This window comes from Streptomyces sp. NPDC042102 (assembly GCF_055582305.1).
This window is the reverse complement of sequence record NZ_JBVJDL010000003.1, coordinates 276,262-327,424: the sequence shown is the minus strand read 5'-3', so window position 1 is coordinate 327,424 and position 51,163 is coordinate 276,262. Positions and strand designations below refer to the sequence as shown.

At 73.5% G+C, this 51,163-nt stretch carries 37 protein-coding genes (1 of these 37 cut by a window edge); 13 read left to right on the top strand and 24 right to left on the bottom strand.

Annotation, left to right across the window (positions count from 1 at the left end; all coding sequences use genetic code 11):
• Positions 1–156: 156 nt before the first annotated feature.
• The 5 genes from sucD to ACZ6KO_RS14770 form a co-directional block, all read right to left on the bottom strand.
• Positions 157–1,050 carry a succinate--CoA ligase subunit alpha gene (sucD, locus tag ACZ6KO_RS14790; protein ID WP_469304361.1) on the bottom strand — a complete coding sequence of 298 codons (894 nt, stop codon included), beginning with the start codon at positions 1,048–1,050 and terminating at the stop codon, positions 157–159.
• 23 nt (positions 1,051–1,073) lie between these two features.
• On the bottom strand, positions 1,074–2,255 hold the full coding sequence (sucC, locus tag ACZ6KO_RS14785) for an ADP-forming succinate--CoA ligase subunit beta (RefSeq protein WP_469304360.1): 1,182 nt from the start codon (positions 2,253–2,255) through the stop codon (positions 1,074–1,076).
• A gap of 259 nt (positions 2,256–2,514) precedes the next feature.
• Complete coding sequence (locus ACZ6KO_RS14780; protein WP_469304359.1) at positions 2,515–3,741, bottom strand: vWA domain-containing protein; 1,227 nt, start codon at positions 3,739–3,741, stop codon at positions 2,515–2,517.
• Positions 3,742–3,878: 137 nt separating this feature from the next.
• A complete protein-coding gene (locus ACZ6KO_RS14775) occupies positions 3,879–6,179 on the bottom strand; it encodes a DUF5682 family protein (protein WP_469304358.1) in 2,301 nt (766 codons plus the stop codon).
• Positions 6,176–7,276, bottom strand: a complete 1,101-nt coding sequence (locus ACZ6KO_RS14770; protein WP_469304357.1) for an ATP-binding protein — start codon at positions 7,274–7,276, stop codon at positions 6,176–6,178. The genes ACZ6KO_RS14775 and ACZ6KO_RS14770 overlap by 4 nt, the downstream gene beginning before the upstream one ends.
• 140 nt (positions 7,277–7,416) lie before the next feature.
• On the opposite strand from ACZ6KO_RS14770, the gene ACZ6KO_RS14765 reads away from it, so the two are divergent.
• Positions 7,417–8,763, top strand: a complete 1,347-nt coding sequence (locus ACZ6KO_RS14765; RefSeq protein WP_469304356.1) for an SWIM zinc finger family protein — start codon at positions 7,417–7,419, stop codon at positions 8,761–8,763.
• A 174-nt stretch (positions 8,764–8,937) separates the two neighbouring features.
• Positions 8,938–10,557: a DUF5691 domain-containing protein gene (locus ACZ6KO_RS14760; RefSeq protein WP_469304973.1), complete on the top strand. Its 1,620-nt coding sequence runs from the start codon at positions 8,938–8,940 to the stop codon at positions 10,555–10,557.
• Positions 10,558–10,606: 49 nt separating this feature from the next.
• On the opposite strand, the gene ACZ6KO_RS14755 is transcribed toward ACZ6KO_RS14760, so the two are convergent.
• Complete coding sequence (locus tag ACZ6KO_RS14755; protein WP_401456803.1) at positions 10,607–11,014, bottom strand: cobalamin B12-binding domain-containing protein; 408 nt, start codon at positions 11,012–11,014, stop codon at positions 10,607–10,609.
• 235 nt (positions 11,015–11,249) lie between these two features.
• On the opposite strand from ACZ6KO_RS14755, the gene ACZ6KO_RS14750 reads away from it, so the two are divergent.
• Complete coding sequence (locus tag ACZ6KO_RS14750; protein ID WP_469304355.1) at positions 11,250–12,035, top strand: esterase/lipase family protein; 786 nt, start codon at positions 11,250–11,252, stop codon at positions 12,033–12,035.
• A 223-nt stretch (positions 12,036–12,258) separates the two neighbouring features.
• Positions 12,259–13,938, top strand: coding sequence for a M23 family metallopeptidase (locus tag ACZ6KO_RS14745; RefSeq protein ID WP_469304354.1), 1,680 nt, complete (start codon positions 12,259–12,261; stop codon positions 13,936–13,938).
• Between the two features lie 58 nt (positions 13,939–13,996).
• On the opposite strand, the gene pcrA is transcribed toward ACZ6KO_RS14745, so the two are convergent.
• Positions 13,997–16,528 carry a DNA helicase PcrA gene (gene pcrA / locus ACZ6KO_RS14740; RefSeq protein WP_469304353.1) on the bottom strand — a complete coding sequence of 844 codons (2,532 nt, stop codon included), beginning with the start codon at positions 16,526–16,528 and terminating at the stop codon, positions 13,997–13,999.
• A gap of 131 nt (positions 16,529–16,659) precedes the next feature.
• Here pcrA and ACZ6KO_RS14735 point away from each other — a divergent pair, with 131 nt between their 5' ends.
• Together ACZ6KO_RS14735 and ACZ6KO_RS14730 are read left to right on the top strand one after the other, a co-directional pair.
• Positions 16,660–17,013, top strand: coding sequence for a hypothetical protein (locus ACZ6KO_RS14735; RefSeq protein ID WP_469304352.1), 354 nt, complete (start codon positions 16,660–16,662; stop codon positions 17,011–17,013).
• Between the two features lie 137 nt (positions 17,014–17,150).
• The gene (locus tag ACZ6KO_RS14730; RefSeq protein WP_469304351.1) at positions 17,151–18,233 is read left to right on the top strand and encodes a C40 family peptidase; all 1,083 of its coding nucleotides are present in this window, start codon (positions 17,151–17,153) and stop codon (positions 18,231–18,233) included.
• A gap of 43 nt (positions 18,234–18,276) precedes the next feature.
• Here ACZ6KO_RS14730 and ACZ6KO_RS14725 read toward each other — a convergent pair whose 3' ends face one another.
• The 3 genes from ACZ6KO_RS14725 to ACZ6KO_RS14715 form a co-directional block, all read right to left on the bottom strand.
• A complete protein-coding gene (locus ACZ6KO_RS14725; RefSeq protein ID WP_469304350.1) occupies positions 18,277–19,380 on the bottom strand; it encodes an alpha/beta hydrolase in 1,104 nt (367 codons plus the stop codon).
• A gap of 139 nt (positions 19,381–19,519) precedes the next feature.
• Complete coding sequence (locus ACZ6KO_RS14720) at positions 19,520–20,227, bottom strand: LuxR C-terminal-related transcriptional regulator (protein ID WP_469304349.1); 708 nt, start codon at positions 20,225–20,227, stop codon at positions 19,520–19,522.
• Complete coding sequence (locus ACZ6KO_RS14715; RefSeq protein WP_469304348.1) at positions 20,224–21,516, bottom strand: ATP-binding protein; 1,293 nt, start codon at positions 21,514–21,516, stop codon at positions 20,224–20,226. Before ACZ6KO_RS14715 ends, ACZ6KO_RS14720 begins: the two co-directional genes overlap by 4 nt.
• A 129-nt stretch (positions 21,517–21,645) precedes the next feature.
• Here ACZ6KO_RS14715 and ACZ6KO_RS14710 point away from each other — a divergent pair, with 129 nt between their 5' ends.
• On the top strand, positions 21,646–22,944 hold the full coding sequence (locus ACZ6KO_RS14710; protein WP_469304347.1) for a PspC domain-containing protein: 1,299 nt from the start codon (positions 21,646–21,648) through the stop codon (positions 22,942–22,944).
• On the top strand, positions 22,931–23,167 hold the full coding sequence (locus ACZ6KO_RS14705) for a hypothetical protein (protein ID WP_469304346.1): 237 nt from the start codon (positions 22,931–22,933) through the stop codon (positions 23,165–23,167). Before ACZ6KO_RS14710 ends, ACZ6KO_RS14705 begins: the two co-directional genes overlap by 14 nt.
• On the opposite strand, the gene ACZ6KO_RS14700 is transcribed toward ACZ6KO_RS14705, so the two are convergent.
• From ACZ6KO_RS14700 to guaA, 4 genes are all read right to left on the bottom strand, one after another.
• Complete coding sequence (locus tag ACZ6KO_RS14700; RefSeq protein ID WP_469304345.1) at positions 23,101–23,616, bottom strand: DoxX family protein; 516 nt, start codon at positions 23,614–23,616, stop codon at positions 23,101–23,103. The genes ACZ6KO_RS14705 and ACZ6KO_RS14700 overlap by 67 nt on opposite strands.
• A gap of 18 nt (positions 23,617–23,634) precedes the next feature.
• Positions 23,635–24,900 carry a hypothetical protein gene (locus ACZ6KO_RS14695; RefSeq protein WP_469304344.1) on the bottom strand — a complete coding sequence of 422 codons (1,266 nt, stop codon included), beginning with the start codon at positions 24,898–24,900 and terminating at the stop codon, positions 23,635–23,637.
• Positions 24,901–25,022: 122 nt separating this feature from the next.
• Positions 25,023–25,880, bottom strand: coding sequence for a class II aldolase/adducin family protein (locus ACZ6KO_RS14690; RefSeq protein WP_469304343.1), 858 nt, complete (start codon positions 25,878–25,880; stop codon positions 25,023–25,025).
• A gap of 174 nt (positions 25,881–26,054) precedes the next feature.
• The gene (gene guaA / locus ACZ6KO_RS14685) at positions 26,055–27,635 is read right to left on the bottom strand and encodes a glutamine-hydrolyzing GMP synthase (RefSeq protein WP_469304342.1); all 1,581 of its coding nucleotides are present in this window, start codon (positions 27,633–27,635) and stop codon (positions 26,055–26,057) included.
• Between the two features lie 303 nt (positions 27,636–27,938).
• On the opposite strand from guaA, the gene ACZ6KO_RS14680 reads away from it, so the two are divergent.
• The gene (locus ACZ6KO_RS14680; protein WP_469304341.1) at positions 27,939–28,202 is read left to right on the top strand and encodes a chorismate mutase; all 264 of its coding nucleotides are present in this window, start codon (positions 27,939–27,941) and stop codon (positions 28,200–28,202) included.
• 330 nt (positions 28,203–28,532) lie between these two features.
• On the opposite strand, the gene ACZ6KO_RS14675 is transcribed toward ACZ6KO_RS14680, so the two are convergent.
• The 7 genes from ACZ6KO_RS14675 to ACZ6KO_RS14645 form a co-directional block, all read right to left on the bottom strand.
• Complete coding sequence (locus tag ACZ6KO_RS14675) at positions 28,533–30,239, bottom strand: hypothetical protein (protein WP_469304340.1); 1,707 nt, start codon at positions 30,237–30,239, stop codon at positions 28,533–28,535.
• A 156-nt stretch (positions 30,240–30,395) separates the two neighbouring features.
• On the bottom strand, positions 30,396–32,258 hold the full coding sequence (locus ACZ6KO_RS14670) for a GMC oxidoreductase (protein WP_469304339.1): 1,863 nt from the start codon (positions 32,256–32,258) through the stop codon (positions 30,396–30,398).
• Positions 32,259–32,271: 13 nt separating this feature from the next.
• Positions 32,272–33,879, bottom strand: coding sequence for a succinic semialdehyde dehydrogenase (locus ACZ6KO_RS14665; protein WP_469304338.1), 1,608 nt, complete (start codon positions 33,877–33,879; stop codon positions 32,272–32,274).
• 93 nt (positions 33,880–33,972) lie between these two features.
• A complete protein-coding gene (locus tag ACZ6KO_RS14660; RefSeq protein WP_469304337.1) occupies positions 33,973–35,640 on the bottom strand; it encodes a serine/threonine-protein kinase in 1,668 nt (555 codons plus the stop codon).
• A 142-nt stretch (positions 35,641–35,782) separates the two neighbouring features.
• Positions 35,783–38,419: a protein kinase gene (locus ACZ6KO_RS14655; RefSeq protein WP_469304336.1), complete on the bottom strand. Its 2,637-nt coding sequence runs from the start codon at positions 38,417–38,419 to the stop codon at positions 35,783–35,785.
• A 107-nt stretch (positions 38,420–38,526) separates the two neighbouring features.
• The gene (locus ACZ6KO_RS14650; protein ID WP_469304335.1) at positions 38,527–40,983 is read right to left on the bottom strand and encodes a serine/threonine-protein kinase; all 2,457 of its coding nucleotides are present in this window, start codon (positions 40,981–40,983) and stop codon (positions 38,527–38,529) included.
• A 244-nt stretch (positions 40,984–41,227) separates the two neighbouring features.
• Positions 41,228–42,934: a glycerol-3-phosphate dehydrogenase/oxidase gene (locus tag ACZ6KO_RS14645; protein WP_469304334.1), complete on the bottom strand. Its 1,707-nt coding sequence runs from the start codon at positions 42,932–42,934 to the stop codon at positions 41,228–41,230.
• Positions 42,935–43,161: 227 nt separating this feature from the next.
• Between ACZ6KO_RS14645 and ACZ6KO_RS14640 the strand changes: the two genes are divergently transcribed.
• The 4 genes from ACZ6KO_RS14640 (at position 43,162) to ACZ6KO_RS14625 (ending at position 47,869) form a co-directional block, all read left to right on the top strand.
• Positions 43,162–44,391 (top strand): nucleotide sugar dehydrogenase, encoded by a 1,230-nt coding sequence (locus ACZ6KO_RS14640; protein ID WP_469304333.1) that lies wholly within the window; start codon positions 43,162–43,164, stop codon positions 44,389–44,391.
• Positions 44,392–44,530: 139 nt separating this feature from the next.
• Positions 44,531–45,010 (top strand): hypothetical protein, encoded by a 480-nt coding sequence (locus ACZ6KO_RS14635; protein WP_401452480.1) that lies wholly within the window; start codon positions 44,531–44,533, stop codon positions 45,008–45,010.
• A 163-nt stretch (positions 45,011–45,173) separates the two neighbouring features.
• On the top strand, positions 45,174–46,142 hold the full coding sequence (locus ACZ6KO_RS14630; protein ID WP_469304332.1) for a hypothetical protein: 969 nt from the start codon (positions 45,174–45,176) through the stop codon (positions 46,140–46,142).
• 11 nt (positions 46,143–46,153) lie between these two features.
• Positions 46,154–47,869, top strand: coding sequence for a M16 family metallopeptidase (locus ACZ6KO_RS14625; protein ID WP_469304331.1), 1,716 nt, complete (start codon positions 46,154–46,156; stop codon positions 47,867–47,869).
• Positions 47,870–47,952: 83 nt separating this feature from the next.
• On the opposite strand, the gene ACZ6KO_RS14620 is transcribed toward ACZ6KO_RS14625, so the two are convergent.
• The 3 genes from ACZ6KO_RS14620 to ACZ6KO_RS14610 form a co-directional block, all read right to left on the bottom strand.
• Positions 47,953–49,077, bottom strand: a complete 1,125-nt coding sequence (locus ACZ6KO_RS14620) for a GuaB3 family IMP dehydrogenase-related protein (protein WP_469304330.1) — start codon at positions 49,075–49,077, stop codon at positions 47,953–47,955.
• A gap of 167 nt (positions 49,078–49,244) precedes the next feature.
• A complete protein-coding gene (gene guaB / locus ACZ6KO_RS14615) occupies positions 49,245–50,750 on the bottom strand; it encodes an IMP dehydrogenase (RefSeq protein WP_469304329.1) in 1,506 nt (501 codons plus the stop codon).
• 126 nt (positions 50,751–50,876) lie between these two features.
• Positions 50,877–51,163 carry the end of a sigma-70 family RNA polymerase sigma factor gene (locus ACZ6KO_RS14610; RefSeq protein WP_469304328.1) on the bottom strand. The gene runs 343 nt beyond the window's last position, so 287 of the gene's 630 nt are visible here — the last part of the coding sequence; its start codon lies off the right edge, out of view — the gene reads right to left on this strand; it ends in the stop codon at positions 50,877–50,879.

Here is a 51,163-nt window from a genome sequence, read left to right as displayed (position 1 = left end):
GGCAACCCGGGCGGCGGCACGGGCGGCCGGGGCCGCCCCGGCGGCGGCCCGGGGTGGGGGCCCCCGTCGGGTTCCGTACCCTGGCGCAACGGGGGGGGCCCCCCCCCCCCCCCCGGGGGGGGGGCCCACGCCCGTACTCGCGGCGTCAGGCGGCGATCAGGCGCCCGCGCCGTTCAGGATCTCGCGCGCCAGCTTGGCGGTCTCGGTCGGCGTCTTGCCGACCTTGACGCCGGCGGCCTCGAGGGCCTCCTTCTTGGCCTGCGCGGTGCCGGAGGAGCCGGAGACGATGGCGCCGGCGTGGCCCATGGTCTTGCCCTCGGGGGCGGTGAAGCCCGCGACGTAGCCGACGACCGGCTTGGTGACGTTCTTCGCGATGAAGTCCGCCGCGCGCTCCTCGGCGTCGCCGCCGATCTCGCCGATCATGACGATGAGCTCGGTCTCCGGGTCGGCCTCGAAGGCCTCCAGGGCGTCGATGTGCGTGGTGCCGATGACCGGGTCGCCACCGATGCCGACGGCCGAGGTGAAGCCGATGTCGCGCAGCTCGTACATCATCTGGTAGGTCAGCGTGCCGGACTTGGACACGAGACCGATCTTGCCGGGCTTGGTGATGTCGCCCGGGATGATGCCGGCGTTGGACTGGCCGGGGGTGATCAGGCCGGGGCAGTTCGGGCCGATGATCCGGGTCTTGTTGCCCTTGGCGGTCGCGTACGCCCAGAAGGCGGCGGAGTCGTGCACCGCGATGCCCTCGGTGATGACGACGGCCAGCGGGATCTCGGCGTCGATGGCCTCGACGACGGCGGCCTTGGCGAAGGCCGGCGGGACGAAGAGGACGGAGACGTTGGCGCCCGTCTTCTCCATCGCCTCGGCGACCGAGCCGAAGACCGGGACCTCGGTGCCGTCGAAGTCGACGGTCGTGCCGGCCTTGCGCGGGTTCACGCCGCCGACGATGTTCGTGCCGTCAGCCAGCATCAGCTTGGTGTGCTTCATGCCCGTGGCACCGGTCATGCCCTGGACGATGACCTTGCTGTCCTTGTTGAGGAAGATAGCCATGGTGAGTCTGTGACCTCGTCCCTTTACTTCGCAGCCGCAGCGAGCTCGGCGGCCTTGTCGGCCGCGCCGTCCATGGTGTCCACGCGCTGCACCAGCGGGTGGTTGGCGTCCGAGAGGATCTTGCGACCCAGCTCGGCGTTGTTGCCGTCGAGGCGGACGACGAGCGGCTTGGTGACCTCTTCGCCCTTGTCCTTGAGCAGCTGGAGGGCCTGGACGATGCCGTTGGCGACCTCGTCGCACGCGGTGATGCCGCCGAAGACGTTGACGAAGACGGACTTGACGTCCGGGTCTCCGAGGATGATCTCGAGACCGTTGGCCATGACGGCGGCGGAGGCGCCACCGCCGATGTCCAGGAAGTTGGCGGGCTTGACGCCACCGTGGTTCTCACCGGCGTAGGCGACGACGTCCAGGGTGCTCATGACGAGACCCGCGCCGTTGCCGATGATGCCGACCTCGCCGTCGAGCTTGACGTAGTTGAGGTTCTTGGCCTTGGCGGCGGCCTCGAGCGGGTTCGTGGCCGCGTGGTCCACGAACTCCTCGTGGCCCGGCTGGCGGAACTCGGCGTTCTCGTCGAGCGAGACCTTGCCGTCGAGCGCGATGACGTCGCCGGAGGCGACCTTCGCGAGCGGGTTGACCTCGACGAGGAGCGCGTCCTCGGCGATGAAGGTCGCCCACAGGGTCACCAGGACCTCGGCCACCTTCTCGGCGACCTCGGCCGGGAACTGCGCCAGGGCGACGATCTCGCGGGCCTTCTCGATGGTCACGCCCTCGTTGGCGTTCACCGGGACCTTGGCGAGCTTCTCCGGGGTCTCCTCGGCGACCTGCTCGATGTCCATGCCGCCCGCGACCGAGGCCATGGCCAGGAAGGTGCGGTTGGTGCGGTCGAGGAGGTAGGAGACGTAGTACTCCTCGAGGATCTCCGGAGCGGTCTCCGCGATCATCACCTTGTGGACCGTGTGGCCCTTGATGTCCATGCCCAGGATGTCCGTCGCGCGGGCGACGGCCTCGTCCGGGGTGGCGGCCAGCTTGACGCCACCGGCCTTGCCGCGGCCGCCGACCTTCACCTGCGCCTTGACGACCGACTTGCCGCCCAGCCGCTCGGTGGCCTCGCGCGCCGCCTCAGGCGTGTCGATGACTTCACCGGCCAGCACCGGTACACCGTGCTTGGCGAAGAGGTCCCTCGCCTGGTACTCGAACAGGTCCACGCGCGTCCGTCCCTTGTCTTCAAAGATTCGCAGTGTTCGCGGTTGTCTGCGTGGGCGTGCCGCGAGGGCAACGTGACGGCGCTGTCACAAGGGGAGCGCACACGGTGACCGTGGACGCGGCATGTCCGTCCGGCAGGTTATCCCCGTGGGGCTTGCGTCCCTAAATCAGGGATCACACCTGAGCGGTGATACCTGTCACAGATCCCCTCACGTGTGAGCTGGATATTCGTGTGATCTCACGATTTCACGCGGTCGCGGCTCACCCCTCCGGAACCGGAAGGGGCCGCTTCTCGATCGCCGCGGCCATCACGTCGGGGAAGAGGTCGGGGGTGCAGGCGAAGGCCGGGGAGCCGAGGGCGGCCAGCGCCGCCGCGTGCTCGCGGTCGTAGGCCGGGGCGCCCTCGTCGGAGAGGGCCAGGAGCGTGACGAACCGGACCCCCGCCGCCTGCATCGCCGCGACCCGCCCCAGCATCTCGTTGCGGATCCCGCCCTCGTAAAGATCGCTGATCAGGACCACGACGGTGTCGGCGGGACGGGTGATCTTCGACTGGCAGTAGGCGAGCGCCCGGTTGATGTCGGTACCGCCGCCGAGCTGGGTGCCGAAGAGGACGTCCACCGGGTCGTCGAGCTCCTCGGTCAGGTCCACGACGGCGGTGTCGAACACGACCAGGCGGGTCGCCAGCGAGCGCATGGAGGCGAGGACGGCTCCGAAGACGGAGGCGTAGACGACGGAGGCGGCCATCGAACCGGACTGATCGATGCAGAGGATCACCTCCTTCTTCACCGACTGGCCGGCGCGGCCGTGGCCGACGAGGCGCTCGGGCACCACGGTGCGGTACTCGGGCAGGTAGTTCTTGAGATTGGCCCGAATGGTGCGGTTCCAGTCGATCTCGTGGTGGCGGGGACGGCTGATCCGCGCGGACCGGTCGAGGGCGCCGGTGAGCGTGGCCCGGGTGCGCGTGGCGATCTTCTTCTCCAGCTGCTCGACGACCTTGCGGACGACCGCGCGGGCGGTCTCCCGGGTGGTGTCGGGCATCGCCTTGTTGAGCGAGAGCAGGGTGCCGACCAGGTGGACGTCGGGCTCGACGGCCTCCAGCATCTCCGGCTCCAGCAGCAGGGCGGACAGCCCGAGCCGCTCGATCGCGTCGCGCTGCATGACCTGGACGACGGAGCTGGGGAAGTACGTGCGGATGTCGCCGAGCCAGCGCGCCACGTTCGGCGCGGACCCGCCGAGCCCGGCCGACCGCTCCCCGGCCGGCTTCCGGTTCCCGGCCCCGGCGGTGCCCCCGTACAGCGCGCCGAGTGCCGCGTCCATGCCCGCGTCCCGCCCGCGGAGGGCACAGCCGGTGCCGTCGGCCTCGCCCCCGCCGAGGACCAGCCGCCACCGCCGCAGCCGCTCCCCCGCCGCGTCCGCCGCCGCTGCCGCTGTGCCCGCCACGTCAGCCGTACCCGTCGCGCCCGGCTGCGCGGTGTCCGTTCCGGTCATGTGTCCGTCCCCTCCGGTCGGTTGGTCTCGGTTCGCCGAGTGATGCGTCGAGTGACGCGCCGCGTGATGCACCGCGTGATGCGCCGAGCGCTGTCGTCGTGACGGCGCGGGCGTGCGGCGTCGTCGTGGGTCGCGGGTCAGCCCGCGGCCGCCAGCAGCATCCGCACCAGCGGAACCACCGCGTCCGCGCGCTCCGGGTCCAGCTCGGGGGCGAAACCCGCGGGTGCCGCGCCCCGTGCCCCGGCCGCGGGGCGCGAGGCACCCGGCCCGCGGCGCACCAGTTCGCCCAGGGTCCGCCGGACGCCCGGTTCGTACGCGCCGAACGTGCGCCGCAGCAGCGGCAGGACGTCCGTGAACGCGCCCGCCGGTATGCCGGTCAGCCAGGCGTCGATCAGGGCGAGCAGCCGGTCGTCGTGGACCAGCAGGGTGCCGCCGCCGGCCGCGCCGCCCGCGAAGCCCTCGATCCAGCCGGCCGCGTCGGCGGGCGCGGCCGCCGGGGAGAGCGCGAGACCCATCAGGCGGGCGGTGTCCGCCGCCGCCAGCCGGCCCTCGTCGAGCAGGAGCCGCACGGCCCGGCCGCGGATGACGCCCGGCACGGTGTCCCGGCCGGCCAGCGTCCGCAAGCCCGCCGACCAGCGCTCGCGCAGCCCCTCGTCCTCCAGCAGGCCCACCGCGCCGTGCACCGCGTCCACGTGGCCGCGCAGCTCCGCGGCGCCGTCCGCGTCCAGCCCGGCGCAGGCCGGCGGCAGCGCGACGCAGATACGGTCGGCGAGCCCGGCCGCGACCGTGCCCAGCGCCGCCGTGTCGGTGCCCCGGACGTCCCCGTAGCGCAGGGACCGGGCCAGGGCCGGCAGCGCCTTGGCGAGCCGGGCCACGTCGGTGTCCAGGGCGGCCCGGTCGGCCAGGGCCCGCAGGACCGCCGGGAGCGCCTCGGGCAGACCGGCCAGCAGGCAGCGTTCGGCCAGCGAGGTCACCTCGCCGAGCTCGCCCGCGGCGGCCGCGTCCGCCTCGGCGCGGCCGGTGGCCGCGGCGAGGACGGTGGTGCCCCAGATGCCGGCCTCGGCGACCCGCACCGACAGCTCCGGCTCCCAGCGCAGCCGCCAGGTCTCGCGGAACGTGCCGGTGCTGCCCCGGGAGGCGGCCGGTATGCCCCAGTCGATGCCGAGCAGCCGCAGCCGGTGCAGGAGCAGGCTCTTGGCGGCGTCGGAGTCCTTGCGCAGATCGAGCTCCAGTTCGCGCTCCTGCGCCTGCGCCTTGAGCCGCAGCGAGCGCTGCTGGCGCGTCAGGTCCCGCTGGAGGGGCACGACGGGCGCGGCGTCGGGCACTTCGCCCAGCGCGTCCCCGACGACGAGCCGGTCCTCGATGAGCGCGAGCGGCACGTCGGAGCCGTCGCACATCACCGCCCGGACCGCCTCCAGGGTCTCGGTCAGGCCCGCCAGCGGGCGCCCGCGCACGGCGGCCAGGGTGTCGGCGAGCCGGACCGCCTCGATGACGTGGGCCGAGGAGACCTGGCGGTCCTCCTCCCGCAGCAGGCCGGCGACCTTGGTCAGCCAGCGTTCGACGGGCCGGTCGGGCGCGGCGAACAGGTGTCCGTACCAGCCGGGCGAGGTGATGCCCGCCCCGTAGCCCCCGGCCCGGGCCAGGCGCCGGTGGGTCCAGGGCACCCAGGTGGTCTCCACCTTGACTCTGGGCAGCCCGGCGAGCAGGGCCCGGTCCGCGGCCACCGTGGTCCTCGCGCGCAGCGCCGGCACGTGCCAGGCCCCGCACACCACCGCGCAGGCGTCCCCGAACTCGCGGCGGGCGGCCCGCATCCGCTGCCGCATGTGGGCCTCGCGGACCAGGTCGCGGGCGTGGCCGCCGGCCCCGTAGGTCTCGCGCAGGGCGGCCATGGCGTCGCCGAGGGCCTCGAAGGCGGCGACCGGGTCGGCGGGGCCGGCGCCCCGGTGCTCGACGACGTCCTCCCACCAGCGTTCCGGGTCGTCGTACCCGGCGGTCTCCGCCAGCACCGCGAGCGGGTCCAGCCGTACCGCGTCGGACCCGCCGGCCCCCGGCTCCTGCCCTGCTGCCGTCTCCCCCTCCTTCCCCCTCTCCTTCTCCTCGTCCCGTTCCGCCAGCGTGTGGGCGGCCGGGAGGTCGATGAAGCGGACCGGGACCCGCTCGGCCAGGGCCCAGCGCACCGCCACCCATTCGGGCGAGAACTCGGCCAGCGGCCAGAACGCCGCCCGGCCCGGGTCGTCGGCCGCGTGCGCGAGCAGCGCGACGGGCGGCCGCATGGCGGGGTCGGCGGCCAGCGGCAGCAGCGCGTCCCCCTCCGGCGGGCCCTCGATCAGGACGGCCGCCGGCCGGGCCGCGTCCAGGGCCGCCCGCACCGCGCGTGCGGAGCCGGGCCCGTGGTGCCGTACGCCCAGCAGCAGCGGCCCCGCGGTCCCGCCGCTCACGCCGTCACCTCCCGGCAGGCGCGGTAGAAGTCCTTCCAGCCGTCCCGCTCGCGCACGACGGCCTCCAGGTACTCCTGCCAGACCACCTTGTCGGCGGCCGGGTCGCGCACGACGGCGCCGAGGATCCCGGCGGCCACGTCGGAGGGGCGCAGCACGCCGTCGCCGAAGTGGGCGGCGAGCGCGAGGCCGCCGGTGACCACCGAGATGGCCTCGGCCGTGGACAGGGTGCCGCTGGGCGACTTCACCTTCGTCCGGCCGTCGTCGGTGACGCCCTCGCGCAGCTCGCGGAAGACGGTCACGACGCGGCGGATCTCGTCCAGGCCCTCGGGAACGGCCGGCAGGTCCAGGGCGCGGCCCATCTGGTCGACGCGGCGGGCGACGATGTCGACCTCGGCGTCGGCCGTCGCGGGCAGCGGCAGCACCACGGTGTTGAAGCGGCGGCGCAGCGCGCTGGAGAGTTCGTTGACCCCGCGGTCGCGGTCGTTGGCGGTGGCGATGAGGTTGAAGCCGCGCACGGCCTGCACCTCCTCGCCGAGTTCGGGTATGGGCAGGGTCTTCTCGGACAGCACGGTGATGAGCGTGTCCTGGACGTCGGCCGGGATACGGGTGAGTTCCTCGACGCGCGCGGTCATGCCCTCGGCCATGGCGCGCATGACGGGGCTGGGGACGAGGGCGTCGCGGCTGGGGCCGTGGGCGAGGAGGCGGGCGTAGTTCCAGCCGTACCGGATCGCCTCCTCCGGGGTGCCGGCGGTGCCCTGGACGAGCAGGGTGGAGTCGCCGCTGACGGCGGCGGCCAGGTGCTCGGAGACCCAGGTCTTGGCGGTGCCGGGGACGCCGAGCAGGAGCAGGGCCCGGTCGGTGGCGAGCGTGGTGACGGCGACCTCGACGATCCGGCGCGGGCCCACGTACTTGGGCGTGATGACCGTGCCGTCGCCGAGGGTGCCGCCGAGCAGGTAGGTGGCGACGGCCCACGGTGAGAGCTTCCAGCGGGCCGGACGGGGCCGGTCGTCGGCGGCGGCCAGGGCTTTCAGTTCGTGGGCGTAGGCGTCCTCGGCGTGCGGTCGCAGCGCCTCGGCGTTCGCGGTCTTCTCGGACATGGTGATGCTCCCCCTCCAGGCTCGGCAGCCGCTCGGCGACTGCTGTACCCACGGTGCACCACCCCACTGACAACGCCCCCTGTTCCTACCGTTGTTGCAGGTCAGACGCATTGTCAGTGGGAGTGCCTACGGTGGTTTCCATGACTGAGCAGCAGGTCCGCTGGACGGCGGAACAGGTACTGGCTCTGGCTCCTGACGAGGCGTCGCGCAAGGCGGGGGGCAAGCTCGGCTCGGCGGGTCCGTGGTCCCGGACCGGAGGTTCCGCTTCCGGTTCGGTGTGGGGGTTGTGCAAGGGCAGCGGCAGTACGCCGTACCGGACGGTCGTGGACCTGACGGGACCGGCGTACCAGTGCTCCTGCCCGAGCCGGAAGTTCCCGTGCAAGCACGCGCTGGGGCTGCTGCTGCTCTGGGCGGCCGAGGGGCTGGGGGAAGCGGCCGAGGCACCGGACTGGGCCGGGGAATGGCTGGCCGAGCGGGCCGCGAGGGCGGCGCGTCCGGCCGCCGCTTCCGGGTCGGCCGGAGCGCCGGCCGACCCGGAGGCGGCCCGCAGGCGGGCCGAGCGGCGGGCCGCGCGGATCGGGGCGGGGGTGAGCGAGCTGGAGCAGCGGTTGGCCGACCTGGTGCGCGGCGGTCTGGCCGGGCAGGAGGCGGCCGGGTACGCGCAGTGGGAGGAGACGGCGGCCCGGATGGTCGACGCACAGGCGCCGGGACTGGCCGCGCGGGTGCGGGAGCTGGGCACGATACCGAGCTCCGGCGCGGGCTGGCCCGGCCGGATGCTGGAGGAGTGCGCGCTGCTGCACCTGCTGGACCGGGCCTGGCTGGGGGTGGCCGGCCTGCCCGAGCCGCTGGCCGCGACGGTCCGGGCCCGGGTGGGTCTGCCGGGAGCGGTGGCGGGGGCGGCGGTGCGGGACCACTGGCTGGTCCTGGCGCAGCACGACACCGTCTCGCCGGACGGGCGGCTCACCACCCGCCGGATCTGGCTGCGCGGTCTGGAGAGCGGCCGCCCGGCCCTCGTGCTGGACTTCGGGCCGCCCGGCCGGCCGCCGCAGCTCGCGCTGCCGGTGGGCCTGGTGCTCGACGCGCAGGCCCGGTTCCGGCCGGGCGGGGCGGGGCTGCGGGCGGAGCTCGGCGAGCGGTTCGCCGCGCCGGCCCCGTTCCCGCACGCACCGGCCGGCGTCTCGACGGGCGAGGCGCTGGACGCGTACGGGGCGGCGCTGCGCGAGGACCCGTGGCTGGACGCCTGGCCGGTGGTGCTGGGCCAGGTGGTGCCGATACCGGGCGAGCACGGCTGGCAACTGGCGGACGTGGAGGGGAAGTCCGCCCTGCCGGTGCCGCCCTCCGGGGCGCGCACCCGGTCCGGGCTGTGGCAGCTGGCCGCGCTGTCGGGCGGGGGCCCGGTGACGGTGTTCGGCGAGTGCGGCCACCGCGGGTTCACCCCGCTGACGGCCTGGGCGCCGGACACGGCGGAGCCGGTGGCCCTGGGCTGAACCGAAGGACGACTGGGGGGCTTGTGAACGACAACCACGCGACCTGACACACACCGGCACGAGCTGCCCCGGTCCCGCGGAGGGGGCGGGACCGGGGCGCGCACCACAGGCGAGGGAGGGGTTTCGATGAGCGGGGTTCGGGAGCGGCGGCGGGACGGGGAGATGACCGGGCGGATGGACGGACAGCGGGCCGGGGACCGGGAGGAGCCGGCCGGGGGCTGGGAGCCGGCCGGGCACGGGGAGGAGCCGGCCGGGGGCTGGGAGGAGCTGGTCGGGGCGGCGACGCTGGGTACCGACCGCAGACGCGGCGGGACGCCGGGGGCCCTGCTCGACGCGGCCGCGGTCCTGGCGGTGCGGCGGCGGGCGGGGCTGCGGCCGGCCGAGGCGGGGGCCCGGCCCGATCCGGTGGCCGAGGATCCGCGGCCGGCCCCGCCGGAGGCCGCGCGCCGCCGGCTGGCGCAGCTGCTGGCCGGCCGGGGCGGTGCGGGCGGCAGCGGGCGGCGCGGGGCGGCTCCGGATCTGATGGAGCTGCTGCCGCAGTGGCTGGCCGCCGCGTCGCGGTGGGGGTACCGGGCACCGGCCGCGCTCGTGCCGGCGGTGCTGGACGCCGCCAGGGCCCGTACGGATCTGCGCCCGCAGGCGCTGGCCCTGGCCGGGGCACGGGGGCTGTGGCTGGCCCGGCTGAATCCGGAGTGGCGGTTCGCGCTGCGCAGCGGCGCGGGCGGCGGGGAGCTGCCGGATCCCGGGGACGGGGCAGGCGTGGAACGGCTGTGGCAGGAGGGACTGTTCGCAGAGCGGGTGGCGCTGCTGGGGGCGGTCCGGGCGCACGATCCGGCGGCGGCGACCCAGCTGCTGGCGGGCACCTGGGCCACCGAACGGGCCGAGGACCGGCTGATGTTCCTCGACTCGCTGCGGGCGGGACTGTCGGAGCGGGACGAGCCGTTCCTGGAGGCGGCGCTGGGCGACCGCAGCCGCAACGTGCGCGCGACGGCCGCCGAGCTGCTGTCGGCGCTGCCCACCTCCGCGCTGGCGGCCCGGCAGGCGGGGCGGGCGCTGGCCTGCGTGGGCCCCGAGGGAGTGGTGCCGCCGGCGGAGTGCGACGCGGGGATGCAGCGTGACGGGGTGGTCAAGCGTCCGCCCGCGGGCCGGGGGGAGCGGGCGTGGTGGCTGGGGCAGCTGGTGGAGGCGGCGCCGCTGGCCTGCTGGCGCGAGCGGTTCGGAGGGCTGGACCCGGCGGCGATCCTGGCGCTGCCGATGGCCGAGGAGTGGCGGGAGGAGCTGCACGCGGCCTGGTGCCGGGCCGCGGTGCGGCAGCGGGATCCGCAGTGGTCGCGGGCCCTGCTGGGGTCGGCGGCGGCACCGCCCGCGGCCGGGCCGGCGACGGCGTCGCTGGCGGAGCGGGCCAAGCTGCTGCAAACGCTGCCGCGGGAGGAACGGGCCGAGTGGGTCGCGGAGTTCGTGCGGGCCCACGGGCTGTCGGAGGCGTTCCAGCTGCTGGGTGTGTGCGCGGTGCCGTGGTCGGCGCAGCTGGGGCGGGCGGTCGTGGACGCGCTCGACATAGCCCGGGAGGCGGGGAGCTACCCGTGGAGCTTCAGCGGGGTCATGGGCCTGGCGGAACGCTGCCTGGACCCCGCCGAGGCCGGCCACCTCGAGGCGCTGACCGCCGCGTACGACGATCCCCCGGACGCCTCGCCCGGCGCCGGGGGCTACTGGGCGGAGGCGTTCCAGCGGCTGGTGGCGACCCTGCGGCTGCGCGCGGCGATGCTGGCCGAACTGACGCCGCCACCCGCCTGACCGGCAGCCGCCTGACCCGGCAAGCGCCGGCGGCCGGCTCGGGCGGCCGTCAGACGGCGGGGCGGACGTGGGCGCGGACCCAGTCCACGATCGCGGTGGTGGTGGCGCCCGGCGTGAAGATCTCGGCGACGCCCTTCGCCTTCAGCGGGGCGATGTCGTCCTCCGGGATGATGCCGCCGCCGAAGACCTTGATGTCCTCCGCGTCGCGTTCCTTCAGCAGGTCCAGCACCCGCGCGAACAGCGTGTTGTGCGCGCCGGAGAGGATCGACAGCCCGATCGCGTCGGCGTCCTCCTGGATCGCGGTGTCGACGATCTGCTCGGGGGTCTGGTGCAGGCCCGTGTAGATGACCTCCATGCCCGCGTCGCGCAGGGCCCGCGCGATGACCTTGGCACCGCGGTCGTGGCCGTCGAGACCCGGCTTGGCCACCACCACACGGATCGGACCGGTCACACCCATCGCACTGCCTCCCGAGTGAACGAACGTTAAGTACAGCATCGCGCACCGCGTCGTTTCGCGGTCAAGCACGAGGGGGAAATCACACGTGGGACGCCATTGATTCACACGCACCGGTCGCAAGGAGAGCCGCAACGAGTCGCCGCGCCACCGCGCCGTCAGCCGCACGGCACGGTGGCGCGGCACATCGCCGCAGAACGGCACGGATCGGCAGCCGGAGCCACAGGGGGGGCCGTCGATGGGGCTGTCGTTCACGTTCGCCGTGCCGCGATCCGGTGCCGCGCTGCGCGCCGCCGCCCTGGAGGTGGCCGTGCTCGCCGGACATCTCGCCCTCTATCCGACCGGTGTGGCACAGGAGAGGATCCGGCCCCTCGCCCAGGGCCAGACCCGGCCGCCCGTCCTCCTCCTCCACGGGTTCAGCGACAACCGGTCGGTGTTCGTGCTGCTGCGCCGGGCGCTCGGCGCCGACGGTCTGCGCCGGGTCGAGGCGTACAACTACTCCCCCTTCACCCGCGACCTGCGGGCCACCTCCCGGCTGCTCGCCGCGCGCGTCGAGGAGCTGTGCGAGCGCACCGGGCAGGAGCGGGTGGACGTGGTCGGGCACAGCCTGGGCGGGCTGGTCTGCCGCTACTACGTCCAGCGGCTCGGCGGCGACGCGCGCGTGCGCACGCTGGTCACGCTCGGCACCCCGCACGCGGGCACCCGCGCCGCGCCCTTCATGGACGCGCACCCGCTGGTCCGGCAGATGCGGCCGGACTCCGAGGTGATGGCGGAACTGAACGCGCCGGCGCCCGGCTGCCGCACCCGGTGCGTGGCGTTCTGGGCCGAGTTCGACACGGTGATGAGCCCGGCCGGCACCGCCCGCCTCGAACATCCCGACCTGATGGCGGTGAACGTGCAGGTCACCGGGATCGGGCACCTCGCGCTGCCTGCGCACCCGGCCGTCATCGCCGCCGTCCGGCGGGCCCTGGACGGGCCGGTGCAGGCCGTCCCCGAGGCCCCCGGAGCCGCCTCCGTGGCGTGACCGACAACCGGCCTTTTGTCGAACGGATTTCGAACTCAAGGCCAAGGCTCTGCCTTGCGGCGACCGAAAGACAGCCGAATGCCCGGTTCCTGAGGAACCGGAACCCCCGGAAGATTGTCGACGCCTGTGACCGCCGGGTACAGTCACGCCACTGCTCTCCTCCGGGGAACCTCCCATTCCCCGGCCACCCAGGCCCCCCACCGCCGAGGCGAAAGAGAAGTTGGTGAACGACCGCCCCACGTCGGGCCAGTACCCGGATCCCGGGTACGACGGCCTTGCCACCACCACTTTCGCTGGCGATGTGTCCTACGGTTCCTTTGAAACGCAGGGGCAGGGGTACGACTACTCCTCCTACGCCGCGTACGACGCGAACGCGACGGGCAGTTACGACGCCACCGCCTGGGCCACGCCGGCCGCGCAGGACAGCTACCTGACCAGCATCCCCGCCCAGTCGCTCCCCGAGGACGGCACCGGCCAGTGGGACGCGAGCGCCTGGTCCGCGCACACCGACTACCAGCAGCCCGCCGCCGCCTTCGGCTACGACACCTCCGGCGAGCAGAGCGGCCACTGGGCGATGCCCGGCTTCGGCACGACCGCGGCCGAGACCGGCGCGTACGACGCGACCGCGTGGAACTCCGTGGTGCAGGAGGAGCTCCCGCAGCAGCTGCGGCCCGAGGCCTCCTACGGCTACGAGAACGAGTCCTCGTACGAGTACGGCGCGGGCGGCGAGTACACCTCCGAGTACGCCGCGCCGGCGCACGCCTACGAGTCCCCGGCCGAGTACGTGGCGATGGCCGGGACCGCCGCCTTCGAGGCCACGCCGACGGCCACCTTCGACGCCGTACCGGCCGCCGCCTTCGACGCGGCGCCGACCGCCACCTTCGACGCCGTGCCGGCCCTCGAGGACACCGAAGCGGAATCCCCCGACGAGGCGGCCGCCGCCGTGCACGCCGCCGAGACGCAGACCATGTCCGCGGCCGATGTCGCCGCGGCCTCCGCCGCCTTCGAGGCGACCGCGGTGTCGCGCGCCGCGCGCCGCGCCGCCGCCAAGAACGCGGCGGCCAAGGGCGCCGCGGCCAGGAACGCAACCGCCCAGACCGGCTCCGCGACCACCGGCACCGGCCCGGGCGGCGGCACCGGTGGCACCGGCCGTGCCGCCAGCCGCCGGCGCACCCCGGCGAAGCGTTCCGCCCTGCTGACCGTGGCCGTCCCCTCCGTCTGCGTCATGGGCGTCGCGGGCGTCGCCGCCGCCTCCGTAGGCGGCCTGACCGGTGGCGCGGAGAAGACCACCGAGGACACCACCACGCTGGCCGCGCCCGACCCGGCCTCGGTCCAGCCGGCCGCCGCCAACAGCAAGCTCGACACCCAGCTCGCCGCGCTCAGCGCCGACGCGGGCGACTTCGCGGACCGCGCCAGCCGTACGCAGGAGCGCATCGACCTGCGCGTCCGCCAGGAAGAAGAGAAGAAGAAGCGTGCGGAGGAGGCGGCCGCCAAGGAGGCCGCCCGCCCCAAGTTCGCCGTCCCGGTCGCCCAGCACGGACTCAGCGCCGGCTACGGGCAGTCCGGCGGCATGTGGATGTCGGTGCACACCGGTATCGACTTCCCCGTCGGCTACGGCACGCCGGTCATGGCCGCCACCGACGGCACCGTGCGCACCCAGTGGAACAGCGCCTACGGCAACATGGTGATCCTCACCGCCCCCGACGGCACCGAGACCTGGTACTGCCACCTGAGCAGCTCCAAGATCCGGTCCGGCAAGGTCAAGGCGGGCGAAGTCATCGCCTACTCCGGCAACTCGGGCAACTCCACCGGCCCCCACCTCCACTTCGAGGTGCGGCCCGGCGGCGGGTCCCCGATCGATCCGTCCGCGTGGCTGCGCAGCAAGGGCCTGAACCCCAACTGAGCCGGCCGCACCACAGCGGCGCCGGCACTCCGGCCGGCGCCACCGCTCCTGCCCGTCCCTACAGCTTCTGCACCGGCGCGTACCGCAGCAGCAGCCGCTTGGGCTTGGCGTCCCCGAAGTCGATCGTGGCCTGCGCGTCCGCACCCGACCCCTTGACCTCGGTCACCGTGCCCAGCCCGAACTGGTCGTGCGTGACCCGGTCCCCGACCGCCAGCGCGACGACCGGCTTGTCGGCGGCCCGCCGCGTGGCGAACCCGGACGGCCCGGCCTTCGTACGCGACGACGACAGGAACGCCTCGGGCGACGTACCGAACGACGACTTCCCGGAACCGGAACCGGAACCGGAGCCCGACCGGGAGCCCGGCCCGAAGCCGCGCCCGCCCGAGACGGGACCCGCTGGCTTCTGCGCGCCCGTGCGCTTCCACCGCAGGTACTGGTCCGGGATCTCCTCCAGGAACCGCGACGGCGGATTGTAGGAGGGCGTCCCCCACGCGCTGCGCATCGCCGAGCGCGTCAGGTACAGCCGCTCCCGGGCGCGCGTGATGCCGACGTACGCCAGCCGGCGTTCCTCCTCCAGCTCCTTGGTCTGCCCCAGCGCCCGCATGTGCGGGAAGACCCCGTCCTCCATGCCGGTCAGGAAGACCACCGGGAACTCCAGGCCCTTGGCGGTGTGCAGGGTCATCAGCGTGATGACGCCCGAGCCGTCGGTGTCCTCGTCCGGGATCTGGTCGGAGTCGGCGACGAGCGCGACCTGCTCCAGGAATTCGGCCAGGGTGCCGCCCGCGGCGGCGGCCGGTGACGTCCCGGTGTCCTCGCTGCGCGCCTGCTCGAACTCCAGGGCCACGGCGGCCAGTTCCTGGAGGTTCTCGATCCGCGTCTCGTCCTGCGGGTCGGTGGAGGCCTGGAGCTCGGCCAGGTAGCCCGTCCGCTCCAGTACGGCCTCCAGCACCACCGCCGGGCCCGCGCCCGAATCGACGATCGTCCGCAGCTCCTCCATCAGCACGTTGAACCGCTTGACGGCGTTGGTGGAGCGTGCGGCCATCCCGTACGCCTCGTCGACGCGCCGCAGGGCCTGCGGGAAGGTGATCTTCTCGCGCAGCGCGAGGGCGTCGATCATCGCCTCCGCGCGCTCGCCGATGCCGCGCTTGGGCACGTTCAGGATCCGGCGCAGCGGAACGTTGTCCTCGGGGTTGGCCAGCACCCGCAGGTAGGCCAGGACGTCCCGGACCTCCTTGCGCTCGTAGAAACGGACCCCGCCGACGACCTTGTAGGGCAGGCCGACGCGGATGAAGATCTCCTCGAAGACGCGCGACTGCGCGTTCGTCCGGTAGAAGATCGCCACGTCGCCGGCCTTCGCGTCGCCCGCGTCCGTCAGCCGGTCGATCTCGTCGGCGACGAACTGGGCCTCGTCGTGCTCGGTGTCGGCCACGTACCCGGTGATCACGGTGCCGGTGCCGGCGTCGGTCCACAGGTTCTTGGCGCGGCGGTTCTCGTTGCGCTCGATGACGGCGTTGGCCGCGGACAGGATCGTCTGGGTGGAGCGGTAGTTCTGCTCCAGCAGGATCGTCGTCGCGTCCTTGTAGTCCTCCTCGAACTGGAGGATGTTGCGGATCGTCGCGCCGCGGAAGGCGTAGATCGACTGGTCCGCGTCACCGACCACGCACAGCTCGGCGGGGGGCAGGTCGTCGTACCCGGGCCCGACCAGTTCGCGTACGAGCGTGTACTGCGCGTGGTTGGTGTCCTGGTACTCGTCGACCAGGACGTGCCGGAAGCGGCGCCGGTAGTGCTCGGCGACGTCCGGGAAGGCCTGGAGCAGGTGCACCGTGGTCATGATGATGTCGTCGAAGTCCAGCGCGTTGGCCTCGCGCAGCCGCGCCTGGTACATCGCGTACGCCTGGGCCAGGGTCTTCTCAAAGCCGTCGGCGGCCTGGCCGGCGAAGGCGTCCTCGTCGATCAGCTCGTTCTTGAGGTTGGAGATCTTGGCGTTGAAGGACTTCGGCGGGAACTTCTTGGGGTCGAGGTCCAGGTCGCGGCAGACCAGCGCCATGAGCCGCTTGGAGTCGGCCGCGTCGTAGATCGAGAAGGACGAGGTGAAGCCGAGCCGCTTGGACTCGCGGCGCAGGATGCGCACGCACGCGCTGTGGAAGGTGGACACCCACATGGCGCCCGCGCGCGGGCCGACCAGGCCCTCGACGCGCTCCTTCATCTCACCGGCGGCCTTGTTGGTGAAGGTGATCGCGAGGATCTGGCCGGGGTGGACGCCCCGGGCGGCCAGGAGGTGGCCGATCCGGTGGGTGAGCACGCGGGTCTTGCCCGAGCCGGCGCCGGCCACGATGAGCAGCGGCGAGCCGGCGTGCACGACCGCGGCGCGCTGCTGCTCGTTCAGCCCGTCGAGCAGGGCCGCCGGGTCGATGACGGGCCGGGCGGAACCGTCGCGGTAGTACGCGTCACCGCTCATGGGCGCGTCGAAGTGCCCCTCGAAGAGGTCGTCCGCGCCGGCTTCCGGGGCGTACTCCTCGGGCGGCGGCGGGGGCTCCTCGTCGGAGGGAGTGAGGTCCGCCAGGAAACTGTCGTCAAAGAGGCTGCTCATCGCCTTCCGAGTCTAGGGGGCCGGACCGACAGGCAGCCCCGCCCCTGGAAAACTGGCGGCCCCGCCCCCGGAATCAGGCGGCCCCGCCCCCGGGAAATCGGCGTCCGGAGCCACCCCGTACGCTCGCTCGCATGAGCGTTCTCATCCCTCTCTTCGTCGGTCTGCACATCATCGGCATCGCCGCCCTGCTCGGGGGCTTCCTCGGCCAGATGAAGGCGATGGGCGCAGGTCAGGCCCGCTTCACCCCCGGCATGCTGCACGGCGCCCTGACCATGCTGGTGACGGGCGTGGTCCTGGTGGGCCTGCGTGAGATGGACGGCGGCACCCTCAACCACGTCAAGATCGGCGTGAAGCTGGCCGTGCTCTTCGTGATCCTGGCGCTCGTCTACGTCAAGCGCGACGACGAGCGGGTCGACAAGGCCCTGTTCGGCGCGGTCGGCGGACTGACCATCGCCAACATCTTCATCGCCGTTCTCTGGCGCTGACCGGTCAGATCCGGTCACTTCGGATCATCCCGGCCGGATCCCGTTACCTTCGGGTTTAGCGTCCTCCCCCAGGACCCGGCGACCAGCGAGTCGACCGGCGAGTCGATCAGCGACCAGGGGAAGGACGTGAGGCCCGCGTGGCCAGTCATCGAAAGCCCAGGCAGCGCCCGCTCTCCGGCGGCACGGTCCGCACCGCCGCCACCCTCGCCCTCGCGGGCGCTGCATCCGCCACCGCGTTCGAAGGCGCCTCCCAGGCCGACCCCCGCCCGACGCCGTCGCAGGTCAAGGCGGAGGTGGACCGGCTGTACGGGGAGGCCGAAGAGGCCACCGAGCGCTACAACGGGGCGAAGGAGAAGGCCGACGAGGCCCAGCGCGCGCTGACCGACCTGCAGGACCAGGCTGCTCGCAGGACCGACCGCCTCAACACCGCCCGCGCCGCACTCGGTTCGCTCGCCGCCTCGCAGTACCGCTCGGGGGGCCTGGGCCCCGCGGTCCGGCTCGCGCTCGCCGACGACCCGCAGGAGTACCTCGCCGGCGCGGCCCTGATGTCCCGGGCCGGCGACCGCAGCACCGCCGGGCTGGCCTCCGTGCGCCGGGGCCTGGAGGAGGTCAGGGGGCTGCGCGACCAGGCGTCCGGCCGGCTCGCCGAGCTGCGCGCCCGGCAGGACGAGCTCGCCCGCCACAAGTCGGTGATCGAGGGCAAGCTGGAGGCCGCCCGGCGGGTGCTGGCCCGGCTCACCGCCGAGGAGCGGGCCCGGTACGAGGCCGAGGACCCCGACGCGGGCCCCGCCGTTCCGGCCGCCGCCCCCGGCGCCCCCGTCTCCGGCTCCGCCGGCGCCCGTCCGAGCCAGGCCCCGCCGCCCGCCGACGGCTCGCGCGCGGCCCGCGCGGTGGCGTTCGCGCACGGGGCGATCGGCAAGCCGTACGTATGGGGCGCGACGGGGCCGGGCTCCTTCGACTGCTCGGGGCTGACCCAGGCGGCCTGGCGCTCGGCCGGGGTGTCCCTGCCGCGCACCACCTACACCCAGATCAACGCCGGCCGCCGGGTCGCCAGGAGCCAGCTGGCCCCCGGTGACCTGGTCTTCTTCTACTCCGGCGTGACCCACGTCGGCCTCTACATCGGCAACGGGCAGATGATCCACGCCCCGCGCCCCGGCTCGACGGTCCGCATCGCCCCGATCGACTCCATGCCCTGGGCGGGCGCCAGCCGCCCCGCGTAGGTCCGGCCCCCCAGCCCTCTGGTCCTCTAGCCCCCTGGCCCGCCTAGCCCGTCTTGAGCTGGGCGCTCAGCCAGGTGAAGGTCTGCGGGAGCTGGCGGACCCAGGTCTCGATGTTGTGGCCGCCCGTGACCTTCTCGGCGTGCACCAGGGTCGGCTGCTTCGCCGCCTGCTGGAGCTCCTGCCCCGCGGTGTAGCCGTCGGCCTGGGCCCCGGAGATCCACAGGGAGACCGGGGGCGGCGTGGGCGCGTCCTTCAGGAGTGCGACCAGGTTGTGGGTGCGGCGCAGTTCGGGGTCCTGGGCGACCAGCGAGGCCGGCTCCTGGCCGGGGTCGTTGTAGCCGGAGAGGGAGAGGGCGGCGGTGTAGCGGTCGGGGTGGGCGATCGCCAGCTTGGCGGAGCAGTAGGCGCCGGCGGAGTAGCCCGCGACGGCCCAGGACCGGGCCTCGCCCGCGACCCGGAAGTTGTCGGTGACCATCTTGCGGACGTCCACGCTGAGCCAGCTGTCGGCGTTGACCTTGCCGGGGATGTTGGCGCAGCCGGTGTCGGTGTTGCCCAGCAGCATGGTGCGGGGCGAGACGAGCACGAACGGCTGGATCCGTCCGCTCTTCATCAGCGGTTCCAGGGTCTCGTGCACCTTGAGCCCCTGGAACCAGGACTTCCCCGTGCCCGGCATGCCCGGGATCAGCTCGACGACGGGGAACTTCTTGTCCTTCCAGGCCGGGTCGTCGTACTGCGGCGGCAGCCAGACGAAGACCTCGCCCTTGACCCCGGAGATCTTGCCGTCCAGCTCGGTCCGCTGGACCCGTCCGCCCAGTTCGGCGACGGGCGTGAACTCCTGCCGGACCTTGGGCTGCGCGTCGATCTTTCGGCCGCCGAGCCCGTCGGGGCCGAGGTCGTTGGCGGCGGTGACGTAGTCACCGGTGCCCATCAGGTCGTCCCAGGAGGCGTAGAAGTTCTCGGTCCGGTTGATCCCGATGAAGACCAGGGCGATCGCCGTGGCCTGCGCGAAGACGACCATCAGGCAGCGGGTCACGCCGCGGACGACGGCCGGGCCGCGCACCCTGCTCCACAGCACGAGCGGCAGGACGACGGCGGCCGCGGCCAGCGCGGCCGCCGCCACGAACACAGGAGTCCCGGTCAAGCTCATCACGCACCCCTAGAGGGTGCGCCGACCGCCCGGGTTGCCCCGGTTTTCCGCGACGTGCGTCACAACGCCGCTACCGGACCGGGGCGGACCGGCACGACCCGGCCCGGACCCGACCGGCCCGGACCCGGTCGCGGAGACCTCAGACCAGCCGACGCGCGGTCGCCCAGCGCGTCAGCTCGTGCCGGTTGGACAGCTGGAGCTTGCGCAGCACCGCCGAGACGTGCGACTCGACCGTCTTGACGGAGATGAAGAGCTGCTTGGCGATCTCCTTGTACGCGTAGCCGCGCGCGATCAGCCGGAGCACTTCCCGCTCGCGCTGCGTGAGCCGGTCGAGGTCCTCGTCGACCGGCGGCGCGTCGGTCGAGGCGAACGCGTCCAGCACGAAGCCCGCCAGCCGCGGGGAGAAGACCGCGTCCCCGTCCTGCACCCGGAAGACCGAATCGACCAGGTCCGTGCCCGTGATCGTCTTGGTGACGTACCCGCGCGCGCCGCCCCGGATGACCCCGATGACGTCCTCGGCGGCGTCCGACACCGACAGGGCCAGGAACCGCACCGGGTCCTCGGCCGCCGCCATCAGCGGGGCGCAGCGCCGCAGCACCTCGACCCCGCCGCCGCCGGGCAGGTGCACGTCGAGCAGGACCACCTCGGGGCGGGTGGCGGTGATGACGGTGACCGCCTGGTCCACGTCGGCGGCCTCGCCGACCACCTCGACGCCGGTCCGCGCGGTCTCGCCGATCTCGGCCTGGACGCCCGTACGGAACATGCGGTGGTCGTCGACGAGGACCACGCGGACCCGCCGGCCGCCCCCGGCCCCGGTCACGTCCTGGTGTGCAGCCTCTTCGCTCATGTTCCGCTCGCCCTCTCCATCTCCAGCTCGACTTCCGTGCCACCGTCGGGCGCCGACCGCAGTCGCGCGGTCCCGCCGTTGCGCTGCATCCGGCCGATGATCGATTCTCGTACGCCCATGCGGTCGTCGGGTACCGCGTCGATGTCGAAGCCCGGCCCCCGGTCCCGTACGGACACGAACACCGTCCGCCCCTCCACCTCGGCGTAGACCTGTACCGGTCCCCCCTCGCCACCGTACTTGGCGGCGTTGACCATCGCCTCGCGCGCGGCCTGGACCTGTGCGGTCAGCTTCTCGTCGAGGGGGCAGTCGCCGACGACGACGATCTCGATCGGGACGCCGTGGTGGTCCTCGACCTCGGCGGCGGCCTTCTTGACGGCCTCGGCGAGGGTGGCGGGCTCCTCCGCCTCCTCCTTGCCGGTGCCCTCGGGCTTGTACAGCCAGTTGCGCAGCTCCCGCTCCTGCGCGCGGGCCAACCGCCGCACCTCGCCGACGTCCTCGGCGTTGCGCTGGATCAGGGTGAGCGTGTGCAGCACGGAGTCGTGGACGTGGGCGGCGACCTCGGCGCGCTCCTGGGCGCGGATGCGCATGAGGCGCTCCTCGGAGAGGTCCTGGGTCATCCGGATCAGCCAGGGTCCGGCCAGCAGCGCGACGCCGACGAGGACGGCGAGGGTGGCGGTGAGCATGTTGCCGAGCTGGGCGGCGGAGCCGCGGACGACGATGAAGACGGTCAGGCCCACGCCGACGAGGGCGACGCCGGCGAGGGCGCGGGCCACCTGGAACAGCCGGCCGTGCCGGCCCGCGGCCGCCGTCCAGTGCGCCCGGCGGGCGTTGTCGGCCTGCCGCCACACCAGGACCACGCCGGCGCCGACGAGCAGGGTGGGCCACACGTAGCGACCGGTCTCGCCGCCGAGCTGGATGCGCGAGATCCAGATGCCGACGCCGACGAACAGCACGACCAGGGCGACGACCTGGCCGCGCTCGGGTTTGCGCAGCCTGCGCGTGCCGTCGGCGAGCGTCTCGAAGAAGGACCGCTCGGTGGTGCGGCCGCCCTGGCCGAGCGGTACGAACACCCAGAACGCGGCGTAGAGCAGCACCCCGAGGCCGTCGCCGAACATGAACATGCCCAGGAAGGCGAGCCGGACCCAGATCACCGGCACCCCGAGGTGCCCGGCCAGGCCGCGCGCGACTCCGCCGAGCATCCGGCCCTCGGCGCTGCGGTAGAGCTTGCGCGGCGCGGGTTCCTCGGACTCGGGGGCGTGCGGGATACGGGGTGCGGCGACTGCGGACATGACCCCAGGGTCACACGCGGGGGCGCCGGGGACATCAGGGCATCCCCCCAGTTCTTCCGGGGGGATATCAGGGTTGCGCCAGGGTAGAGCCGGATTCCTTAGCACGTGGCGGCCGGTCACCATGGAGCCATGACCGATCTGCACGCCTCCCCGCCGGCGGACCCCGCGCCGCCGCTCGACCGTCCGACGCTGCGCCGCAGCAGGCGCAACACCGTCGTCGCGGGCGTGTGCGGCGGCCTGGGGCGGCACTTCGACCTCGACCCGGTCATATTCCGGATCGTGCTCGCGGTGCTGACGGTGACGGGGGGCGTCGGTCTGATCTTCTACGGCTTCGCCTGGCTGCTGGTGCCGCTGGAGGGCGAGGAGGAGAACGAGGCGAAGAAGCTGCTGACCGGCCGGGTGGAAGGCGGCACGCTGGCCGCGCTGCTGGCCTCGCTGGTGGGCTGCGCGCTGTTCCTGTCGCTGCTGAACAACGGCGCGACGTCCGGTTTCACCGTGCTGTCGGTGGTCGCCGTCGGCGCCGCGGTCCACTGGGCGCAGCGGCGCCGCGGCGGCCGGCGCCCGGCCGCCGAGAGCGAGCCGGACGCCGCGCACATACGGGCGGCCGAGGCGCCGCCGGAGACCCAGGCGCCACCCGTGCCGGGCAGCCCTTCGTGGTGGCGGGACCCGTTGGTCAAGGACGGCACCACCGGTCACTCCCCCACGGGCTACCTGTGGGGTCCGGAGGAGGCCGGTACGGCGGACCGGCACGGCGCCGGCGCCGGGCGGAGTCCGCAGCCGCGGCCGTACCGGGCGCGGGGCGGCGGGATCGGCGGCCGGGTCTTCGTGCTCGCCGTCCTCGCCGGGGCGGCCGCCACGGCCTCCGTGTGGCACGGCCAGCCGCTGGGCCACGCCCTCCAGGTGGGACTGGCGGCCGCCCTGGCGGTGTTCGGTCTCGGACTGGCCGTCAGTTCGTTCACGGGCCGCACCGGGTTCGGCACCGTCGTGCTGTCGGTGGTCACCGCCGGCCTGCTGGCGGGGGCGGCCGCGCTGCCGCGGGACATCGGCACCGAATGGCGCGAGGTGACCTGGCGCCCGGCGTCCGTGGCCGAGCTGCGCCCGAGCTACGACGCGTCCAACGGGTACGCGATCTTGGACCTCAGCCGCCTCGACGTCCCCCGGGGCACCACCGTCGCGGTCGGCGCCTCGCTCGACGCGGGCAAGCTCAAGGTGATCGTGCCGCGCGAGGTCACGGCCCGGGCCGGCATCGAGATACGAGTGGGCGACGTACAGCTGCCCGGTGAGCGTGCGGACCGGCTCGAGCACCTGGGCAGGCACAGTCAGCACACGACCCTGAAGCCCGCTGCCGGCACCGAGGCCGGCGGGACGATCGAGTTGCGCCTGAAGACGGGCGTGGGACAGGTGGAGGTGGCCCGTGCGGCGTCATGAGTTCCAGCCGGGACGGCTGCTGGCGGGGCTGGTCCTGCTGACGGCGGGCGTGCTCTATCTGCTCGACGCGGGCGGCGAGGCGGACGTGCCGTGGTTCGTGGTGATCCCGATGACGATGGGCGGGCTCTCGCTCGCCACCCTGCTGGGCATCGTCACCTACGCCGTACGGCGCGACCGGCGCGACGGGATCAGCCGGTCCAGCCACGGGAGCGATCCGTCCTGAAGCATGGCATCCAGGGAGGGGGCGGCCGCCCCCGCCATGATCAACGGCAGCCAGGCCATCAGATAGATCAGATCGTTGCCGTAGTAGTAGGGCGTGACCTGCCAGCTCACGGTGAGCCACAGGCTCAGCGAGATCAGCGCACCGCCGGCGGCCGCCACCCGGGCGAACAGTCCCAGCAGGGTGGCGAGCCCCACCAGGAGTTCCCCGACGGCGATCGCCGCGCCGAAGCCGGCGGGGGCCTGCAGGGCCAGGTCGACCAGGGCCGGAACGGCTGAGCTGTCCCGCACCCCCTGCATGGTCTCGCCGATCGAGCCGGTGCCCGAGGCGGAGAGGAACGCGGAGTCGGTCAGCTTGTCCAGACCCGCGTAGACGAAGGTCACGCCGAGGAAGAGGCGCAGCGGCAGCAGCGCGTGCCGGGTCGCGCGGTCCCTGAGATCAGTGAGATTCACGTCCCATGTCTACCCCGGTCACTCACCGACGTCGATGGTGCAGCGGTTGGATTCCACCCCGGCCGCCGTGACGACCTGGATGTCGACCCGGCCGGGTTCCACATCGACCGGTACCGGCACGGTCAGCACCGTGTCGGACGGGTTGCTGAAGCCCCCCGCCACCGGCACCAGCGGCACGTGCACGTGCACCGCGCCGATCCGCACCACGAGGCGGGCCAGCATCTCCGGGGTGCCCGCGCCGGGCGGCAGGAAGCCGACGCCCCGGATCTCGATGTCGTCGCCGGTGCGGATGGCCGCGTCCAGGTCACCGGGCTCGCGGGTACGGACCACCGACAGCACCAGCGGACGGCTGCCCTCGGCGTACTTGGCCGCGAGGTAGACCGCCGCCGACAGGGCCACCAGCAGTGCCAGCGCCCACGGCAGCCGCGGCAGCCGGTCGGGGAAGCGGGCCAGCGACACGACCGCGAAGGCCAGCACCACGGTGGAGACCAGCACGTACTGGGCGTCGGAGAAGCTGCCGCGCCCGGCGTCGTCGGTGAGCAGGTCGGCGCCGCGCGGCCGGTCGGCGGGCAGCTTCTGCAGCCGCTGGCCCATGATCCGTACGGACACCACGCGCCGTACGAGCACCGCGACCCCGGAGGTCAGCGCGACGACGGTGAGCAGCGGCACCGCCCGCCACAGGTCCAGGCCCGCGAACAGGGCGGTCCGGTCCGTGCCGGGTGTGGAGGCGGCCAGCCGGACGGCGGGCAGCAGCGCCGCGAACGCGGTCAGCAGCAGCCAGGCGCCGGCCACCGCCTTGGAGGTGGAGAGCCGGTTGTCCTCGCCGACCAGCGGCGCGAGCAGCCCGCCCCGGACGGTCTGGGCCCGGGCGGCGACGGTGAGCAGGCCCGCCAGGACCACGGCGGCGAGCAGGCCGGCGGTCCGGGCGGCGCTCCAGCCGGTGCCGAGGGCGGTGCCGACCTGGACCAGCAGCAGCACCCCGGCGGCGATCCACACGGCGAGGACGGCCCGCCGTGACAGGACGTGCAGCCAGGAGTGGCCGGCCTCGCGGCCGCGGTCGGCGACGGTGCGGGCGGAGACGGTCAGTTCGTCGGAGACCCACTGCCGGGAGGCGCCGGCCGAGCGGGCCACGGCGGCGGGCAGGCCCTGGCCGGCGGCGAGTGCGTCGCGCCGTTCCAGGAAGGCGGTGACGGCGCGCCGGTGGCCCTCGCGGGCGCCGTGCGGGCAGTCGTCGCAGGTGCAGCCGCCGCCGTGCGTACTTCGGTGGATCTCTTGGACAGCCACGTGCGTGCCGCCTCTCTCACTACCGTGCTACTACCGTGCAAGTACCGGGCAATGCCGCGAATTGTGCACCACTGCGGCAGTGCTCCGGTTTGCGCACGATGTCAGAGCAGGTGATTAGCGGTTCATGATGTTGACGTCACGCGCTGCAGGAGCGGCTGGCAGTTGACCCAGGCGGCCAGGTCCGTGCCGAACCTTTCGCGGACGGCCACGGCCTCGTGGTGGTCCATCGCGGCCGGTTTCCCGGCCGCCCGCGCGATCAGCTGGACCCGGGCGGCGCGCTCCATCGCGATCAGCCACCAGGCGGCGGCGTCGACGGAATCCCCCACGGTCAGCAGGCCGCGGCCGGGCAGGACGAGGGCCTTGCGCGGTCCCAGCGCACGGGCGATCCGGGCCGCGTCGGCCGTGTCTGCGTAGCCCGGGAGCACCGCGTGGTCCTCGTAGAAGGCGCAGGCGTCCTCGCTGAGCGGGGCGAGCGGATCGCCGAGGGCGGCGAGCGCCGTGCCGTACGGAGTGGGGCTGTGGGCGACGGCCACGACGGCGGGCCGGGCCCGGTGGACGGCGGCGTGGACGGCGAACGCGAGCTGGTTCACGCGGCGTCCGCCCCGCACCACGCGGCCGTCCCCGTCGACCAGGACGAGGTCCCCGGCCGTCATACGGGTGAAAGAGCGGCCGAACGGATTGACCCAGTAACAGTCGCTATACTCCGGGTCCCTCGCGGTGAGGTGGCCCGCCACACCCTCCTCGTACCCGAGCTCCGCGAACAGCCGCAGCGCTGCGGCCAATCGTTCCTTCAGGTGGGCGCGCTCCTGCGCGGGGCTCTCGAAGCGGGGCGGCAGGTCCAGGGCGAGCCGCTCCACCGGTACCGGCGCCGGCGCCGGCGCCGGCCGCCCGCCCGGCGCGCCCGGTGCCCCGCCCGCCGCATCCGGTGCCGTATCCGGTGCCCCGCCCGGTGCCGTGCTCCCGGCCCTCTCGTCGGTCATGGCCCGCCCCTCCCCCGCCCCACGGCGTCGTCGGCGCGCACCGTACTTCGGCCCGCCCGAGGAGAACAGAGCCGCGCGGACGCCGAACGGCCGTGCCGCCGCCCCGTGGGTCACGGGACGGCGGCACGGCCGCGGTCGGAAGGCGGGGAGGGCCCTGTCGCGGGGCCCCGGGGCCTACTCCCACTCGATGGTGCCCGGGGGCTTGGAGGTGCAGTCCAGGACCACACGGTTCACGTCCGGGACCTCGTTGGTGATGCGGGTCGAGATCCGGGCGAGCACCTCGTACGGCATGCGCGTCCAGTCGGCGGTCATCGCGTCCTCGGACGAGACCGGGCGCAGCACCACGGGGTGGCCGTAGGTGCGGCCGTCGCCCTGGACGCCGACGCTGCGGACGTCAGCGAGCAGGACGACCGGGCACTGCCAGATCTCGCGGTCCAGGCCGGCCGCGGTGAGCTCGGCGCGCGCGATGGCGTCGGCCTCGCGCAGCAGGTCCAGGCGCTCCTTGGTGACCTCGCCGACGATCCGGATGCCCAGGCCCGGGCCGGGGAAGGGCTGGCGCTGGACGATCTCGTCCGGCAGGCCGAGCTCCTGGCCGACCATGCGGACCTCGTCCTTGAACAGCTGGCGCAGCGGCTCGACGAGCTGGAACTCCAGGTCCTCGGGCAGGCCGCCGACGTTGTGGTGGGACTTGATGTTCGCGGTGCCGGTGCCGCCGCCGGACTCGACGACGTCCGGGTACAGGGTGCCCTGGACCAGGAACTCGACCGGGGTCTCGTCGGGGGCCTCGGCGATGATCTCGGCCTGGGCCTGCTCGAAGACGCGGATGAACTCGCGGCCGATGATCTTCCGCTTCTCCTCGGGGTCCGAGACACCCTTGAGCGCGGTGAGGAATCGCTCCTGCGCGTCGACGACCTTCAGCTGGACACCGGTCGCGGCGACGAAGTCCTTCTCGACCTGCTCGGTCTCGCCCTTGCGCATCAGGCCGTGGTCGACGTAGACGCAGGTCAGCTGGGATCCGATGGCCTTCTGCACCAGGGCCGCGGCGACCGCGGAGTCCACGCCGCCGGACAGGCCGCAGATGGCGCGCTTGTCGCCGACCTGCTCGCGGATGGCCGCGATCTGCTCCTCGACGATGTTGCCGGTGGTCCAGGTGGGCTCCAGGCCGGCCCCGCGGTAGAGGAAGTGCTCCAGGACCTGCTGGCCGTGCGTGGAGTGCATGACCTCGGGGTGGTACTGGACGCCGTACAGCCGCTTCTCGTCGTTCTCGAAGGCCGCGACCGGCACGACGTTCGTCGAGGCGGTGACGGTGAAGCCCTCGGGGGCGGCGGAGCAGGCGTCGCCGTGCGACATCCACACCGACTGGTGCTCGGGGGTGCCCTCGAACAGGGTGGAGCCCGACTTGGAGACGCTCAGCGGGGTACGGCCGTACTCGCGGGCGCCGGTGTTGTCGACGGTGCCGCCGAGGGTGGTGGCCATCAGCTGGAAGCCGTAGCACATGCCGAAGACGGGGATCCCGGCCTCGAAGAGGGAGCGGTCCAGCTGCGGGGCGCCCTCCTCGTACACGGAGGACGGGCCGCCGGAGAGGATGATCGCCTTGGGGTTCTTGGCCAGCATCTCGGCCACGGGCATCGTGCTGGGCACGATCTCGCTGTAGACCCGGGCCTCACGGACGCGGCGGGCGATGAGCTGGGCATACTGCGCGCCGAAGTCGACAACGAGGACGACGTCCGGTGCGGCGGTGGGTGCTACTGGCACGGGGCGGCCTTCCGGCGGAAAGAGGGTTGTGTGTTGTCGATTCTAACGGGGGGCGCACCCCCGGCTTCGTCTCACCATCCGAACCGGGTTGGCCGGGAGGGGGACGGAAGGTAATAATCCGTTCCATGCGCAAGCAGCTGAGCTTCCTCTTTACCTATGGCACCGGTCGGTCCGGTCGCCATGGGTCCTTGTGATGCTCGCTTGAGCCACTGACTTCCCCGAGCGCCCCGGTCCGACAGGACCGGGGCGCTCGCGCGTTCCCGTCTCCTGGCGGCACCGGGCCCACACCCTTCAGGAGAGATCATGAGCACCGTCGCCACCACCCCCGAGCAGCTGATCGCCAGCTCCCGCGAGCGCATCGACGCCCTCGACGACCGGATCATCGGCCTGATCCAGGAGCGGATGGCCGTCTCGGCGGTCATCCAGGAGGCCCGGATCGCCTCCGGCGGCCGCCGGGTGCACCTGTCGCGCGAGATGGAGGTGCTCGCGCATTGGAGCGACGCCCTGGGCAAGCCGGGCACCACGCTGGCGATGACCCTGCTGGAGCTGTGCCGCGGCCGCGTATGAGGCGCGGGCGCCCCGCGAGCCGGGGTCGGGTGAGCCCGGCATCCCGCGAGCCGGCCCGCGTCCGTCAGCCGCGCGTTCGTCCGCTTGGCGTTCGTCACCCTTCCGGACCGTGACCGGCCCCGGGGCCCTTCGTTGGTGAGGTTGTCACGCGTGGCTCCGCCGCAGCGATGAGACGCCGTTCATGGAGCGTGCGTCGTGGGACCTCGCTGCGGCGCGTGACCGGACGGCAGGGGACAGCAGCCCGGTCACCTCACGAGGACGGCCGGCCCGGGGACGCCCGGGCCGGCCGTTCTCTTCACCTCTGCGTCTGCCTACGACACCGGTACGTGCTCACGCGCGCCCGGCGGACCGGCGGCGCACCCCCACGTACAGCGCACCGCCGACGATCACCGCAGCCGCCGCGCCCAGCGCGACCGGGCCGACGGAGCTGCCGGTGGAGGCCAGGTTGCCGCCCGCGCCACCGGCGGCGGACGGGCCGGAGGCCACGACCGGGGAGGCCGAGGCCGACGCCGACGCCGAGGCGGACGGGGACGGGGAGGCCGAAGCGGAGGCCGAGGCGCTCGGGCTCGGGCTCGCGCCGTCCTTGACCTCGACCACGAACGGGGTCGTGTTGTTGACCGTGACCGGGTCGAAGACGTGCGGCTTGGTGCCCGTCGCCGTCGGCTCGCCGACGGTCACGGAGCCCTTGGCGTTCGCGACGGCCTTCTCGATCTTCATCACGAAGCGCCAGTCGTACTTGCCGTTCGCCGACGCCACGAGTCCGGCGTCGCAGAAGTAGCGCGGCGCGCCGGGCTGCTCCCTGCGGTCGCTGCCGTCGGCGTTGACCGCGCGGCAGTTCGGCGGCACCTCGGTGATCTTGATGCCGTCCGGGACCACGATGTCGGTACGGGCCACGCTCTCGCCGGAGCTCAGGTAGCTGATCCAGGCCGGGCCCTTGTTGCGGAAGCCGAGCTCGGCCGCGATCGTGTCGCCCGCCTTGCCGGACTGGGAGAACGCGATCGCCTCGAAGTCGGCCTTGTTGGCCTTGGCGGTGAAGTCGAAGGTCCGCTCGTTGTCGACCGGGTTCAGGTCGGTCTGCTCGGCCGCGCCGAAGAACCGGCGGTCCTCGCCGGCCGACTTCGCCTGGACGGGGGCCTGGGCCTTGACGGCCATGAGCTTCTTGCCGGTGGCCGGCTGCTTGCCCGGGGTCTTGTCCTGGTCCTTGACCGGCGCGGGGTCCGGGACGACGCCGTACCGCAGCCGGTCCTTGTACGCCTTCTCGGTCACCTTGAGGTGCAGCGGGGAGTCGGGGGAGAGCTGGTAGGACTCGCCGGGCAGGAACTCGCCCTCGACGAGGCAGACCGTGCGGGTGTCCACCGGGGCACCGCGCTCCTCGCTGCGGCAGTTGTCGTACACCTCCGCCAGCTCCAGGCCGTACGAGGTGTCCAGCTCCAGCGCGATCGACTTCGCGGGCAGCGTGCCGCGGTTGGCGAACGCCAGCGGGAGGGCCTGGCGGTCGCCCGCCTTCACCTCGGAGGTGAGCTTCAGCTCGTCCACGACCAGGTCGGGGCCGCCGACGGTCACCTTGGTGGTGACGGGCGTGATGGTCGCGCCGGCCACCTTGCCGGTGACGGCGATGTCGCCGCTCGCGCCGTTCCTGCTGCCCTGGGCGGCGGCGACCAGCAGGTCGAAGCGGCTGCTCTTCGCGTCGCCCCCGATCGACAGGTCCTGCTGCTTGCAGACGATCGTGGCGCCGCTCGGGGCGCACTTGGGGTTGGGCTTGGCCGGGTCGAGCCGGACCGAGGCCACCCCGGCGACCTTGCTGAGGTCGAACGTGATGGTGAATTCACCGGCGAAGCTGTTGCCGACGCCGACGTAGTCCAGGTTGTAGCGAAGGCTCTTCTCCTTCGGAGCCCCCGTCTCCGGGTGGGGCTGGAGCACGGCGTTGGCGGGGCCGCTCAGCGGGAAGACGCGGTCCGCGGCGTGCGCCGGTGCGGTCAGGCCGACGCTCAGGGCGGTCAACCCTGTAGCGGCCAGCAGGGAGATGCGCTTGTCCATGAACGTCGAGACTGCTGAAGGCGGGTCACAGTTGCACACTTTGCGACGTGACGGGCATCACATGCAACCATCCGGACTGATCACCTGTCACTTATGTACGCAGCGGCGGGTTCTGCCCTCGGAGGGGGAGCGCAGAACCCGTCGCCGCGACACGTGTCACGTCCTCTTCGGCACCTCGGGCACGGGCAGCAGCAAAGGCAGCCGCAGCGCCCCGAACGCGTCCTTCGGAACCGCCGGAGCGACCGGCTCCACCGCCACGAGCCGCTCGTACGCCGCCCCCTGCGCGGGCCGCGGATCCGCCTCGCCCTTGTTCGGCCAGAACGCCATCGCGCGCTCCGCCTGGGCCGTGATCGTCAGCGACGGGTTGACGCCGAGGTTCGCCGAGACCGCCGAGCCGTCCACCACGGAGATGCCCGGGTGGCCGTGGAGGCGGTGGTACGGGTCGACCACGCCCTCCTCGGCGCTCGCGCCGATGGGGCAGCCGCCCAGGAAGTGCGCGGTCAGCGGGGTGCCCACCAGCTCGCCGACGTTGCTGCCGGGGAAGCCGTTGATCTCCTCGGCCAGCAGGGTCGCCGCCCGGGTGGCCTCCTCGATCTGGGTCGGGTTGGGCGCTCCGTGGCCCTGCCGGGCCGTCAGCAGCCCCTTGCCCAGGCCCCGCGGCTTGCGGTAGGTGGTCAGCGAGTTGTCCAGGGACTGCATGACCAGGCCGATGATGGTCCGCTCCGACCAGCGCCGGTTGGACAGCGAACGCATCAGCTGGACCGGGTGGGTCGCGGTCCTGGCCAGCCAGGCCAGCACCCGGTGCTTGCCGTACGGCACCTGGAGGACCGTCATGAACCCCATCGCGTTCGAGCCCTTGCCGTAGCGCACCGGCTCGATGTGGGTGTCGGCGTTGGGGTGGACGGAGGAGGTGATGGCCACGCCCCGCGTGAAGTCGGCGCGGCCGGTGCCGCCGTGCCGCTTGCGGTAGCGGCGGTCGTCGGTCTGCGCGCCGACGATCCCCTCGGAGTTGGTCCGGGTCAGATCGCCCAGGCGGCCCGAGATCCGCGGCAGCTCGCCCCGGTCCTTCATCGTGTGCAGCAGCGTCTGGGTGCCGTACGTACCGGCGGCGACGACCACGTACCGGGAGCGCAGCACCTTGGCCCGGCCCTTGCGGCGGTGGTCGGTGGGCACGGTGCGGACCCGGTAGCCGCCGTCGGGGTGCTCGGAGAGCGCGGTGACGGTGGTCATCGGGTGGATGACCGCGCCGGCCCGCTCCGCCAGGTGCAGGTAGTTCTCGTTGAGGGTGTTCTTCGCCCCGTGCCGGCAGCCGGTCATGCACTCGCCGCACTCGGTGCAGGCCCGCCGGGCCGGTCCGGCACCGCCGAAGTACGGGTCGGGGACCTCCTCACCGGGCCGGACCCGGCGCGCGGCCGCGCCGCCGGCACCCGTGCCGGCCGCCTCCCCGGTGTCCTCGGCGCCCGTGGTGTCGCCGGCGTCCTTGGCATCCCTGGCGTCCCTGGCATCCTTGCCGTCGCCGAAGAAGACGCCGACCGGGGCCATGTGGAAGGTGTCGCCGACGCCCATCTTCTCGGCGGCGGCCAGCAGGTGCTCGTCGGAGGGGGTCATGGTGGGGTTGAGCCGGACCCCCAGCATGCGCTGGGCCTGGTCGTAGTACGGGGCCAGCTCCTCCTGCCAGTCGGTTATGCCCGCCCACTGCCGGTCCTGGAAGAAGGCGGCGGGCGGCACGTACAGGGTGTTGGCGTAGTTGAGCGAGCCGCCGCCGACCCCGGCGCCCGCGAGCACCATCACATTGCCGAGCAGGTGGATGCGCTGGATCCCGAACAGCCCGAGGGCCGGGGCCCACAGGTAGTTGCGCAGGTCCCAGGAGTTCTTGGGCAGGTCCGCGCGCGCGAAGCGGCGGCCGGCCTCCAGGACGCCGACCCGGTAGCCCTTCTCGGTCAGCCGCAGGGCCGACACCGAGCCGCCGAAGCCGGATCCGATGACGATGACGTCGTAGTCGTACCCGTGGTCGTCCACCGGTTCCCGTCCTCTATCGCAGTCGGAGCGCCTTCATGACGCGCAGACTGCGGGTCATGAAGGCGGCGTACTTGTCGTCGGTCATGCCCAGCGAGGGCGCCATCGGCAGCAGCCGCTGGTGGGCGACGGTCTGGGCCTCGGTGTACTTGAGGATTCCCTCGGAGCCGTGCCGGCGGCCGAGACCGGAGTCCTTCATGCCGCCCATCGGCGCCTGGGCGCTGCCGTACGCCGGGGCGTAGCCCTCGTTGATGTTGACGGTGCCCGTGCGCAGCCGGGCCGCGACGGCGTGGCCGCGGCGGGCGTCCTTGGTCCACACGCTGGAGTTGAGCCCGTACGCCGTGGCGTTGGCCTGGGCGATGGCCTCGTCCTCGTCGGTGAACCGGTAGATGGCGACGACCGGGCCGAAGGTCTCCTCGGCGCACACCGCCATCGGCGCCTCGACGCCGTCGAGGATGGTCGGCTCGTAGAAGAGCGGGCCGAGGTCCGGGCGGGCGACACCGCCGGCCACGAGCTTGGCGCCCTTCTCCACGGCCTCCTCGACGTGGCGCCGGACGGTCTCCAGCTGGCGCTCGCCGACGAGGGAGCCCATGTCCGCCCCGTACGCGAGGGCGCTGCCCAGGCGCATGGCCCTGGTCCGGGCCGCGAACCGCTCGACGAAGGCGTCGGCGACGGAGGCGTGGACGTAGAGCCGCTCGATGGAGATGCACAGCTGGCCGGCGGAGGAGAAGCACGCGCGCACGGCTCCGGCGGCGGCCTTCTCGATGTCGGCGTCGTGCAGCACGAGCATGGCGTTCTTGCCGCCGAGCTCCAGCGATACGCCGACCAGGCGGGCGGCGGCGCCCTGCGCGACCTCGCGGCCGGTACGGGTGGAGCCGGTGAAGGAGACGTAGTCGGCGTGCCGGACCACCTCGGGGCCGACGACCGGGCCCTCGCCGATCACGATCTGGAACACCTCGGCCGGCAGTCCGGCCTCGATGAGCAGCTCACGGGCCCACAGGGCGGTCAGCGCGGTCTCGGTGTCGGGCTTCATGACGACCGCGTTGCCGGAGACGAACGCGGGCAGCGCGTCGCCGACCGACAGCTCCAGGGGGTAGTTCCAGGGGGCGATCTGGCCGACGACCCCGCGGGGCTGGCGCAGCTCGGTGACCTTGGTCAGGGTCGGCATGGCGCCGGTGTGGTGCTTGGGGCGCAGGTAGGCGGGGGCCTTGCGGCCGTAGTGGCGGGCGGCGACGGCGACGGCCTGGACCTCTTCGTGGGCGTGCAGGCGCGCCTTGCCGGTCTCCAGCTGGATCAGGTCGAGGACCTCGGCCTGGCGGGCGAGGACCAGGTCGTGGAAGCGCAGCAGGACCGCCGCCCGCTGCCGTACGGGGACGGCGGCCCAGGCACCCTGCGCGGCGCGGGCCCGGTCGAAGGCGGCGGCCACGTCCTCGGGCGTGGCCTCGGGCAGGTCCGCCAGCTTGTCCCCGGTGAAGGGGGTGTGGTTGGCGGTGCGGCCGGAGCCGATGACTCCGCGGGTCAGCCGGGTGACCAGCTCAGGGGTCACGACGTCGGCGGCGGTGCGGACACCCGCCGGGGTGGGGGCCGAGGGATTGGTGAAGGCAGGCGCCTGCGAGACCGTCATGGCGGTGAGCGTATGCCGACGGCGAGCCTTTGGGTACCCGCCGGTAACCCGAATTTACGTTTCCGCCAGTGATCGCTGGCAGAAATGACCCGATCAGGGTGAAGCGGACCCTCCGGCGGGCTCCCAGCCCCGCAGGACGATGTCGAACTGCTCCCGCATCGTGGTCCAGTCCGACGCCGGGCCGGCCATGTAGATGCCGTACTCGGTGCCGTCCGGCGCGTAGTACATCTGCTCGATCAGCCGCCGCGGGCCGGGGTGCCCCTGCTTCTCGGTCCAGGTGAACTCCCACAGCGCGGACTTCTCCTGGCCGCGGAAGGTGTTCTGGTTCAGCCACTTGCGCTGGTAGTCCGTCCGTTCCTTGACCTGCCGCTCCAGGTCCAGGAGGTGCGCGTACGGATTGACGTGGTCGGGCGTCTTGTCGACGCCGATGCGGATCTTGTGCTTGCCGTTGTCGGGGGTGTAGTCGATCTGGTCCCCGTCCGTCTGCCGCCGCCAGCCGTCGGGCACGAACAGCGTGAACCCCTCCGGGTCCTTCACCCGCTGCCAGCCGGCCGGGACCGGGGCCCCGCTCTCGGAGGCCTTGCCCTCGGCGGCCTTGCCGTCGGTGGACGCGCCGGCCGTCGTACCGCCGCCGCTGCCCCCGTCGGCACCCGTCTCGGTCATCTTGAGCACGCCGAACACCCCGGCGCCGCCGAGCACCGCCGCCACCAGGGCGACCAGTGCGGCCCGGCGCACCCGGCCCGCGCCGCCGCCGCGCACCGGCGGGACCGCGGCCCCGCCGGAGTCCTCGATCCGCGCGGTGGCCACGCCCCGGGTGCCGGACACGCCCGCGGCAGCGCCGGACGCCGGCGGCTCCACGGCGCTCCGGGTGCTCCCGGCGGCCGCGGCCGGCCGGTCACCGGCGCGTTCCTCCGGGCCGATCGTGCGGGTCGGGACGTACGCCTGGGCGGCCTTCGGCTCGCGGCCCTCCATCGCCTCGATCAGCATCCGCTCGGCCTCGGCCGCCGACGGCCGCTCGGCCGGGTCCTTGCGCAGCAGCGCGGTGATCACCGGGCCGAGCGCCCCCGCCTGCCGCGGGGCGGGCGGTTCGTCGTTGACCACGGCCGCCAGGCTGGAGATGGGCGAGGTACGGCGGAACGGCGAGCGGCCCTCGACGGCCGTGTAGAGGGTGGCGCCCAGCGACCACAGGTCGGACGCCGGGTCGGGGGCTCCGCCGGTGACCCGCTCGGGGGCCAGGTAGTCGATGGAACCGACGAGTTCGCCGGTGCGCGTGATGGAGGAGTCGCCCTCGATCGCGGCGATGCCGAAGTCGGTGAGGAGCACCCGGCCGTCCCTGGCCAGCAGCACGTTGCCGGGCTTGACGTCCCGGTGCAGCACGCCCACCTTGTGCGCGGCGCGCAGCGCGCCCAGGACGTGCAGTCCGATCCGGGCCGCCTCCCGCGGCTCGATCCGGCCGGCCTCCTTGGCGGCGTCCGCGAGCGAGGGGCCGTCGATGTACTCCATGACGATCCACGGCCGGTCGTCGTGCTCGAAGACGTCGTGCAGGGTGACGACGGCCGGATCCGCGATCCGGGCCGCGGCCCGCGCCTCCTTCTGCGCACGGGCGTGCAGCACCGCCCGCTCGGCCTCGGCGACGTACAGACCCGCCGTCAGCTCCTTGACGGCGACCGTCCGGTTCAGCAGCTCGTCGTGCGCGCGCCAGACCCTGCCCATGCCGCCTCTGCCGATGGACTCGACGAGCCGGTACCGGCTCACGAGCACGGCGCCCGCACCTGTCCTGTTTTCCACGAAACCCCGCCACTGTTGTGCACTCCCGGCCAGATTACGGAGCGGTCGGGCGATGCTGGAACCGGACGGGCGCGGTGAGACAGCACTGTGACGCAATTGCCGTAGTGACTCTCCGTCAGCGGCCGGGCTTGTAACTCCCCGTGGCCTTTTCGAAGACCTCGGTGACCTTGGACTCCCCGTCCTGCGGCCCCGTCACCATGACGACGTGGTAGCGGCCGCCGAGCGCGACGACGTAGTTGCGGGCGTAGACGCTGCGTCCGTTGCCGTCGATCCAGGTGTACTGGCCCTCGGCGATGAGCTGCTGGCCGACCGTGGTCGTCCGGATGCCCCGCGAGGTGACCCAGGTGGAGGACCGGAACGGCTCCAATTCGCGTTCTTTGTCCTTCTGGTACGCGGCCGGGTCGGGCTTGCCCTCGACGGCGTCGCGCCCGGGGACCACGATCAGGTGGTGGTCCCCGTTGGTGTAGCGGACCTGTCCCATGTCGTTGATCGGCCGCCGGTCCCAGCCCTCGGGGACGACGATCTGGAAGCCCTCGGGGTCCTGGGCGGTGGTGAATCCGGGCGGGGCCGTCTGGGGGGCCGGCTTGGACTCGGGCGCCGCCGACGGCGTACCGCCCGTGCCGCCCGTGCTGCCCGTGCCGCCGGCGGGGGCCGAGGGGGGCGGCTGGGACGCCTGCGGCGTGGTGCGTACCGGGGCCGGGCCGCGGTCGGCGACCGGGTCGGTCGGGCCGGCCTTGGGCATGAACACCATCGCGTAGGCCACCGCCCCGGCGAGCGCCAGCAGGATGGACACCAGCAGGGTCCGGCCGAGCGCACGGGGCCCGCGGCGGCGCGGCTGGGGGGCGCCGCGGTGGCGGCCGTGGGAGAGGTCGGCGCGCCGGCGTACGACGGGCAGCCGGGCCGGGTCGGGCGCCGGGAGCGCTATCACGTCCGTGGCGCCCTCGGGTTCGGGCGCCGACCGTACGAGACTGCGCAGCCAGCCGCGCAGCTCCTCGAAGTCGGGCCGCTCGGTGGGGTCCTGGCGCAGCAGGGACTCCACGACCGGCCGCAGCGGACCGCACTCCTCCGCGAAGGCGGGCGGCTCGGCACAGACCATCTCGACGAGTTCGGCGGTGCTGTCCTCGGGGTAGGGGGCGTGGCCCTGGACGGCCCGGTAGAGCAGGGCACCCAGGGCCCACAGGTCGGTGGCGGGCCCGACGGGTGCGGCCAGCTGCCAGTTCCCGTGGACGGGGCCGGCCTGTTCGGGCGCCCACCGCTCGGTGACGGGACCGACGACGGCCATCCGGGTCTGCCGGGCCCGCTCGGCGGCCAGCGCGGTCGCGGGACCGGTACGGGCGCGGGGTCCCTCGGCGTCCCAGCCGCCACGAGGCGGGAGGGGGACGGGCACGGGGGCGGGTGCGGGCGCGGGGGCGGAGGCCGGCAGGGGCGCGGGGGCCGGGTCCGGGGCCGGGTCGGGGTCCGCCTGGTGGTAGCCCTGCGGGAGGGCGAGGGGAGCGCGCGGCCCGGAGGGTACGGCCGGCAACGGCGGCCGCGTCTCGTCCGGCGCGCCGTACGGATACGAATACCCCCGCGGCAGGTTGGAGCCCTCGGGGCGCGGCTCGGGCCGCAGCTCACGGCGGGCGGCGGCCTGGGCACCGGCCCGGTAGGCGGCGATGGCGCCACCGGAGCGGGCGGCCCGCGGGTCGGGGCGCGCGGGACCGCCGTTCTCCGGCCGGGGACCTGCCGCCGGGCCGGGGTCCGGGGGCGACCCGGCCCCTTCCGGGAGCGGCAGGGGCCGCTGCTCCGGGCCGGGAGCGGGGTCCGGCTCCCGCTCCGGGACGATCTGGTCGGCGTACAGCGGCCCGGTCACCTGCCGGGGCAGCGGCGCGGTGTCGTACCCGGGTGCCACCAACGGGGCGTATCCGGGGCCGGTGTTCCCGCCGCCGGGCCGGGGGGACCCGGCGTCGTCCGCGTGGTCCGGGGCACCGTGGCCGGGACCGCCGTGGGCGGGGTCGTCGTGGGCGGGGTCGTCGTGGGCGGGGTCGTCATAGCCGGGACCGCCGTATGCGGGACCGTCGTAGCCGGGACCGCCGTATGCGGGACCGTCGTAGCCGGAACCACCGTGGCCGGAACCGAAGGACGGCGGGGCGCCGAAGTCGGCGTGGTCCGGGTCGCCGTAGCCCGCCGCGCTGCCCCAGCCGGCCGACGCGGGGACCGGGTCGTAGCCGCAGAGGGCCTCCTCGGCGGCGCCCGCCGCCAGGCCGGTCAGGACCACACGGCCGTCGTCGCAGACCAGGACCGTGCGGACGGTGATGTTGCGGTGCGTCCAGCCGTGCGCGTGCAGGACCCGCAGCGCGGTCAGGACGTCCGAGGCGACCTCCGCCGCCCGGTACGGGCTCAGCGGCTGGTCGGCGACGAGCGCGGCCAGCGGGCGCGCGGGGACGAGTTCGCTCACTATCCACAGCGAGCCGCCCTCGGCGAACACGTCGAACACCTGGTCCAGGCGCGGGTGGTCGGGGATCCGGGCCGCGGCCTGCGCGGCCTCGATGGCCCGCCGGACGGCCGGCAGGTCCCCCGGGGAGACCACCTCGGGCGCCCGGTGCCCGTCGAGCAGCTCCGCGTCGACGACCTCGGGTAACGGCACCTGCCGGACCAGCACTTCCTGCCCGCTGCGGGTGTCGAAGGCGCGGGTCTCGACGAGCTCCTGGTCGTCGGACGGCGGCACCGGCAGACGGTAGCGTCCGGCCAGGATCCGGCCCGCGTAGTCGTCCACTTCGCCTCCCCCGAGTGCGGTGTCCCCCCATGCCCCGCCGACACGATACGTCGCCGGGGCCGCCCGCGTCCCGGGCCTGCCTCAGTCCGCCCCGTCGGGGTGACCGCTCAGTCCACGATCTGGAAGGTCTCGAACGCCGTGTTCCGGATCTGGGTGCACTCGGCGCCGTCCCACTGGTCCGCGGCGCAGCTGATCATGATCGCGTAGCCGTGCGTCGCGTCCACCTTGAAGCCGCGGTTGAGGACGCGCACCTTGATCCCGTTGTGCTCCCGCTCGAACTCCCAGTCCGCGACGGTCGGGTAGTCCCGGTACGTCGTGGCCCGGATGCCGAGCAGGCGGTACCCGCTGCTGGTCCTGCCGGTCGACCGCTCGCCCAGCTCCCAGGCCAGCTTGGCGTCGTTCTTCGGGCTGTTGGTGTAGTCCACCTGGATCCGCGGGAAGCCGCCGTCGCGGCTGTGTATGGCGCCGGAGTTGTCCCCGGCTATGCCGGTCTGGTGGAAGCCCTCCGGCATGTACATCGAGAAGTGGAACTTGGTGGAGGTGATCTGGACGTAGCCCGCAGGCGCACCGCCGCCCGTGCCGGGGCCGGGCGGCGGGGTGCCGCCGCCCGGGACGCCGATGCCCGCGTCCTGACCGGGCGTCTGCCCCTGGCCCTGACCCTGGCCCTGACCCTGGCCCTGGCCCTGGCCCTGGCTCTGGCCCTCTCCCTGGCCCTGGCCCTGGGTGGCGGCGCCGTCCGGGGCCGGGGAGGATCCCCCGCCCTTGCCGTTGCCGGCGCCGTTGCCCGCGCTGGCGCCCGGGGACGGGTTGCCGGACGCGGTCGCTCCGCCGCCCTTGGCACCCTTGCCCTTGTCCTTGTCGTCCCCGCTGAAGGCGTACACGATGAGCCCGCCGACCACGGCCAGCACGACCACCACCGCGGCGATCGCCAGCGCGATGGTGCGGCGCGGCATCACGTCGGTGAGCGGGGCGGCGACCGGTGCCTGACGTCGGCCCAGGCCGGCGCCGACGGTCGGCGCCGCCGGGTCGGCCGGGGCCTCGGCGGCCGAGGCGGTGGCGACGGCGGCGGCCTTGGCCTCCTCGGCGGCCTTGCGGGCCGCCTTCAGCGCGGCGCGGGCCCGGTCGCGCTGCTCGCGCTCGCGGCGCTCGCGCTCCTTGCGCTCCGCCCGATCCGCCTCCTTGGCCGCCTTCTCGGCCTCCTTGGCCGCCTTCTCCGCCGCCCGTTCGGCCGCCTTGAGGGCCGCGGCCTTCTCGGCGGCCTCCTTGGCCTCGGCGAGCGAGATCTGCCGGGTCTCCTCGACCGCCGGGACCGGCTCCGCCTCGGGCGCGTCGATGACGGCGGTCAGCAGAGCGCGGGCACCGGCGTCGTCGAGGCGCTGGGCGGGATCCTTGGCGAGCAGGCCGTAGATGACCTCGGTGAGCGGACCCGCGTTCCTCGGCGGGTCGACCTGCTCGGTCATCACCGCGGTGAGGGTGGCGAGGGCGGAGCCCTTGTCGTACGGCGGGGAGCCCTCGACGGCGGCGTAGAGCAGGCCGCCGAGGGACCACATGTCGGCGGGCGGGCCGGGCTTCTGGCCGCGGGCGCGCTCCGGCGCGATGTACGAGGGGGCGCCGACGAGCATGCCGGTGGAGGTGACCGAGGGGTCGCCCTCGACCTGGGCGATGCCGAAGTCGGTGAGGACCACGCGTCCGCTGTCCGCTATGAGGACGTTGGAGGGCTTCACGTCGCGGTGCAGGATGCCTTCGCCGTGGGCGTCCTTGAGCACGTCGAGCACGGCGAGGCCGACCTCGGCGGCGCGCCGGGGCGTGAGGGTGCCGCGCTCGCGGATGTACTCGGCGAGCGAGGGGCCCTCGATGAGCTCCATGACGATCCAGGGGCGGGCGTCCTCGTCGACGACGTCGTAGACGGTGACCGCGCCGGCGCTGCGGATCCGGGCGATGGCCTTGGCCTCGCGCAGGGTGCGCGTGATCAGGCGGCGCTTCTCGTCCTCGTCGACGCCGTTGCCGAAGCGCAGTTCCTTGACGGCGACGGTACGGCCGAGCGTCTCGTCGACGGCACGCCAGACGGTGCCCATGCCGCCCTTGCCGAGCACGGACACCAGCCGGTACCGGCGCGCGAGCAGCCGGCCCTCGTCCTCGCCGGTGTCCTTGGTGACGCCCTTGACGCCTGTCGCCCCGTCACCGGCCCTGCCGTCCTTGCGGCCTGCCGCGTCGGCGGGGCGGGCGTCCTTGGGCGCGGCGGCCGCGGCGGTCGCGGCGGTCGCGGGGGCGGCCGGGACGCCGTCCTTGCGGTCGGCGTCGCGCGCGCCGGAGCGCTGCTTCACCAGCGGCGGGACGGCATCGGTGAGGTCTTCGAGCTCTTCGTCGTCGGCGGCGGGAGCATCCGAAGGCCTGGACGTCGCGGCGGCCTTGCCGTCATCGGCGGAACGCTGCTTCACCAGCGGCACGGCACCGGCCGTCCCGGATTCCGGTTCCGTCGTCGCGACGGCGTCCGCACCGCCCTCGGGGGCCGGTGACGTCGCGCCGTCGGCCGTCCCGCCACCGTCCCCGGAACGCTGCTTCACCAGCGGCACCTTGTCCGCCGACGGTGTCGTCGTGGGCTCCTGTTCCGGGGCGTCAGCTGCGGAAGCGACGGAGTCTCCCGGCGTACGTGTGTGCTCCGGTTTCGACATGCGTCCCCTCCGCAATCGTGGCACCGTGTCCGGCCGGCCCGCCAGCCGTCTGGGCCCGGGCGTAACCAGCCTTGGCCGAACCCTCATTGTTCCTCACTCCGCAACGGACGGGTGCCACGGGTGTCCGGTTCCCCGGTCAGATCGGGACGATGTCCGGAGCGCCCAGGCGTGCCGCGTCCGCCGTCTGGTCGTCCGGCTGCCGCTGCGACTCGCGTTCCGCCTGGACCCGCTTCTCGTAGTGCTCCACCTCCTTCTCGATCTGCTGCTTGTCCCAGCCCAGGACCGGCGCCATCAACTCCGCGCACTCCCGCGCCGACCGCGTCCCGCGGTCGAAGGTCTCGATCGAGATCCGCGTCCGCCGGGTCAGGACGTCGTCGAGGTGCCGCGCACCCTCGTGGGAGGCCGCGTAGACGACCTCGGCCCGCAGGTAGTCCTCCGCCCCGGTGAGCGCCTCCCCCAGGCTCGGGTCCGCCGCGATCAGATCCAGCAGTTCCTCCGTCAGCGCGCCGTACCGGTTCAACAGGTGCTCCACGCGCACCACATGGAGTCCGCTGCGCGCGGCGATCCGGGCCCGCGCGTTCCACAGCGCGCGGTAGCCCTCCGCGCCCACCAGCGGGATGTCCTCGGTGACGCACTCCGCGACCCTCTGGTCGAGCCCGTGCACCGCCTCGTCGACCGCGTCCTTGGCCATCACCCGGTACGTCGTGTACTTGCCGCCGGCCACGACCACCAGCCCCGGCACCGGGTGCGCCACCGTGTGCTCGCGCGACAGTTTGCTCGTGGCGTCCGACTCGCCGGCCAGCAGGGGCCGCAGGCCCGCGTACACCCCCTGCACGTCGTCCCGGGTCAGCGGCACGGCGAGGACGGAGTTCACGTGGTCCAGCAGGTAGTCGATGTCCGCGCTGGACGCGGCCGGGTGCGCCTTGTCCAGGTCCCAGTCGGTGTCGGTGGTGCCCACGATCCAGTGCCGGCCCCACGGGATGACGAAGAGGACGGACTTCTCCGTGCGCAGGATCAGGCCGGTCGCGGAGTGGATGCGGTCCTTGGGGACGACCAGGTGGATGCCCTTGGAGGCCCGGACGTGGAACTGCCCGCGCTCCGCGATCAGCGCCTGCGTGTCGTCCGTCCACACCCCCGTCGCGTTCACGACCTGCTTCGCGCGGATCTCGTACTCCCCGCCGCCCTCCACGTCCTGGACGCGCGCGCCGACCACCCGTTCGCCCTCACGGAGGAATCCGATCACCCTCGCCCGGTTGGCGCAGTGCGCCCCGTACGCCGCCGCGGTGCGGACCAGCGTGGCCACGTAGCGCGCGTCGTCCATCTGGGCGTCGTAGTACTGCAGAGCGCCCACCAGCGCGTCCTTGCGCAGGCACGGCGCCACCCGCAGGGCGCGCCCGCGCGAGAGGTGCCGGTGGACCGGCAGGCCCCGGCCGTGGCCGCTGGAGACCGACATCGCGTCGTACAGCGCGACGCCGGAGCCCGCGTAGATGCGCTCCCAGCCCCGGTGCTGGAGCGGATAGAGGAACGGCACGGGTTTGACCAGGTGCGGGGCGAGCCGCTCCAGCAGCAGCCCCCGCTCCTTGAGGGCCTCGCGCACCAGCGCGAAGTCGAGCATCTCCAGGTAGCGCAGGCCGCCGTGGATGAGCTTGCTCGACCGGCTGGACGTGCCCGAGGCCCAGTCCCGGGCCTCGACCAGCCCCGTCGAGAGGCCTCTGGTCGCCGCGTCGAGCGCGGTGCCGGCGCCCACCACGCCCGCACCCACCACCAGCACGTCGACCTCGCGTTCCGCCATTCGGGCGAGCGCCTCGGCGCGCTGCGCGGGTCCCAGTGTCGCTGTCCTCACCGCTGCCTCCCGTTGGTGCGGGTGATCCCGCTCACATCCCCCTTGGCCATGATTCTGACGGGACGCCCCGACATCAGCCACCGCCTGTGGACAACACAATGATCGCCACCAGTCCACAATGCCGCAGATCGGTCATATATACGCCTAGTCTGACATAGCGCCAACTCCCTCTCTCCACAGGACTTGCGCGTTCAGCCCTCTCATGTCAGGGAAAGGGACGGCACCCCATGCCCGCAGATCTCGCCGTCATCGGACTGGGCCATCTCGGCCTCCCACTCGCCCAGGCCGCCGTCGCCGCCGGCATCGCGACCGTCGGCTACGCGGCCGGACCGGCCACCGACACCCCCCTCACCGCCGCCGAGATCCGCCGGATGTCGGCGGGCGGCTTCCGGGTCACCACCAACGCCGCCGAACTCGGCCGGGTCCGCACGGCCGTCATCTGCGCACCCACCCGCCTCGGCCCGGACCGCGCCCTCGACCTCGGGGCCGTCGGCGAGGCGGCCCGGGCGCTGGCCGGCCGGCTGCGCCCGCACACCACCGTGATCCTGGAATCGGCCGTCCACCCGGGCGTCACCGAGGACTTCCTGCGCCCGATCCTCGAAGAGGGCTCGCGGCTGCGGGCCGGCCGGGACTTCCACCTGGCCTACTCCCCCAGCCGCTTCGACCCCGGCAACCGGACGCACACCTTCACCAACACCCCGAAGGTGATCGGGGGCCTCACCCCCGCCTGCACCGAGTCGGCGGCCGCCTTCTACGCCCGCCTGACCGACAAGGTGGTCCGGGCCCGCGGCCTGCGCGAGGCCGAGACGGTCCAGCTGCTGGAGACCAACTACCGGCACGTCAACATCGCCCTCATGAACGAGATGGCGGTGCTCTGCCACGACCTCGGCGTGGACCTGTGGGACGTCGTCCGCTGCGCAGAGACCAAGCCCTACGGCTTCCAGGCCTTCCGCCCCGGCCCCGGCGTCGGCGGGCACGGCGTCCCCCTCGACCCCAACTACCTCCCCCACACCACCCGCACCCCCGGCCACCCCCTGCGCATGGTGGGCCTGGCCCAGGAGATCAACGGCCGGATGCCCCAGTACGTCATCCAGCGCAGCGCCGCCCTGCTCAACGAGCACGGCAAGTCCGCGCGCGGCGCCCGCGTCCTGCTCCTCGGCGTCACCTACAAGCCCGACCTCGCCGACCAGGAGGGCGCCCCGGCCCGCGAGATCGCCAGCCGCCTGCTCGACCTCGGCGCGCTGATCAGCTACCACGACCCGTACATCGCGGGGTGGCGGGTGCGCGACCACCCCGTCCCCCGTGCCGAATCCTTGTACGAGGCCGCGGCCAACGCCGACCTGACGATCCTGCTCCAGCAGCACCGCACGTACGACCTCCAAGGTCTCGCGGTGAAGGCCCAGTTGCTCCTGGACACCCGCGGCGCCAGTCCGGTGGGCGCGGCGCACCGACTCTGACCGACCCCTCCCCCCGCCCCGCAGCCGGGGAAATCCCCCACCGGATGTCGGTGGCTGCTGCTAGCCTGCGGCGTCACTTATCTCGCGCATACATTCGTAGGAGCGCATGCGCGTCCGATCCCTTGGGGGGGATTTCTCCATGAGCCAGCAGTTCCAGCCTCCGGCGCCCGACTCCCAGACCCCGGCCGGCTTCGGCGCCCCGGTCGCGCCGGCCCGCCGCGGCAACGTCGGCCTCGGCATCGTGGCCGCCGTCGTCGCCGCCCTCATCGCGGCCGGCGCGTACGGCGGCATCATCGGCGCCACCGAGTACGAGATCGGCTACGCCGCGCTCGGCGTCGGCTTCCTGATCGGCCTGGCCTCGGGCAAGATCGGCGGCTCCAACCCGGTCCTGCCGGTCGTGAGCGCGCTGCTCTCCCTCGGCGCCGTCTACGGCGGCCAGCTGCTGGGCACCGCCATCATCGGCGCGAAGGTCGCCCCGGTCGGCGCGTTCGAGCTGCTCACCCAGCACTTCGCCCTGGTGCAGGAGGCCTGGACGGAGGAGACCAGCCCGATCTCGCTGGCCTTCTTCGCGATCGGCGCCGTCGTCGCGTTCCAGACGGCCCGCAAGACCGCCGCCTGACCCACCGCGCCGCGCCGGGTCCCGTCCCCGCCCCCGCGAGGGGGCGCGGCGCACGGGACCCGGACCGTCCGCCGGCTCCGCCACATCACCGGCAGCCCGGTAGACCACCGCTGAACTGCGAAAACCCTGTTGCCGGGAACGGCAGCGGCCATATGATCCGCGCGTGTCCGCACTTCCCTCCACCGGCCGGCCCGTCTTCGAACCCACCGAACGCGTCCCGGCCCTCGCCGCACTCCGCTCCGCCGTCACCGACCGCCGATGGGACGCCGTCGCCGCCGCCTTCGAGGCCCTGCCCGACGAGGACGACCGCGTCCAGGCCTGTCGGACCGTGGCCGAGACCCCGGGCGCGGAAACGTTCCTGCGCCAGGTCGCCGACCAGCGCCCCGGCGACCCGCTGCCGCGCACCCTGCTGGCCCAGCGGCTCGTCCAGGCGGGCTGGGACGTCCGTACCGCGGCCCGGGCCGAGCACGTCTCGCGCCGCCAGTTCGACGCGTTCTTCGCCCACCTGCGGCAGGCCGAGCAGCTGCTCATCGACGTCTGCGCCGAGTACCCGGCGTACGGCCTGGCCTGGTACGTGCGCATCATCACCGGGCGCGGTCTGGAGCTCGGCCAGAGCGAGACCCGGCGCCGCCACGACCGCCTCGCCGAGCACCACCCGCACCACTACTCCGGCCAGCTCCAGCTGCTCCAGCAGCTGTGCCCCAAGTGGGGCGGCACCTGGGAGGCAGCCGACGCCTTCGTCCGGGACGCCGTCGCGAAGGCGCCGGAGGGGAGCCCGAACGGCGCGCTGGTCGCCGTCCTCCAGATGGAGCGCTACCTGGAGCTGACGGAGAAGGAGAGCAAGCAGGCCGCCGAACGCCACCTGCGCGACCCCGGCGAGCACGCCCGCCTGGTCGACGCCGCCCGCCGCTCCGTCCTGCACCCCGCCTTCCGCCCCGACAGCCACCAGGCGGTCGGCGCCCACAGCGCCTTCGCCGCCGCCCACTCGGTGGCAGGCCGCCCCGCGGACGCCGCCCCGCACTTCCGCGCCCTGGGCGACCACGCCAGTGAGTTCCCGTGGGGATACGTCGGCAACGGCGACCACGAGGCCGCCTTCGTCCGCCACCGAAAGACCGCCCTGGCCAAGGGCTGAGGAACACGAGCATGATCACCGAGACCACCGTCGACGGCGTCCGCACCGTCCTCGCCCACCGGCCCGGGCCCGTCACCGCCGGCCTGCTCTTCCGGGTCGGCCGCGCCGACGAGACCCTCGCCACCAGCGGGGTCACCCACCTGGTCGAGCACCTCGCCCTGCACCGCCACGGCCTGAGCGACCTGCACTACAACGGGGCCACCGCCGCCGCCTACACCCACTTCCACGTCACCGGCACCCCCGCCGACGTCGTCGAATACCTGAACGGCGTCTGCGCGGCCCTGCGCGACCTGCCCATGGAGCGCCTGGAGACCGAGAAGGAGATCCTGCGCACCGAGGGCGCCGGCCGCGGCCGCGGCCCGGGCCACGCCCTGCCGCTGTGGCGCTACGGCTCCCGCTCCTACGGCCTCACCAGCTACGGCGAGACCGGCCTGCACCGGCTCACCGGCCACGCCGTGCGCGCCTGGGCACAGGAACGGTTCACCCGCGAGAACGCCGTCCTGTGGATGACCACCGACACCCTGCCCGAGGGCCTGGACCTCACCCTGCCCTCGGGCACCTGGCGCCCCGCCCCCGCGCCCACCTCGGCACTGCCGCAGACCCCCGCGTACTTCCACGGCGACGACGGCGGCGTCGTGCTGTCCTCGGTGCTGCCCCGCTCCACCCGGGTGAACCTGTTCACCGAGGTGCTGGGCAAGGAACTGTTCCGCGAGCTGCGCCAGAAGGGCGGCTACTCGTACACCGCGGCGGCCGACTACTGCGTCCGCGACGCCGACCACGCGACCGTCCTCGCGTACGCCGACGCGCTCCCCGAGAAGCAGGGCGCCGTGGTCGGGGCGTTCATCGACGTCCTGGCCAAGCTGCGGGCCGGCCGGATCGAGCAGGCCGACCTGGACGCCGTACGGGCGAGCGCCCTCAGCCACCTCGACGCCCCGGACCTGGCCGCGGCGATGCTGCCCTCCCACGCGATGAACCTGCTCCTGGGCCACCGCAACCTGACCGTGGAGCAGGCCCGGGCCGAGATCGCGGCGGTCACCGTCGCCGACCTGCGCCAGGTCGCCCGCGAGCTGTGGGCGAACGCGCTGCTCCAGGTGCCCGGCCAGGGCGTGGAGTGGGCGGGCGTGGCCGCCGCGCCCCAGGAGTCCGCCGACATCGTCACCGGGCGCCGCTACACCTCCCTGGAGGACCGCGAGGTCGCGCTGCTGGTCGGCTCGGACGGGGTCAGCCTCACGGGCCCCGGCGACAGCCGGATCACGGTGCGCTACGCCGAGTGCTCCCTGATGAACGTCTACCCGGACGGCGGCCGGCACCTGATCGGCCACGACGGGTTCACCCTGGCCGTCGAGCCGGCCCTGCACGGGATCACGGCCGCCGAACTGGCCCCGCTGGACGCCGGCGTCCCGCCGACCGCGGTCGTCCGCATGCCCCCGCGCGACCCGGCCCGTATCCCGCGGCCGGGCGCCGCCGCGGCCGAACGCCCCACGGCCCCCGGCGCCCGCCCGCGGGCACCGCGCAGCGGCGCCCTGACGGCGGTGCTGTGGATCCTCGGTGTCCTCACCGCAGGCATGGGCATGCTCACGGTGATCCTCACCTTCGCCGAGTTCGACACGTCGATCTCGCCGGAGGGGCCGGTATGGAGCGAACTCGGCGCCTTCTGGTTCCTGACGGCGTGCTTCGCGGTGCCGTGGGGCATCTGCCTGAGCCGGCGCGCCCGGGGCCGGGGCTGACCGCCGCCCACGGGCCCCGCGTACGCCGGAGGGCCGGCCCCCGCTGACGGGAGCCGGCCCTCGGTGGTACTGCCCGGGTGGGGTCAGCGGCGGTGCTGGGAGTCCGCGACGGTGACCTCGACCCGCTGGAACTCCTTGAGCTCGCTGTAGCCGGTGGTGGCCATCGAGCGGCGCAGCGCGCCGAAGAGGTTCATCGAGCCGTCGGGGGTGTGGGACGGGCCGGTGAGGATCTCCTCGGTGGTGCCGACCGTGCCCAGGTCCACCTTCTTGCCGCGCGGCACGTCCTCGTGGACGGCCTCCATGCCCCAGTGGTGGCCCTTGCCGGGCGCGTCGGTGGCACGGGCCAGCGGGGAGCCCATCATCACGGCGTCGGCGCCGCAGGCGATGGCCTTGGGCAGGTCGCCGGACCAGCCCACGCCGCCGTCGGCGATGACGTGCACGTAGCGGCCGCCGGACTCGTCCATGTAGTCGCGGCGGGCCGCGGCCACGTCGGCGACGGCGGTGGCCATCGGGACCTGGATGCCCAGCACGTTGCGGGTGGTGTGCGCGGCGCCGCCGCCGAAGCCGACCAGGACGCCCGCGGCGCCGGTGCGCATCAGGTGCAGGGCGGCGGTGTACGTGGCGCAGCCGCCGACGATGACCGGGACGTCGAGCTCGTAGATGAACTGCTTGAGGTTCAGCGGCTCGGCGGCACCGGAGACGTGCTCGGCGGAGACGGTCGTACCGCGGATGACGAAGATGTCGACGCCCGCGTCCACGACGGCCTTGGAGAACTGCGCGGTGCGCTGCGGGGAGAGCGCGGCGGCGGTGACGACACCGGAGTCGCGCACCTCCTTGATGCGCTGCCCGATCAGGTCGGCCTGGATCGGGGCGGCGTAGATCTCCTGGAGGCGGCGGGTCGCGGCCTCCTCGGGGAGCCCGGTGATCTCGTCGAGCAGCGGCTGCGGGTCCTCGTAGCGGGTCCACAGGCCCTCGAGGTTCAGCACGCCGAGGCCGCCGAGCTCGCCGATGCGGATCGCGGTCTGCGGGGAGACGACCGAGTCCATGGGGGCGGCCAGGAAGGGGAGCTCGAAGCGGTAGGCGTCGATCTGCCAGGCGATCGAGACCTCCTTCGGGTCCCGCGTACGCCGGCTCGGGACGATGGCGATGTCGTCGAACGCGTACGCCCTGCGGCCGCGCTTGCCGCGCCCGATCTCGATCTCAGTCACGTGTGGTGGCCTTTCCCTCTTGGTCTGCCCGTCCAGTATCCCCGAACGCCGGAGGGTCGCGTTCCCGTGACCGCTGTACGGACGCACGGCTGTACGGCTGTACGGACACACGGCGAAGGGGCGGACCCGTCGTTACGGGTCCGCCCCTTCGCCTCACCTCACGTCGCTCAGCCCTGGCGGGAGTAGTTCGGCGCCTCGACCGTCATCTGGATGTCGTGCGGGTGGCTCTCCTTCAGGCCCGCCGAGGTGATCCGGACGAACCGGCCGCGGTCCTGGAGCTCGGGCACCGTGCGGCCGCCGACGTAGAACATCGACTGGCGCAGGCCGCCGACCAGCTGGTGGACGACCGCGGCGAGCGGGCCGCGGTAGGGCACCTGGCCCTCGATGCCCTCGGGGATGAGCTTGTCGTCGCCGCCCACGCCCTCCTGGAAGTAGCGGTCCTTGGAGAAGGACTTGCGGTCGCCGCGGGACTGCATCGCGCCGAGCGAGCCCATGCCGCGGTACGACTTGAACTGCTTGCCGTTGATGAAGAGCAGCTCGCCCGGGGACTCCTCGCAGCCCGCGAGCAGCGAGCCGAGCATCACCGTGTCGGCGCCCGCGACCAGGGCCTTGGCGATGTCGCCGGAGTACTGCAGGCCGCCGTCGCCGATGACCGGGACGCCCGCGGCCTTGGCGGCCAGCGAGGCCTCGTAGATGGCGGTGACCTGCGGGACGCCGATGCCGGCGACGACGCGGGTGGTGCAGATGGAGCCGGGGCCGACACCGACCTTGATGCCGTCGACACCCGAGTCGATGAGTGCCTGGGCGCCGTCGCGGGTGGCGACGTTGCCGCCGACGACGTCGACGGAGGAGTTCGACTTGATCTTGGCGACCATGTCGCCGACCAGGCGGGAGTGGCCGTGGGCGGTGTCGACGACGATGAAGTCCGCGCCGGCCTCGATGAGCGCCTGGGCGCGCTCGTACGCGTCACCGGCGACGCCGACGGCGGCGCCGACCAGCAGCCGGCCGTCCTTGTCCTTGGCGGCGTTCGGGTACTTCTCGGCCTTGACGAAGTCCTTGACCGTGATGAGGCCCTTGAGGATGCCCGCGTCGTCGACCAGCGGCAGCTTCTCGATCTTGTGGCGGCGCAGCAGCTCCATGGCGTCCACGCCCGAGATGCCGACCTTGCCGGTGACCAGCGGCATCGGGGTCATGACCTCGCGCACCTGGCGGCTGCGGTCCGACTCGAAGGCCATGTCGCGGTTGGTGACGATGCCGAGCAGCTTGCCGGCGGGGTCGGTGACCGGGACGCCGGAGATGCGGAACTTCGCGCACAGCTCGTCGGCCTCGCGCAGCGTCGCGTCCGGGTGCACGGTGATCGGGTCGGTGACCATGCCGGACTCGGAGCGCTTGACCAGGTCCACCTGGTTGGCCTGGTCGGCGATGGAGAGGTTGCGGTGCAGGACACCGACGCCGCCCTGGCGGGCCATGGCGATGGCCATGCGCGCCTCGGTGACCTTGTCCATGGCGGCCGACAGCAGCGGCACGTTCACCCGGACGTTCTTGGAGATGAGGGAAGAGGTGTCGATCTCGTCCGGCGCCATGTCGGACGAGCCCGGCAGGAGCAGGACATCGTCGTAGGTCAGCCCGAGCGTGGCGAATTTGTCGGGCACTCCGTCACCGTTGACAGTCATGACACCTTCCCAGATGGTCTTGCTCAGCGCGGATGTCCATGCTAACGGGATCGCGAGGCGTCTCATTCCACGACCAAGATCGATGGAAATTTTCGTCTCTTCCTACGAACGGACGAGCCGGTCTCCTCACTGCTCGGCGAGGGCCCGCAACCGGCTGAGCGCCCGGTGCTGGGCGACCCGGACCGCTCCCGGCGACATGCCGAGCATCTGTCCGGTCTCCTCCGCCGTCAGGCCGACGGCCACGCGGAGCACGAGCAGCTCCCGCTGGTTCTCCGGCAGGTTGGCCAGCAGCTTCTTGGCCCATTCGGCGTCACTGCTGAGCAGCGCCCGCTCCTCGGGGCCGAGGGAGTCGTCCGGCCGCTCCGGCATCTCGTCGGACGGTACGGCCGTACTGCCGGGGTGCCGCATCGCGG

Coding starts and splice junctions, on each gene's coding strand:
- sucD (WP_469304361.1), bottom strand. CDS start 1,050: ATGGCTATCTTCCTCAACAAGGACAGCAAGGTCATCGTCCAGGGCATG.
- ACZ6KO_RS14780 (WP_469304359.1), bottom strand. CDS start 3,741: ATGACCGGAACGGACACCGCGCAGCCGGGCGCGACGGGTACGGCTGAC.
- ACZ6KO_RS14770 (WP_469304357.1), bottom strand. CDS start 7,276: ATGTCCGAGAAGACCGCGAACGCCGAGGCGCTGCGACCGCACGCCGAG.
- ACZ6KO_RS14765 (WP_469304356.1), top strand. CDS start 7,417: ATGACTGAGCAGCAGGTCCGCTGGACGGCGGAACAGGTACTGGCTCTG.
- ACZ6KO_RS14760 (WP_469304973.1), top strand. CDS start 8,938: ATGGACGGACAGCGGGCCGGGGACCGGGAGGAGCCGGCCGGGGGCTGG.
- ACZ6KO_RS14755 (WP_401456803.1), bottom strand. CDS start 11,014: ATGGGTGTGACCGGTCCGATCCGTGTGGTGGTGGCCAAGCCGGGTCTC.
- ACZ6KO_RS14750 (WP_469304355.1), top strand. CDS start 11,250: ATGGGGCTGTCGTTCACGTTCGCCGTGCCGCGATCCGGTGCCGCGCTG.
- pcrA (WP_469304353.1), bottom strand. CDS start 16,528: ATGAGCAGCCTCTTTGACGACAGTTTCCTGGCGGACCTCACTCCCTCC.
- ACZ6KO_RS14735 (WP_469304352.1), top strand. CDS start 16,660: ATGAGCGTTCTCATCCCTCTCTTCGTCGGTCTGCACATCATCGGCATC.
- ACZ6KO_RS14725 (WP_469304350.1), bottom strand. CDS start 19,380: ATGAGCTTGACCGGGACTCCTGTGTTCGTGGCGGCGGCCGCGCTGGCC.
- ACZ6KO_RS14720 (WP_469304349.1), bottom strand. CDS start 20,227: ATGAGCGAAGAGGCTGCACACCAGGACGTGACCGGGGCCGGGGGCGGC.
- ACZ6KO_RS14715 (WP_469304348.1), bottom strand. CDS start 21,516: ATGTCCGCAGTCGCCGCACCCCGTATCCCGCACGCCCCCGAGTCCGAG.
- ACZ6KO_RS14710 (WP_469304347.1), top strand. CDS start 21,646: ATGACCGATCTGCACGCCTCCCCGCCGGCGGACCCCGCGCCGCCGCTC.
- ACZ6KO_RS14690 (WP_469304343.1), bottom strand. CDS start 25,880: ATGACCGACGAGAGGGCCGGGAGCACGGCACCGGGCGGGGCACCGGAT.
- ACZ6KO_RS14680 (WP_469304341.1), top strand. CDS start 27,939: ATGAGCACCGTCGCCACCACCCCCGAGCAGCTGATCGCCAGCTCCCGC.
- ACZ6KO_RS14675 (WP_469304340.1), bottom strand. CDS start 30,239: ATGGACAAGCGCATCTCCCTGCTGGCCGCTACAGGGTTGACCGCCCTG.
- ACZ6KO_RS14665 (WP_469304338.1), bottom strand. CDS start 33,879: ATGACGGTCTCGCAGGCGCCTGCCTTCACCAATCCCTCGGCCCCCACC.
- ACZ6KO_RS14640 (WP_469304333.1), top strand. CDS start 43,162: ATGCCCGCAGATCTCGCCGTCATCGGACTGGGCCATCTCGGCCTCCCA.
- ACZ6KO_RS14635 (WP_401452480.1), top strand. CDS start 44,531: ATGAGCCAGCAGTTCCAGCCTCCGGCGCCCGACTCCCAGACCCCGGCC.
- ACZ6KO_RS14625 (WP_469304331.1), top strand. CDS start 46,154: ATGATCACCGAGACCACCGTCGACGGCGTCCGCACCGTCCTCGCCCAC.
- guaB (WP_469304329.1), bottom strand. CDS start 50,750: ATGACTGTCAACGGTGACGGAGTGCCCGACAAATTCGCCACGCTCGGG.